Genomic DNA, 53,425 nt, shown 5'->3' with positions numbered 1-53,425 from the left:
AAATATAATGTCGATAAACCACAAAAAAATCAAGGAGCTCTACCCGCAGAACTTTAAAAATATAATGGGTTAATCAAATATGTAGTTTATAGGGCGGATACGAATGGATGAAGTTTTCTCTTCCGGCCTAAACTATTATCATTTGTGTCTGGATCTTCTCAGGCAGTTAGGTATTATGGAATAAAAATTCGTTTCTACAATGTTAAAGTCATTGAGTTGGCCCTATCTGCCAATAATAAATTGGTATAAGGGAATTAAATAAATTCATTTCGGGTGAAATGTGGTTATCTGCTTTGGTTGTCCAATTTTCAATCTGAAGATTAGCATATGGAAATGCTTAAAATCTACGATCAAATACCTAGCGCTTTTTTAGTTAAATTTGTTAATTACATGTCTAATACTATATTTACCTCTTTAACTAATATAACCATCTCAAAATGAAAACACCCGTTAAACCACAGGTGATAATGGCGCTCACAACTTTATTTCAGAAAAAAAAATGGGATCTTTCAAGTGGCTCAGAAACAGATATGACTCTTTTCAGAAAGTTCTGCGAGCGCCTGAGTCTTTTTTCTGAAGATGAACAAGATATGCTTATAGAACTAACAAGTGACTTCATACGTATTGGTTTACAGGATTACTTAGCACACTTTTTTGAATCATTTATTCTATTAGGTGACAGTTTTTTTGATAATAAAGATAAAATATATGTATTACCACTAGTGAGTCCTTATAGTGGGACAAAGTCTTCGGAAGGAAAAATCTTAAGAGGAAAATCTAAAAGCGCTGATTTCCTTCATTATTTACTGGATTCAAGTGATTGGACATGGTTTAGTAAAAAATTAGTAATGAATTATACCTTTAAAAAATTACTAAAAGACTTTGATTCTAGTAATTCTTCTATTGTTTTAATCGACGATTTCGTAGGTAGTGGTAGAACAGCAGCTGATGTCTGCAAGATATTTTTAATGGAAAACTTTTCTTTTGGAAAACTTGAGCCCGATTCCCTTAAAATTGTGTCCCTTGCTGCCCAGAAACATGGCATACATCACGTCAGAAAAGAAGTCAATGTCGAAGTTATTTCCAACATTATTATTCCCAAAGGAATATCTGATAGGTATATATTGCCTGATTTAAGTAGTAAAATAGCACAAATGAATTCGGTAGAGGAAAAGCTGGAAATTTCTGAGGAACTTCATTTTGGGTATGAGAAGTCCGAAGCAATGATTACATTCTTAAACAAAACTCCTAATAATACTTTCCCAATATATTGGCACGAAACTAAAACTAAGGTTGCTCCATTTCCAAGGTATAAAAAATTTAATCTATGATTGAGCCAAATACAAAGTTGTTACTGTTGAAGATTATTAAATTTAATGGTGACGTTACTCCTCTTCTAAATCTAGATTATGATTATGTTCAGATTTCTGGATTGATCCAAAAAGAGATAGAAGATAAAAACGCAGAGTACAACAAAGGAAATCTCTTTCTAACAGAAAAAGGAAATCTCCTTATTCAAAAATTAGAAAAGGATAGAGATCCAGGAAGCAGTTCTTGGATAGAACCAGAACTTGCAAGCAAAATTACACCTATAGAAAAAGATTTCGTATATTTACCAAATAGAAAGGAACTTTCTTTTTAAAGACATCCTGGTTTGCCAGGCGGTAGGATGTGTCATTCTGCTGATAGTGAATGAGCTTTCAAGCTATTGCGTGAAACATGAACCAAAAGTCTCACCTGCCTTGGATACCCCAGAGGGGACCCCACCAAGCCAGTCTCAACTATTTGCTCCATGTTCCACGCTTTGTTCAAGATGGGTCTGGGATAATCTCAGGCCCATAAATGATTTATAAGGCATGACTTTTGAAATTTATCAGAGAGAATTTCGCCGAAAAGCTTTTAAAACTGGCTTTTCTGATGAAGAAATCCAGAAATGCTTAGATTATGCTCAACCCATAATAGATAAAGGTTTTCCGGTTATCTACAATACTTCCAATTTAGCTGCACTAGTAGGTTATAGAAAATCATATTTGAAACGAGCAGTTTTTTTTACAACTTATTTTTATAGAACTTTTTTGATAAAAAAGGCTAATGGTAAGCTAAGAACGATTAAAGAGCCACTCCCTAGTCTTAAAGAAATTCAAATTTGGATTCTTAACAACATATTATATTCACTTCAACCAAGTCGGTATGCAAAGGCGTATATACCGAAAAGAAATATTCTTGAAAACGTGCGCTATCACCGTAATAAAGGTATAGTACTTACATTAGATATTCAAAATTTTTTCCCCTCCATTAAGCGATCAGATATTGAAAACATATTCTTGAGAATTGGCTACTCCTCAAATGTATCAAATCTTTTAAGTAAGCTTTGCTGTTGCGACAATGTTCTTCCTCAAGGAGCCCACACTAGTCCTTATCTATCTAATATTTATCTTAATAGTTTTGACGATGTAGTAGCCAAATATTGCAAATCATTCAATATAAGGTTTACAAGATATGCTGATGATATGATTTTTTCTGGAAATTTTGAAGTTGAGATGTTGATTGATTTCGTTAGACTTGAATTGAAAAACATAGGTTTGATTCTAAATGAAGAAAAAATAAAAATTATGCACCCTAACAATCGGCAAATTGTTACCGGGATCGTTGTAAATAAGGTTATTCAAATTCCAAAACAACAAAGATTAGCAATCAAGCAAGAAATATTCTTTATAAAAAAATACGGTGTTTCAGATCATTTAGTGCATACTCATAACAATAAAGCAAACTATCTTAGACATTTACTAGGTAAAATTAATTATGCCATTGCAATAAACCCATCTGATGAAAAAATGAAAGCGTATAAACAGTATTTAAAACAATTACTTTCGTCAGAATAAAAATCCTATTATTTTTGACAAGTGATTATTCAATCTTTAGTCTATCAATAAAAAAAATCAAATCGGTTACTAGCTAAATTTTTGCTGCACATTGCTTCTTTATAATCACAAGTATTTTAAAATCGAAATTATTTACTCCAAAAACGAGCTGTCAATTACTTAGTTTACATTTTTTATAACTTTTAACTTTAACTTTTATTGTCACTAATGATACCAAATTGTTAGAGCTATCACACAAATAGAAGAATTTTGGGAAATATAAAGAAGGGATTGTTAAAACATTATTGTAGAGAGGTCAATTGACTGCTTTTCAAATAAGCTGATTTATTTTATCTAATATTCTAACTAGCAAAAAGGTACCACCAAAAGTACCACGAATTATATAAATGGGCCCTTGATTTATTTAAAAGCAGTATTTTTAAGTCTCGTCGGGAATCGAACCTAATGGCTTTAAGGGTATTTAGAGCCACTTTTCTATGTATTTTAATCCAAAACTCACCTTGTTCTCAACTCGGATTTTGAGCTTTAAAAATTAGCAATATCTAATGGATTAAAATTCGTCATAATATATTAAAAAACCAAGCCAATAGTGACGAATTGTCAAGGCAATGGCTCAATGCCAAACGGCTATCATATGAGAAAAAATACAATAAGATCCCTTATTAGAAATGATGTGTTGCTACAAGTGTAAACCACCTTCAATTGACTTTGAAATGAAAGAGATTTGCAAGATTATACCAACCTTTAAGACGAGGTCCGAGGATAAGGCTCATAGGCAAGATTCTTTTGGATGATAATAAAGTCGCCAGGAATTTTTGTCAGACGAAAAGAATCTTGCAGGTATAGAAAATAGGCACCCATTCGGCTTAAAGTTCTGCTTTTAGAGATAAATAAAATTGCAACAACTATTGGATTCTATGTAAACAAGACACTTAGATATGAAGTTTTTCAAATCACATTTGGCAAATATGGAAAGAATTTGAATAAACAATTACAAACTTAACAGATTGGCTATTCAGCATGCCTAAAAAACTATAGATTTACGAATTCCGCTAATCTAAAGCACTTAGCAAGCGTATGTAACAAACTCGTATAATCTACTCTATTAACATTGCGCTGGATTGGCTAATCAAGTAACGTCCAAGTTTTTCGTGCTTGTACCTGTTGGACAACCTGTTGCTCCGCAACCACAATATTTTCTTTCCTTTGTCCGATGTATTCCAATCCGCTCAGCTTATTCCACAGGGCAACAAGAACATTCATGAATTCGCTAGCCATCAGCATGCTGTTATTGATCTGTTTATGATCGTAAACGAGTTCGATAGTTTTGGCTAACAGTTCTTCAAAGTTGCCTGGGGTAACGTCTTTCCATTCATAGAAATATTTCAGCAGCTCCTCCCTTTCACGGGGATCAATCAGTTTAATCGCAGTAAAAAATATGTGCGCCAAACTGGAGAAGTAGCCTACCAGAACAGCTGGCGATTCGCGGTGAGCCAAATTTCGATATGAATAAAACAATCCTGCGATATAGTCTGCAATTTTTTCTGAGATGGAGCGTATGTTTTTCCCCAGAGGCGTAATGTTGTCACGGCCACCCGTTTTATCGATAATTTTAAATGCTGATAACTGAAGCTCATTTAGCAAATTACTAAAAGATTCGTAGTATCTTATCAATGCGGGGTGACTGGTTATCGTAGCGCTTGGCGGTATATAACTGTTATTTATGGTTAGCCTTCCATTCTCGTAATAAACCTGCCCTATCGTTAAAAAAAAGCTGTCGACGGTTTGTGAACCAAGCTCACTTTCAGGCAGAATTGAAATGGAATACGCTTTGGCCAGTTCGGGGTACCTTACTGGGCTTTCTTCAGGATTTGGTGTACCTGCAGGTATTCGATTATAGGGATTTACAACCAGCAAGATCAGATAGTTCCTTGGCTCCGACTGCCCAAAATAATGATTATGTACCAGAGCATCCAAATTATCGGACTGCTCAATATCAATATGACATCCTTCGGGTGTAACCGCGTTACAGAATTTTACCCTAACTTCAATGTGATTAGTTGCTTTTTCTATAATCTCGATATCGTGCGAACTTTTATAACCAGCAAATGGAGGTAAAAATCCGTAATTGTTGTTGTTTATATTCAGTGACACGGCATCCCTCACAAAATCCTGTAGGTAAAGGTCGCTTAAGGTAAAATGGTCACTGGAAAGCTTCATGCCATTAACCCAATTGATGGACTTGTATTTAAGTGGCTTGATCATGTTTAGCTGGTTTTAGGTATGGATTAGATAAAGATAGCACTTTCTCCTATTTCGTTGGGCTTATTGGCATTTTCTGAGACGCGTTTGGCATAAATGGTCATTTTTTCTGTTATGCCATTTTCTATAATGTCAAGATCTGGATCGATGAAGATATTGCGTTTGAAAAATGAGGTTTTAATGAAAAAGATCCATTTGTAATTGTCCTGATCGCTGCCTTTAAATTCGACTGGACTTCTGGCAAACTTTAGGTTATAATCATCAATAAACTTATGAAACCAGATTCCAAAATTCATATTTTCTACAGCTTTGACTTTTACCTTGAGCGGTTCGGGATCGGTACTTTTCTTATATAGCTCAAGCTCTAGGACCAATAATCTGTTAAAATCTACATGATCCATATTGATGTCAAGAGGAGTCTCAGGATATTTCCAGATCTTAAAGATTTCTGACGGGATACCCAGTAGGGCAACATAGGCCCACCAAAAAACTAGCGGTACAAAGAAACAGGCAATACTGCCGGCTCCAAACCATCCGAAACGCACTGAACTTAGCCAGTTGAAAGCAAGCTGAAATAAATATACCGCCAAAATTGCCGATACCAAAGTAGAAAAGAAGATAAAAACCTTACGATCAAGCAAATCTTTTGCATAATATTTTGTGAGCAGGTAAACGAATAAAACACCCATTAAAATATAGAAAATGCAGCAGATAATGTAACCCCAAGGCATAAAATTGAAGTTGAGAAAACCCAAAAAACCCGGAACTGCGAGTATTATTCCGATCAGCAGAACACTTATGATCAGTTTTTTGTTGCTTAAAAACTGGTTCTTTTTGTTCAGGACAGAAAGTACAGCAGTAGATATCAGAAAGATCAGTGGGAATAAGAGGTAGCGGATAAAAAATGATTGAACGTCCATTAATTTCATTGATGAGATATACTGCAAATATAGTATCTTTAATATTTGATTTTAATCCTTATTTTGCCGGAAAACAAAAATTTAATCTATAACAAAAATGCAAGCTTAAAGTTTAAATGAAAAAAGAAACTTTGATTAATAACGAACTCTTTACCGATTATAGAGCAGTTGCAAAAGCAGCAGATTTGATCGAGCGCAATATTATTGATGCGGATAAGATTGAGGTTGTTCCGCTCGGACCGGACCGGCGGGCATTTGCAAAAGATATCGCAGCTTCCAATATTTACTATTCAGAAAACAGAAGGCATAATCGCATCAGGATTAGTACTAATAGGGAGGGTCTGTACGATATGCTCCCAGAAGGGCTCTTTCATAGGCCACCAACTGGTAGTGCTGGCATGGATGAGGAATCGATGATCAAGGATATAAGGGAAAGAAGGGAAGAGGAAAAACAGGCCAGATTGTTCTTTACGCCTTTTGATGCCGAAATCAATCACGTTAGGATTATGACCGAGCTTTATGAGAATAAGCTCGACAAAAAAACAACCTATTCCGATTTAAGCCGGATATTCGAACTTGGATGGGAAGAATTTACCTTGTTAAACAAAGAACAGAGTATTATATGGATGCATCTTCTTCCCGAGATCCAGCAGAAGAGAAACGATATTGGATTTGCCTCAAAGGTACTTACTGCGCTTTTTAACTTACCGATCGCCGTGGTAGATGCCACCCCCCGACTTACTGGGATTGAAATTGCCGAGGATATGCAGATGCGCCTGGGCATGAGTGCTTTGGGCATTGATACCATTATTGGAAACCATTTTATGCCCGAGCATGAAACCTACACGATTGATATCGGACCAACTTCCCCTGAAGAATTGATCAGGTTTATTCCCGGTCAAAAAAACAGGGATATCCTCGATATGGCTGTCAGTTACCTGATGCCTGTTGATGCGGAGGTTAATATAGAACTTTTAACAGCGACCGATTTTCAGGAGACACTATTGAGCTCAACCGGAGGGAGTGCCTATCTGGGCTATACGGTTTACATCTAAGGATTTTCTAGGGGTATTCCATTAGGCCATCAAGTAAACGGAATCCTTCAACTTCATCCTGTAGTGCACGTTCATGGTACTGCGCAGCTTTAGTTTGGACAGGGTAAGGCTTAACAGTTCATTCCAGTCTGCTATGGTTAGCTTTAGATTTTCTTCCGGTTCAATTACGATGTCGGTTGTTCTGATAAACCCGGCATTTGGCTTGTTGTCCATCATAATGCCTTTGACTAAAATAATGCTTTTGAGCTTTTGGCCGAGCTCGTAGCGGCAGAAATTGATTACATCAGCTTTGCTTATAACACGGTCTGCAGTGGTTAATCCATATTTATAAGCCTGTACCCTATTGGCGGCATTCAGTTTTGAACGCCCCCCTTTGGACTGGCTCAACAGAAAGATACTTTCTGGGTTGAGCTTATTATTGCCATAAACTGCTAGGCGTGTGCCCGCATTGATGTGGTTGGCTTCTTCTGCCTGGGTAACCCAGATATCCAAAAATAAGATATCTGCATCATCGATTGGCCTGAGGACAATATAGCTTGGCAACTCTTTGATGTCTTTTAGTGCAGACCGGCTTTTTTGTTCGATAAGTGCAATGTTCTGTTCAAGATTTTTTAGCATTGTACTTAAAAAATCAGACCCATAGGCAGAGAAAGCTGCTTTTTCATCTCTCAGCAGCTCAAAAAGATAGTCAACCAGTTCTTTTGCATTTCTGGTGTCAAAGCGTTCTGTTCCCCCATAGCGGATGGAGAACGACCCGTCGCCTTTTTCGTTCTCGTTTGTATAGGGAATCTCGTTATAGCTTTTGCCTTTGTTATCGCGGAGATTTTCTACAGCAAGCATCTCATCAAATGCCTCGGTCTTGATCGGCACCACGTTGTTCATTGTTTTAAGACGGTGTTTGATCTGGCTCAGTCTTTTATTGACCACTGGAAACGCGTTGATGTGAATGTGGAGCTCATTAAGCATTTCCTGGCTGATGGCTGCGGGAAAAACTACTTTTAGCCATTTTATTTCTCCTCCAACCCGATTCAGATCGGCCTGTTGGAATAGATCGGAAAAGTTGGACGGCATTTCCTTGGTTTCGGTGATGTTAAAATCGTTCAGATCACCAAGGGTAATGAATCTGTTGCTGTAAAACTGGAGCACGTCTGCCCTGATCAAGTTTAAAAGTTGCTTATGATGAAATGGCGCCTGAATTTTGCTGGTTAAGGGTTCATCCATAAACCTCTCCGTATAAGACGCAAGTTCGTTATCCTTATAATACCATTTACCAAGGGCTAAAAGATCGTAGACGTTTTCGGGCACGGAGTAATTTTTCCAATCGAAAAAAAGGCTCAACTTGTTAAAGTCCATCCAGTTCCTGATCCCACTGAAGCCGATATAAAGTGTATTCTTATCGACTGAAAACCCTGGGAGCGTACTGAGCACAGGCTTTTTGCTGAACTGTTCTACTTCAAAAAGGTTTGTTCCTGTGGCGATGTATCTTACCGATGCGTTGAGTACCTTTACTGCATGCAGAGGGCTAAAAAAAATGTCGGTCTTCTTTTCTTTATCGTTTTCCAGCTTCCGATCTTTCTTAAAGGCAAACTGGTGCTGGGGCGAAATATAGTCTAGGTCTTCCACTGGTCTGGCGTGCATGATCGCATGGGAAGGCAATGAGGAGGTAAGATGATCTGGCGCAAGGATTCGGCTGATCTTGTCGAAGATTCTATTTTCAAGGTTTTTTACATCATTGGCCACATTGAAGAGTTCGTTACTTAGGGCTTCAATAATGAGTTTCACCAATGGATCGAAATCATTACTTTCCTTAATGTTCCAGAAATCCTCTGCGTTTTTTAACATTCTATTGCGGATCTCGTCTTTCGATGAATAAAATACTGGTTTCATGTGTATTGTATTTTGGGCATTGTACTTATGTTGATAGCGGACTTAGAAATAATGCGGTACTGAAAAAATATTTTTCGCCTGTGGTCTTTATCAGTGCCCTTACACTGATATCTACCTTTTTCTTGATCTCCGTAATCTGACGCAGGGGATAAATGTTTTCGACTTCCGTTATGTGTATATCTACAGATGTGTTGTAGATCCGGAACTCATAATCAGTAATGGACTTCAGTAGTGATTTGCGGAATTGTTCCTCCCAGATGCTCTCACTTACGATCAATTCAAAATCCAGATCCCAGATTTCGCAACCGAAACTGTTCTGGAACCGATGTTCTCCATATCGGGTGAAAATTATAAGCTCGATGTGATTGGAGATCGATCTTCCTAGATCAGCTGCCTGAAGGCCGGTGCCCGAAAAAACGGCGTTCAATCTGAAGGGTTTGTTGAAAAATTTTTCAGACATACAGGTTTGGCTTAAAGTTTGTTAAAAGTAATTTAAATAAATCGTTTAATTAACCAAACAACGAATATTAAAAATTGTTATTGTTTAATGTTGATTTGATACGGTTGTGTAGTTTTAGTGAGGTTGATTATCGAATTAATTATTAAACTAGTGCTATGTGAAACCCTCCACAATCTATGAAACCCATTAACGCCATTGAAATCAGAAGTGCCTACATTAGGTTTATCCTCAATTTTGTTTTTTTAACGCTTTTCTCTCTATTCTGTATCTTTCTCTTTTTTGCAGCTTCTGACTTTGAATATACCCTACTGGATAAAAAAGTAAAAGAAAGCGAAAAACTTTCTTATCTGCGAAAGGACATTAACACTAATTTTGATCTCATTCTGGTTCGCTTCAAAGAGCTCGCCCAATACCGTGACTATAATGCCAATGAAATGAGCAAACAGGGTATTTTGCTCAACGATATCCAAACTTCCAATAACCGGATCAAGGATCTCATCTCCAAAAAACCAGAAGGTAGTGCAAGCTTCGATCTGTATGAAAAAATAAACAATAATGTGGGTGCGATGGCCGATTTACAGGACTCACTTATAAAATCCAGAGGCGACATTCAAAGATATAAAGAACAGATTAATGATTGCCAACGTGCAAACCAGTCTGCTGCCAATAAGATTAGGAATGGCAGATATGGCCGATAATTAAGCATTATGATAAAATTAAGTATAAAAGAAAGACGTGAACAATTCATGTTTTTTGTAGCGCTATTTATTTTCACTATTGGGCTTTTGAGCTTTGGGATTTTTTACAGTGGTAAATCGCGGTATGAGATTTCGAAAGCAGACCTTGAGGTGAAAATTAACGAGAATGAAGCTTTCGAGAGTATGGTTAAGGAAACGATGCCTACTGTTGATACTACTTTTAAGCAAATTACCCGTTATAACCCAAACGTACAGGCGGTTTTTTTGAAAAACGACATTCAACTTTCGCTGGGCTCGATCCGAGCCGCTTTTGACCGTAAAGCATCCGATTCCAGATATAAAATTTTTGTGCAAACGGCGCAGTTATACGACCGGCTATTTTACGATAGGCAAGAACAAAACAGAAACATTTCAGATATAGAGCTGCATAAAAGACAACTGGACGACTGCATTACCAACAGGCGCCAGTTACAGCAAACAATTTCTGCAAGATAAAAACCAAAAAAACATCAAAAACGCTACCTATGTCCGAAACCAACACCAAGCAGATCAGCTCAAATTCGCAGGGATATGTTATACTTTACATCCTACTGGCTGTACTGCTCTTGACAGGTCTTATTTTTTTGTTCAAAAGTTCATTGTTCGAAAAACGGGCAATCGATGCAAGGATTCTCAAAGACGAAATTTATTTAAATGAAAATCTGGTATTTACAGACAATACCCCCAAAGCCTCAAAATGGCTATGGGAATTTGGCAATGGCGCAAAAGCCACTACAAAAACAGGCGCTTACCACTATACCAAGCCGGATACCTATATTGTGCGCTTAACTGTTGATGGTGAACTCCGTCAGGAATTCCCGATAACGGTAAGAGACACGGTTAAGACAGCCGCTGTAGACAGTGTGCTAACCATTAGTGGCCCAACTGCTGGACTGGTCAACGAAGAGATCAGACTTGAAGGCGATGGGGAAGGCAAAGATTTCGAATGGTCATTTGGCGAGACCGGCCGGGTGGACGTTAAAGGAAAGACAGCTTTATATACGTATCGGGCACCGGGAAAATATGTTGTGCGCCTTCGATCAGATAAAAGCAGGAAACCCGCTTATCTGACGGTTTTGATTACCGATCCAAATGCCGAGATCGTGGAAGATCTGGTTGCGCCTGGAGACGGGGAAAGAAAAACGATCGATGATATCAGAGCCAGGTTACAGGCAATAGCCAACGGTGCCGATTTTAATTCAAATTATTATTACCTCATCCGCAAGTATATGTGCAACAATGAGAAGGTAACTGTTAATGTAGAAATGAACGGGAAGAAGAAACAGACCGATATCTATTCGTACTGCATGGGGCTAACATTTGGAGGCGAAATTGCTGTAGATGAAGCACAGTTAACGATTAAGCCAAACTCTAGCTGTGCCAGTTTATTGAACATTAAACAACATTCGGGTGCTGCTCAACCTGTTGGGGCAACTTCAGCAGAAACACCGGCAAAAACAAGATAGATTAACATTTCAACCTAATTTTAAAGCTCATCTACACTTACTATGAAAAAATATTATGCGTTAACCATCCTATTTTTGGGAATATCGTTTGCCTTTGCTCAGTCGCCAGCTTCATTTGGCAAAAAAGTTAAATATATGCCAAAGTCTTACGAAAGGCCGGCGGAAACGATTAACATAAATGAGAATACCAGCAGCAGCAGCTTGCCCTGGATTGTATTCTCAGACCGTGAGGATAATTACACCACGACTGCGCCGGGCGGAAGCCTGATGATGAAAAAAATTAGTTTTATGGAGCCTTTCTACGTATCGAAGGAAGAAAACGGCTATTTAAAGCTCATTAAATACAAGGCTGGAATGATCAGGGGAAGAAAGATCAATGACAAAAAAAGCGCAATCAGCTATGGCTGGATTTCAAAATCGAAGTTGCTGTTGTGGCAACGTGCTTTCTCCAATCAAAAAACAGGTTATGCAGAAAAGGCCATTGGAATTGTTAACGGAAAAAATCCACTCACTGAGCCAAAGTTTTATTTTGACACGACCGATTCCATTCTCGTTTACAACACCCCCGAACTTAAGGACAGAAGAACCAAGGTACGACTTCATGAAATTGCTTATATCTACAAAAAATCAGAGGATGAAAAAAAATACCTGATTGGTTCCGACGACCAGTTATTTGCAGATTCTGCACGAAAAAGTGTGTATGGTTGGGTTTCGGCAGAAGCCATACACAGTTGGGGAGACCGGTTATACATCACCTCGATCAGACCTGGCAATTATGATCTTGATGATTCTACCGCTACAGCCATAAAGAATGGAATGCAAAAAGGAACTCCATTTGTTGTTGACCCATTATTACCAGCAGAAAATGTGATTTTGAGAAGCCTCCCTGTGATTTCAGAAAACGAAGGCAATTTATCTGTAGGTGTTGCTACTGATGTATATAATAAAACAGATAATAAAATACTGACAATTAATGGGTCTGCACTTTCTTATCAGGATTATGTAGCGCTTCGAAAAAATAAAACGAAGATCAATGTGGTTTTTGTGGTTGACGGCGGAAGTTCGATGACCAAATATTTCTCAGGTATGACTAATACGATCGCTTCATTTGAAAACATTATGGGCGATTTTGGAAAGGGTACCAAGGTAAGTTACGGAGGAGTAGTTTACAGAGGTGATGACGGATGTCCGATAAAAGGAATTTTGACGAGTCCGATCCAGAATGATTACCGTCAGCTGATGACTTTTTTATCAAACGAGGCCAAAAATACCGTTAAGTGCAATGGCGTAATTGCTGAAGAGCCTGTATTTAGTGCAGTTAAGGCAGGATTGAATCTTTTTAAGGCAAAGAAGAATGAAACCAATCTTCTTATTCTGGTAGGCAGTACCGGAAATGCCGGAGGTACCAATAATTACCTAATTAATGAATTGAGCGAGCAGCTAGCGCTTGCGGATGCTAGAATTTTAGCCTTGCAAGTATATAGCGATTATAATTCTGCTTTCAATGATTTTGTAATCCAGTCCCGCAAATTAGTGTCTGAATCTGCTATTCGCTCTGCGGAATACAGAAAAAATACCATGGTAAAGGGCGAGGGGCTAAAAAGCTTTCAACCATATAATACAAGCCTTCAAGATTCGATTTCCTATTATCTAGATTATCCCAACAACAGTTTGATTCAAGGCGGGGTAGTTTTCCCAACCAAGGGAACAGTGAATTCAAATCAAAGTATGACCATCGCATTACGCCGTTTTGTTAAAGAGACTAATTTAGATATTTACAACCAGATCAGCTCATTGGACAGTGCTTTCCGTTTAACTGGTATTTCACGCAAAAATCTTTCTGAGAATGTAGAAGGTTTACTGCCTCAGCCTATAGGGTCAGAAGTAGCTGACCGTATGCCTCACAATTCATTTAAATATTTCAGTACAGGAACTCTCCCAGCAGACTTGATCAGCAAAAATCGCTCGGTAGTTCAATATGCAATTGTGCTGAACAACATGGAATATAGGCAGATTACAGATGTGTTTTCCATTATGCTAGGGCAGAATCTGCAAGCCGATCAATCTTCTTTCCGGAGTAAGCTGGTTAAAAATTATGTAAGGTTGCCAAAACAGCTTCTGGGCATGAAGGTATCATCAAGCGAGATTAAATCGATGACCTTGGCCAATTATTTAAAGTTTGTTACTGGGCTTCCTCTGAATAATGATTTTCTTAACCAATATACGGTTGGTGATCTGAATCGTACATCAAAAATGCCTTTGGACCAATTCGAAAACTATATCAAATTGCTTAGCCAGTCTGTTCAGCAGATCAAAAGGGCCACTCAGATCGAGCAGCAGTTTGTTTCCAATGACAAGTTATACTACTACATCACCGAAGAGAACTTTAATCCGGCAGTTACGCCGAAAATCAATTAGGCACATGGCAGTTACAAATTTAAGCGAATCGGTAAAGACCGCACTGCATATTGCGCAGTCATTGGCAAAAGAGTACAGGAACGAAATGTTTTCGGCCGCGCACCTACTCAAAGGGCTCATGCATAAAGATGTGGGCTTAAGGTCTTTCATTACCTCCATCGGTAAGGATGAGGAATACATCAGCGAATGGGCTGAGGTTAGGATAGATGAACAGCAAAAAGCTTCGGGTTATAGCGACACGGTTAATGGTGCACCTGAAATTGCCGTCATATTTGAAGAGGCAGACAACGTACGCATCAAGCTCGGCCTGGATCTGATTACCCCGATATGCGTGCTGACCGCACTGGCAAAACCCGGCATTGGTTTTCAGGTAGATCAGTTAAAATCTTTTCCAATAAAGGAGAAGGAAATTTTAGAGCTGTACGTAAAGGATGAAGAAATTGCCAGAGCAGTTGCTCCGGAACAACATTCAGCTGATGGCGGACACAAAGCGACGGGCAATGCACTCTATAAGTATTGTGTGGACAGGTTACAAATGGTCAGGGACGGCAAAACCGATCCGATAATCGGACGGGACAGGGAAACCAGGATGATGATGGAAATTCTCTGCCGCAGAACCAAGCCAAATGTTATCCTTACTGGTGACGCCGGTGTAGGCAAAACCGCTCTGGTAGATGGCTTCGCAATTGATGTTGTAAATCAGGCTGTACCATTAAGCCTAAAATCTGTTCAGCTTTTTGAACTAGACTTAGGCTCCCTTATTGCGGGTGCATCTTATAAAGGGGAAATAGAGGACCGACTGAAAAATATAATAAAAGAAATCAAACAGTTCGACAAGGCAGTGCTTTTTATCGATGAGATCCATACCCTTTTGGATAGCAAAGGTCCATTGGGCGCTGGCATTGGCAACTTGTTAAAACCCGAACTCGCAAGAGGTGAAATAACGGTGATCGGTGCAACAACAATTGATGAATACCGTAAGATTATTGAGCCAGAACAGGCATTTAGTAGACGCTTTGAAGTGCTTCATGTTCATGAGCCAAACGAAGAGAGCACCATCAAAATGTTGCAAAAACTAGCCGTGAAGTATGAAGCCCACCATGGGCTGAGCATTGAGCCGGAAGCTCTGGACGAATGCGTACGTTTGGCAAAGCGTTACATGAAAGATAGAAGGCTTCCTGATTCTGCCTTTGACCTATTAGACCGTACAATGGCGGCTATGAAAATGATGAATGATACTTCCGATCTAGTAATAGAGAGCTTAGAGGCTGACCTTGAAGTGCTGAAAATAGATGAATTGGAGAAAGATCAGTTTGGGGATTACAAATGGCTTTACTCGCTTTTACAGAATAAACTGAGCCCAGTATTGCTGGGCAGGTTAACCGATGAAACTCAAACAGATGCATTCGAAACGGCAGAAGAATATCAGCATTATATTCAGAAGAGTCTCGCTGAACTTAAGACGTTTGCATTAGAGAAAAGTGATCGCATTACGAAACAGGATATTGCATCTATTGTGGCCTATAAAACAGGCATTCCGATGGGTAAATTGCAGGCTGGCGAGAAGGAGAAATTGCTAAACATGGAGCAATATCTAAAAAAACGTGTTGTTGGTCAAGATCAAGCTTTAAAAGCCGTTTCGGATGCCATTTTGGAATCCCGTAGCGGGCTTAATAAAAAAGGGCAACCCATTGGATCGTTTTTTTTACTGGGCCCAACCGGAACTGGTAAAACCGAACTGGCGAAATCAATTGCGGAATTTTTGTTCAACGATGAAAAAGCCATGATCCGGTTTGATATGTCGGAATTTAAAGAAGAGCACAGTGCTGCTCTTTTATATGGTGCGCCCCCAGGTTATGTGGGCTATGAAGAAGGAGGATTGCTGGTTAACAAAATAAGGCAACAACCTTATTCTGTTTTATTGTTTGATGAAATCGAAAAAGCACACCCTTCAGTCTTTGATACTTTTCTGCAGATTCTGGATGAGGGGCATATGCACGACCGGTTGGGGAAAGAAGGTGATTTTAGCAACTCGCTCATTCTTTTCACCTCCAATATTGGAAGTGAATGGATTGCAGAACAGATCGGAAAGGGTATTATCCCCGTCTCGAACCAGCTCATGGAAGTGATGGCCGGACATTTCCGTCCCGAGTTTCTGGCCAGAATCTCCGAAATTGTTCCATTTGCCCCGATCAATGAAAGCAATGTTGTAAGGATCTTCGAAATCCAGCTCAACAGCCTGATCCAGTCTCTGAGCAAATTGGGTATCGAATTCGAAATCGCGGAAGATGCTAAGAAAATGATTGCATTGGATGGGTTTACACCAAAGTACGGTGCAAGACAGTTATCGGCTATAATCCGGAATTTACTGCGACGACCCATCTCCAAATATATCATTTCCGGAGCGCTCAAAAAGGGCTCGAAGATAAAGGTCAGCAAAGAATCGGGTGGAGATCAACTGAAATGGGAGATCATTCAGCCAGAAATGGCAACATTGGAACAAAAATTGAGTTAAAACGTTAACTAATATATTTATAAGACTAAAATAACCCAAAACCTAAAACAGCATATTATGTTTAACTATGAAATTGGCGGCAACGAGCGAAAAATCGATACCTCGGAGGCCTTTGCAGAAATTGCCCACAACAAAACGCTATTTGTACAGAAATTGACCGAAAATGAACCCATTAAGCCAGAAAAGGTAGAGGGTTTAAAGACAGTAAGAGAGGTCTTCGAACATTATAAACCAAATGTTAAAGTCGCTTTCGAAAAGGAGGACGGATCTACCGTTGGAGAAACCATCAGCTTTAATGATCTAAGTGATTTCGGAGTAAAAAATATCATCAACCAGAGTGCCTACCTGACCAATGTAAACATTGAGCGTGAGATGTCCCTCAATGTGATCAAGCAACTGAAATCCAATAAGACCTTAAAGGCTACACTGGACGATGAAGAAACCAAGTCTGCATTCATCAGCGCTTTGAAGAATTTTGTAGATGAATTGGAGCAAAATAAATAATTAAACGCCTAGAAAGATGTCAAATCCCCAAGAACTAAAATCAGACCAAAATACTTCCCAAGCTGGCTTCAAACCAGCTGAGGGCAAAAGCATAGACAAAACATCCCTTAAAGATAATCTGGAAAAACTGGCAAGAGTAGGCGGTTTCGACTTGCTCGAAGCTACCGTAGATGGTCTTCAAAACCTCAATCCTGAAAGAAAAGCCAGAAAGCAGATCTTTTTGACTGGAGATGAAAAAAAGAAGGAGCGAGAAGAGCTGAAAAAGAAAATTCAGCTTTGGATTGATGTGCTCGAATCTTCTACATCAGTTGCCGATATGGTCGAAAAAAGCACACAAAAACTCACTTCTGCCGAAGAAAACCTGAACAAAAATATTGGTACTGCTTTAGAGAGTACTAGAGATTTGGAACAGGCTTACAGGTCCGTTCACTTATTTTATAAAAACACAGAATCCGATAAGCTCAAAAACGTGGTGCTCTTAAATGCCTCTATGGATCAGATCAAAGATTTGGACAATCCACGGTTTATCGAATATGTTGATGATGAGCTAAAACAGAATTATGACCGCTTGGATCTTCGCAATAACTATTCTCTAATGGTTGTTCCCGGTTATATGGGATCAAACAAAGTGCTGGAAAGATGGGGTAAGATTGCGCACAACAATAAAGCGATGCTGGTTACCGATTTTGCAGATCTCGATCAACCTGATGATGTACTTGACTTGTTCACCGCTGCAAACTTTACCGGAGCTGATGCCTTTAGATCAAATGTAATTATGACTTGTAACTGGTTGGTGGGACGTGGAAAAGTGGCCGAAGTTGGTGAAGAGGATGATTTGACGGTTCCGGGATCAGCAGCACTTGCCGGTAAAATGTACTACACGCTCATGTCGCAGGTTACTGCTGGTAAGAAACATGGTGCAATTAACGAAGTAGACGGTGTTAAATTTGACCTAAAGAAAAGTGAGATCTCTCATTTGGAAAGGGTTGGTTTGGTACCAATGGTAAATGAATACGGCAAGGTGATGGCTTTCTCTGCGAAAACTCTATTCAATGGTGACAACGTTGGACTACAGACCTATTCGGTGGTTCGCGTATTTGATTATATTACCAAAGTGCTTTTCGATTTCCTAAACAGAAGAGCATTCGAAAACTGGACTTCCAAAACTGAACAGGATTTAAGAGGGCAGATTGTTAAGTTTCTGGATGGTATTCAAGGTGCGGATCGTCTGATCGAACGGTTTAAAATTATGCGATTCGAGCGTGACGAGCAACAAAAAGACAGAATTCACCTCGATATCCACATCACTCCTTATTTTCCGGCAAAAAGTTTTGTGGTTAAACTGGATGGGCATAAAGGGGAGGACGAGAGTACAACTTGGGCCTCAGAATACAATCAGCAATAAAGCGCATATTCTACTTATAAAACAAAAACCTGACCGGACCGGTCAGGTTTTTTTCGTTTTGCATACCTTGAGTTAACAAAATCTTTATAGTTTTGTAATACATCTACCGCCTCAAAAGCTAATACCAAACAATAATGAAGCAAGTACTTATCCTAAATGGGGATATAGAAAAGACGGTATCCACAGGTTTTTTGATTAATGCTTATAAGGCTGGTGCAGCAAGTGCTGGCGCAGTAGTGAAAGAAATTGCCATTATCGATCTCATCTTCAATTCAAATAGGCTTTTCAAAAACAGACAGATGGCCGATCTTGAACCTGATCTTCAAAAAGCCTTGAATGCCATTAGGCAAAGCAATCATATTGTGTTATTTTGCCCTGTATATGTAGACCATATTCCAACAAAAATCAAAGGTTTTTTTGACCGTTTGTTCATGCCAGACCAGATTTTTAGTACGCAACAACAGAGCATTGATAATAATTTCAGTGGCAAATCCGGGCGTATTATTTCCATCCTTGATGAGGCTACTTTTAGGGACTGGAAAGCCAATAAAAAAACGACTTATCTCTCTATTAAAAAAAATACATTCGAAAAATGCCGAATCAGTCCTGTACTGACCAATACCATTGGCGAACTGCATTCTTTAGAAAACCATTATAGTCAGAAATGGGTAACGAAGATGGAAAAATTTGGACTGCAGTTGATCTAGATCAAATGTCTGTTTTATGGAGCTAGCACTGTAGTAAAAAGCGACACTCTGCCCATATTTTCCACACATTCCAAAAAGCTCTTTTTTAGTTGAATGGATAAAAATATTTTTTTTCACAAAATAAAATGTGCTTATACATCAGAATATGCGCTGTGATTTTATTTTGGCAGGTTTTACTAATTATTAAGCAGAGCAAACCTCGATTGTTTAGCTTTATCTAACTGTGGCTCTTGATATTTGGCTTGATATTTGGTTCGATATATGTGAGCAGCGGAGGCTGCAATAATTCAATTTTTAACCTTTAAATTTTAAAACTATGGCTTTCAAAGCTAGATTAAATTTTTCGGGCAAGGAGTACGATGTACTTCACTGCGCGTATGCGTTAAACCGCGATGTAGATGCTAAAGGAAGACCTTCTTCCGGAGTCTACGGTGGCACCATTGATGTTGAGATAGAATCGACAGAAGATACCTCAATAATTGAGGCAATGGTTAATAATCAATACAAACCAATTACTGGAACGCTTCTGATCAAAAAATCTGAGGAAGATGCCAAAATGAAAGAGGTCAGTTTTGAGGATGGCTACATTGTCAAGTATTCTGAAGGAATCAACATTGTGGGCGATCATCCGATGACGCTTAAGTTTCAGATTTCTGCAAGAGAGCTAAAACTTGGAAATGCAGTACATGTTAACGATTGGCCGAAGGCATAATCGGGTTAACAGAGATGTAGAAGTCAGTTTAGCGACATATATGCCTCACACTGTAAAAACTTCAAAATTATAATTCTTTCAATCTTTAAAAAAAATTATCATGGCATTTAAAACCAGATTAACAATGGGCTCAAAAGAATTTGATGTCCTACAATGCAGTTTTTCATTAAATAGAGATGTAGACGCAAAAGGCCGTCCATCATCAGGTGTATACGGTGGTACAATCAACATAGAAATTGAATCTACAGAAGATACCTCTGTAATCGAATCAATGGTGAACAATCAATATAAGCCACAGTCTGGAACGATTGTCTTCAAAAAAGGCGAAGAGGATTCTAAGATGAAGGAATTAAGCTTCGAAGATGGTTATATTATTCAATATAATGAGGGTATAGCGGTAAACGATAATACCCCAATGACATTGAGTTTTGTTGTATCTGCTCGCTCGCTAAAACTTGGCAATGCGCATCATGAAAACGATTGGCCAAAAGCATAGTCATCAGCATAATTAAACTGAAGCGACCGGTTTATATCGGTTGCTTTTAGTTCATTTTTTATCTACCTAAAATCTCTAAAATTAATGCTTCATGCCTGTGGCCATCTCCACAGTGCAATCTCAATTAAAGCTCAATTATGCCCAACCAATACAAATATATTGTAGTAAGAAAAGATTACCGCCACGGTAAGTTGTTTGGTTCGGCAGCCACACAAAAAATTAGTCAGTACATGCCACATATAAAAATAGATTCGTTTTATTGAGAAGGGCATGCATTAAAAACTCGCTAACCAGATTTAGCTTAGGGTAATTTTGTGATCAAGATTAATCAATATGGAAAAGAAACTTACTGCAGAAATCAATATAGAGGATAAAGCAATTACCCATTTTGCTTCCTTCACCCTCAAGCAAGCTTTTAACGAACATCACTATTTTGAACTGCGTTTTAACCACGACCAAATGGGAGCGCCTGGACTGATCAGTTTAGATGATAGCCGGGATTTTGTGGGCAAAACCCTAACGGCGTCTTTTGGACATTCGCCTGAAGGGATGCAGAACTTTGTAGGACTGGTTTCGAAAGTAGAGTTATCTCAAAGTCATGGTTATCATGGTGTTTTAATTGTGAGTGGTTATAGTCCAACCATTCTATTTGATCGCGGACCAGACCTTGGTTCTTATTTAGATAAAGATCTGAATGAGATTGTAAAATTGGCCACGAAAGATACACCGGCCAACGATTTAAAGGTGGTAGCCAATGCCTCCAGAACTACACCCATCGATTATATAATCCAATATAGAGAAAGCGATTTCGAGTTTCTAAACCGGCTTTCGGCCGAATATCATGAGTGGTTTTTCTACGATGGTAAGCAACTTAATTTTGGTAAGCCCGAACAGCAGGCAGATATCTCTCTTTTTTATGGGCGGGATGTGCATGAAATGCAGTACGCTATGGAAATTGCCCCAATTAAAAATAAAAGATTTTCTTATAACCCTAAGCAGAACGAAATGTTGCTTAGCGAAAGTACGGGAAAAGTGGAGGGTACGCCTGATCTGAGCCATGCGATAAAAGCTTCAAATCTGACCTACAGCAAGACCTTTAACCAGCCTTCGCTGATTAGGGTAGATAATAGTAACGACATCAAAGAATTGGTAGATAATGAGGAAAAGGCAAATACCAGTGAGTTATTGAAAGTAACCGCAAAAGGTGATAACGCTGCGCTCCGCATTGGTGGTATTGCCGAGATTACGATGAGCCTGCGAAAAGAACTGTCCTTTATCTCTGAGAGTTTGGGTAAATTTCTGATCACGAGCATCCATCACTATATAGATGAAAATGGTAAGTACCACAATACTTTTGAAGGTAAAATATCGACTACACAGCGCTTATTGGTTAAAAAATTCGAAAAACCACAGCCTGATATGCAATTGGCTGACGTGATTGATAATAACGATCCACAGGGACAGGGCCGTATAAAAGTGAAGTTTAAGTGGGAGTGTTTAACTAATGATGTGACTGAATGGTTGCGTGTGGTGAGCCCAAGTGCTGGTAACGGTGAAAGGGGAACTAACCGCGGATATTTTGCTGTACCCGAAATTGATGATCAAGTGATGATTGCCTTTGAAGAAGGAAACATTGCCCGTCCAGTGGTTATGGGAAGCGTTTACCACAGTTCGAGTGTAGATAGCAGTCCATTAATCAAAAATCACCTTAAGAGTATCATCACCAGAAGCGGGCATTTACTGGAGTTTGATGATAGCGAAGGCACACAAGGGATCAAACTGACCGATATGCACCAGAATATTATCTACATCGATACCAAAGGCAATAATATTACCATTACTGCTTTGGAGAACATGACTTTAAACTGCAAAAACATGCAAATTAATGTTGGAGAAAATATGGATGTTCAGGTGGGACAAAATCAATCGACCAATGCAGGTAAGGATATTGCCACTACGGCCGGTAATAATTATTCCTTAAGTGCTATTGGCGATGTTTCTGAAACATCCAACAACCGAACCGAACTTGCGACAAAAGATTTTAAAAGAACAGCCGATACCTCAAACGAAATTGCTTCAGAGATCAGCATGTTTAGTGCAAAGGAAAATATGACCATGCAAAGCGGCAAAATTGTAGAACTTAACAGTGCAGAAAAATCCAATCTATTCTAGCTATGGCAATCATAAAACAGGCAAAGAACATCACGATAGAGGTAATACAAAAATACGAATTGCGTGTTGGCGTTAAATTGGAAAAGATTGCTCAGGTAATGAATGTCGAAGCGACTTCGCAAAATCTATCATTGGCCAGTGGAAAGAAAATTGTATCAAGTGGTAATAAATCATGAGGTTTAAAAGAAACAGGTATGTATTGCTGTCGTTCATTTTATTGGCGATAATAAGTTGCAAAGGACAAAAAATGGAAGAAAAATTTGAGTGGACAGGTACAGTTTCTGCACCAGAAGAATACCCTGTAGAGGTTTATAAAGGCGCTATAATAGCCAACGATTTTACTTATGGTTTTGATGCCATTTGGGGAACACAAAACACTGGATGGGGAAACGATGGGGGCATTATGAGCGTATCTACCAAACAGATGGAGGCCCCCGATTCCCTTAATTTTACTTGGCTCTCGCTAATTGAAAAGAAATTTTATACAGGGACATGGAAATTGGATAAAAATAAAATCAGCAAGTTATTTAAAGAAGGTTTCATTAATACGATGAACAACAAAAAAGAAACCTATACCTTGATCAAAGTTGGCCTAGCGCCAAAAGGAAGGGTTGTGGTTTGGCTGAGCGGGGCTGGTTTCCAAACAGAGGTTGGGGCATTTCAGGCACGTGATACTACTATTACCGCAGAACAAGCCTACGATAATGCTAAGTATATGTTCAAGCCAAATTACATTCAGCTTACGCTTGCTGATGATATGGTACTGAAACCCGAAATCAAAAACCGCATTAGCCAATATGGTGCTCCAGATATGGATATTTACGAAACTTACCGTAAGCGATACAATTGGCGGCCAAAGCTTACACTGCCTGATGAAGGAATGGCAAGTACATTATTTTATAATTATTTAAATGGAGAGCAGGAAAACAGATCAGGAGATGAACTCTTGTCAAATGAGTATGCTTTAAGAGCGGTACCCAATTACGTTACTTTAATCTGGAAGGACAAATCGGGAAAAAAAAATGGATTGGATATCAGGCCATTTAGCGAAAAAGAAATCCTTTCTGCTTTCGAAAAACTGGGCAACCTCAATCCAATCGATCTGGTGATCAAATTAAATGACAGCAAAACTGCCGCTCAGGTATCGTTACAAAATAAAGATGAAGAAATAAAACTGATCAACAGTAAAATTAAGATCAGCGAAAATCTGGATTAATATGACTAGCGTACAATTGGGTGCATATACCCCTAAAAATAATTTAACTGAATACCTCGATATTAATTTAGGAATATTCTTCGATGGTACAAAAAACAGTAAAACAAATACCAACGAAAGACTTGCCAATACAGCTGCATTTCAAAAGAACGGAAAGGACGATGACGAAAGCAGTTATTACAACGACTGGTCTAACGTAGCTAGGCTTTGGGATAATTATGATAAAAGCACCAGTTTGTATGTTGAGGGCATTGGTACAGAAGATAAAAAATCAGATAGCACGATTGGATATGCTTTTGGTTCGGGAGATACAGGGGTAAGGGGTAAAGTAAGAATTGCCTGCGAAAAAATTGTATCGGAAAAATTGAGCCGCATAATAATGGCCAATAGTAGCAAAAAATTAAGGAGTATAACTTTCGATGTTTTTGGCTTTAGCAGAGGTGCTGCTGCTGCTAGAAATTTCGTGTATGAAATCGGAAAATCGGTATATAAGCCCAGCATTATTGTAGAACCCAGATCTGGATCAGTATCTAAATTCGATTCTGATGGAAAATCAACAGGTGCTGAAGTATTGCCAGCCTGTGGGCATTTGGGGCTGATGTGTGAAAAAGCGGGGATTAAAATAACTCCCAATCAAATTAAAGTCAGGTTTTTGGGTATTTTTGATACAGTGTCCTCTTACTCCAAATACGTTAGCGCAATGCCGAATTTCAACGATGTGGAAGAACTTCACCTCAACGAAATAGGAAAGGCACAAACCGTAATCCATTTCGTGGCAGAAAATGAACACCGCCAAAACTTCTCGCTCACCAGAGTAAATATGGGTAAAGAGAAGTCCTTTCCTGGTGTGCATAGTGATGTAGGCGGAAGTTACGATACTGGGCCTGAGGTAAAAGAAGAACTGGAAACCACATGGACCAATAGGAATAACCTCGAACCATTTAAAAGAAAGTTAATAGAACAGGCTTGGTTTAAAGAAGAAGAACTTGAAATTACCGGTGGCTTTGCTTATTTCGCTTTAAAAGGTTCTCGCAAACTGATTAAAAAAGAGTATAGCTATATTCCATTGCATTTTATGGCCCAATATGCTAAAATGGCCAATAACCCAATGAATACCACTAAGGTTGAAGAAACAAAATATAGCATTTCTGATGATGCACTTTTGGTGCGGGTAAAAGGTTATTTAAAAGATTATGTAATGGGCAACGGACACCCTTATACTTTTATGCCGCTCGGTGATTTGGACCGGAAATATGCAGGTGCAAAAATGCCACAGCAGAAATATGCCTATTATCAAAAGGAAAAACAACAACAACAAGATCTGCGCATACTGAGGAACAAATATTTACATTGGTCGGCCCGTAAAGAAGGTATCGGAATGGATCCAAATGCTGATGGCAAAAGGGTTACTTATTAATGCATTTGTTTTATGGGAAAAGGAAATAATCTGTCAAACTCTTTATCACCAGGTAAAATTGAACTTAACCTTGATCATGCCATAGATTTTGTGCCAAAGCCGAGATCAAGCAGAAGTTATGGCGTTACCATCAATTATTATGGCGAAGGCAATGAAGCGGCTACAAAAAGGTTAGATTATCAGATCCACCTGCAGGTGAACCAATTTAGAGATGAAAATAAAGTTTGGCAGTTATGTTTTGATAAAACGGACCTTTTTATTGATAGGCATGAGCCTGATTTTGTTGGTGAACAACTGGCCAATATGGCCATGGGTGCGATATATCCCTTAAAGGTTGATGTGAATTCTAGGAGCGAAATATTTAGAGGAATTGTTAATCATGGAGAAATCCTAAACCGCTGGAAACAGATAGCCGAAAAGATCTCTGATAAGTATGAAGGTAAGTATGCCGAGCTATATTTAGAAAAGATGGAGAAAAAGATATCAGATAGGTTTGAGCTTGAATTTGCCTTAAGAGCAGATATGTTCTGGAACGTCTTTTTTCATTCCCAGTACCTAAAATATGATATTAACTTATCACAGCCAGGTAGATTGTTTTTTCCCGTTATCGCTTATCAAAACATGGCTTTCGAAGGTATTCAAACCATTGAGCCCCACTATACCGATTATGGAACATTCAAGGTGAATTTTGCCTCAGAAAGTGAGCTTACAGAAGTGCAAAAAATACAGATGGGGCAGAAAGGGGCTTTAAAAATGAAACTAAATGCGGCATTTGATTTAGATCAGGATGGAGGTTTGCTTAAACATGCCCGCGTAGATTGGAATTTATATAACAATGAAAATGGCAAAGAAATAAGCATTAAACGCATAGCATTTTCTGCTTATGAAATTGAAAGCAGCATCCCAGCAACAGATCAACAGGTGTTAATTAAAGAAGGAAATAACGGTTTCCCTCTTGAAAAGAAAAAGGGATTTTGGGCAAGGGTATTGGGTTAAATAAAGGAGAAGAGAAATGTCACAGAAAGAAATCATTGTACAAGGTGCCACCTGCCAATGCCAGTTTGGTACCACAACTGATAAATTGAAGGTACTTACCCAGCAAAAGCATTATGTGAACGATAAAGATGGCGCACAAAAATTAATTGCCTCTCATGTAGATATCGGGATGACTTTTGAAAAAAATACTTTTGGACAATGTAAGCTACAACCCACGCCAGGTGGTTTTAAGCCCTGTATGCCCGCCTTAACTGATTGGAAGGGCATGTATAAAGACATGGTTTTAATTAACAACGGGCAGGTTTTGGTAGAAGATAGTAAAGGTGTTTGTACTATTAGCGGTTCACCCTGTATCCTTTTTACTAAAACAGGGCAAAAAGGACAGCCTTCGCAGCAGAATATTGATAATGCTGATGAAGAGCAACAATCGCAGATTAATCCATTAGTGAATATGAAAGAGCTGAATATTACATCGCCCTATGATAATCTAAACGCAAGATAATATGAGTGAAAAGGTTAAATTGCCAAGTGGTATAGTATCCTGTCAATATTCAGTAGATGGAATAAATAAGGGAACGGTTAAAAATGGAGAGAATATTTTATTGAAAACGGGACAGACACACCGCTTTTATCTGGATCCTGAAAAAGGTAATTTGGGCGATGGTACCAAAGATAAAACAGCCACTTCAAATCAAGGTAAGTGGGCATATATTCTATCATATCTGTGGTCAAAAGCTAAAGATATGAAGGGTAAAGAAGTTTTCCCATCATGGGGTAGGATAGGAAATGCGGAAAATACTAGCTTTGTTGAATATTGTGGTATCGGTCAACAATATAAATTAGGGTCATATATTGAATTCACTCCTGGCGACAATGATTTTTGGTTAGGAAACTCTTACCGCATGGAGGTTTTTAATAATATTCCAAACAAGGGTTTCAATTTTAATTTCTTCCCTGTAAACAAGCCTGATATTCGTTTTGCTTATTTCGATGAACAAAAATTTGAAACCGATGTAACTGCTCTCGGAATTAATGATGGATTATATCATTACGGTCAAACCATTGATATTCATATATTTACTCACTTATTGCCAGCAAAACTAGAAGATAAATATAATGTTGCAACAGAAAGAAATTTCGAAGATCTTGTTTTGGAGATTATCTTAACTGACATGGGTGGTAGTCCTTTGCTGCCAGATCCTGTAATAAAAGGCAGTTTATCAAAATATTATGTGCAGGAAAATGGAACTTCAGCCAACGCCGAATTTAACGTCCCCTTTTTTATCGATCCAAACTGGAAAGGAAAAATACACTTTAAGGGAGATTTAGAGAAGGATTATTCAGTAATTATAAAGATTAAGAACACTAAAACAAATGCCGAATATAAGCATCAGTTAAATACTGAAAAAGTACTCAATATAAATCCGACAACTAAGGACGTTGAGGAGACAAAGGTTTCTCGATATATTTTAGTTAAGTATGAAACTGCAGCTACTATTTTAAAAAACTTTGAGATCAGTAAGAACAACCAAATTCAGTTTATCGGCGATGTTCAGTATCAAAGAAAAGAATTTGATCCCTGTGGATATTCAAAAATAAGTGTTACCGAAGACGATGGAAAGCGAAAGCCATTTGATTTATTTGATGAAGATGCAGCAGTAATTGATCGCACTACCCTTTATTATGATGTAATTAGGGGAGACAAAAGGAAAGGCCTGAAAATAGATTTGGTAAATCTAAAAAACAAAGGGGTTATGTGTACAGGTGTGCTTTTGGAAAAAGGACAACATCACAGCGACATACACAATGTTTTTCAAATGAAGAACGTGGTATTGCCTTTTAAAAACGAACAGAACAAATATATAGTAGAAGAAGACAATACTCATAAAAAGCAATTAAAAGCTGCAGGAATACCAATAACAGAGGAGAATAAAAAAGATTATGATTATAAGGCCGATCCCTCTCAGAGATCCAAAAATGTTGCTGTTGTCCAGAATTTAAAAGAAAATATAGATTATCAATATGCTGGAGATAGTTTGAAGTTTCTTCCACACTACATTTACAATAAAACAGTAGGTGAAGATATTATGGGTTATGACATTAGTAATTTTGCTTTGGATAAGTTATGGCCGCTGCGGTACCTTTTTTTAGGGGAAAGTAATGCGCAAACATATTTTATACCTGTTGGAAGTTGCCGTTATCCAAACCAGTTAGCAAGGATACGTGTATTTCCAGATGTAAAATGGAAGGTTTCGTTTCTTTTTAGCGATAAAAAAACTCCGCAGAGTTTTGCCTCTACAGGTATGCCGTCAGATGGGCAAAGAACTACTGGTGATAATACGCCTTATCATCCTGTGGAGAAGAGGAAGAGTATCTATGAAGAAAATGTACAAAAGGCAAAGGATGCAACTGCCAAAAGAAAGGCAGGAGGAAAAACCTATGATTTTGATTTAACAGTATCCTGTAATATAAATGGGGAATCACATGAATTTGCTAAAAGTATTGCTAAAAAGATCGATCAATTTGCATCTGTTTTTGTTAAAGTAAAACAAACGGTTGATACGTTGTGCCATAATGATGAAAAGCATGCCCTGAACACAATGAAAAAAATCCCTAAACCGAAGGGGATGCCGCTTTACATAAAATTCGATTACCCGAGTATTAAGATAGATGGATCATGGGAATATGCCATACAGCCAGATCCAACGCCAAATACGGTAGAATCTAGCGGTAAAATAACCATGGGATTTGAGCCTTTGATCAAGGGTGAAGGAGGGATAGATTTAATAGCGCTTGCGCTTTTGCTGGCTAAAGGTGTACCGGTTGTAAGCCAAGTGTTATGGGCATTGGAGTTGTTAGAAGATGGAGTTGAGTTGGTGGCTAATTGGGGTGGATATGCAGTAAGTAAAAAATTAGAATTTAATGTATATGCATTCTCACAAATTGATGCTCGGGTAGAAATTCCGTTCAATACGAAAGATTATGTTAGCCTACAAGTTGACGGTAGACTTGGTATTGGTGCTCAACTCAAGATGGAAGCTGGAATTGTAAAAAAAGGGGTGAATTTTGAAGCAGACAATAATGATGTGCAAGGTGGATATGGTTTGGGAGTAGATGCTAAAGGCGAGAGTTTCTTGGAGCTTTTAGGCTCTGCAGGCATCGAAAAGGGGAATAAGGGGTTTTTCATAGAACCAAAGATAAATTTTGGAGGAGTAAAACTAACAATTATAGTTAAAACACTAGGTAAGCCTAAGAAAAAGAATGAAAAAGAGAGATTAAATAAACCCATTTGGATTGTCGAGAAAAAATCAGATATTATAGAATTGCGAAGATTTCATCCGTTTACAGATTAAAGTATGAGAATAAAAATATTGATTGGCTTATTAAGTTTGTGCATTCTAAATGGTTGCGCACAAAAAAAATCGAAAGTAGATATGAATACAATGATTGAAGAAACATTTAAAACCACTCCGAAGCATGATAAACAGCCATTGTACGGAATACAGATTGATAAAATGGGCTGTCGCTTATCTATTGCTATTAATGATGAAACATTAGTAGATTATTTTGAAAAAGGAGGATTCTCTGCTACTGAAACGATTAATGGACATATTATAAAATCTGGAAATCAGACATTAAAAGTAATGGTATATCCCAGGAATGGAGCTCAGTTTATTGATGACTTGGCTCACATTAAATTAGAGCTTTTTTATGTTGCACAAAAGGGTGATCCGATGGATAGCTATAAAATAATGAAAACTATAGAATTGCCGAAGGACCTTAAAGAAAAAAAGTTGTCATACTTTGAAATCAATATTCCATTTGAAGCAAATGTGCCTTGGGATTTTTCTGCCTTTTACAATAACCTGGTTGATTTACGGAAAGTCCCTGAAATAGAAAAGAAAGTGATTGCCGAATATGAAAAAATTCGTGGCTTGATCTCAAGCAATGACAGTAATGAATATCTCAAATTCATATTGAAAAATCAGAAGATGGAATACGAAGCATTTTATATGACAAAGGACGAGGTAAATGAATCTGTAAATTGGTTAATAAAAGATGCAACTCCCTTAGAAAATAAAGAGGTTTTACCCATGAAAAACTATGAATTGGTTTTTGAAAAGGAAGGTAAAAAAGTTTTTCTTAGAGATCGCACTTCCAGAGATGGGGCGATAAGAATAGAGTACGGTACCATAAATACCGAAGGGGATTACAAAGGGCAAAAGAGTAAGGAGACATCATTAAGTCCCAATTTGATATTAGTGAAAGGGAAAACAGAATTTGAGTCTTTATAGAATATTCTAAATTAGAAATAATATTGGAAAAGACAGGTAATGGTTATTTGGAAGACGAATTAGAAATAAAGACTTCAACTAAATTTAGTTTAATTACAAGAAGCGATGCTTTAAAAGTATTTGAATCACACAGTGATCTAGGTTGCATGGCAGTTTTTGTTTTATTAATGTCTGTTCTCTTGTTCTTTGTAGATACGGTTTTATTAATCATGTTCCTTCTGACTCTTTGCCTTAGTGCAGCAGGCTATGTTTGGAGGTACAAGTACACTTTTAAAAAGAAACCTATAATAATCATAAACAATATAGGCATTACTGAAAAAGATCATGTATATCTTTGGATAGAAATGCTTAATCTTTCTTGTTCAGAAGAATTTGATAGTGAGCGTGGATTGTTTACTGCTACACATTTAAGATTTACCTACCATGGTGATGTGAAAAAAATTTATATTGGCGGGTACGATAAATCCATTGAAGAAATTATTCATTACGTAGCTGTGTTTAGGAATAGATAAACTTATATATAACCGATATGAATAACTTTACAATTCTTTTTTCAATGTTGTAAATAACAGTTGAAAAGTGAAGGTGATAACCCAATTTTGATTGGGGAAAAGCCATTGACCTTACAAAGTCGATTCAAAAGCTAAGTATGAATAATTTCTTGCCTATCGAAAATTATCAAATAATATTTTTAGGTGGAGGAAAGTTAGTCGCAATTAGAATTCCAGATGAACTTATCGGATTAAAATTTATCTCCAGCGATGAAACAGAAAATATAATATACGAACAAGCAATTTTCCATAGGAAAAATAAAGGTGAAGCGCTAACTTTAATAGATAAATTTACGCTTCTGATATGTTTTATAAAATCAATTTAGAAAATAACGACCTTGTTATTGAGACTTTCTTTCTAAAGGAAAAAATTGCCATCAGCTCAATTGATGACATCATTATTTTGTATAGCCGTGGATGGAACAAACATAAATTATTTACTTACTTTACAGAACCGGTACAGTATGAGTTAACTAAGAAATCGATATTCTACCAAATATTATATAGGATATTTTTATTATTTAATAACGAAAAATTCAGAATTTATCGCATTTATTAAATTGAACTCATTACCATGATGTTCAATTTATTGAAACTCCATCTCCCAACATTAATTGAAACAGAAAACCTGGATTTGGTGAGTAGTTTTACTTGGATGAGTTATGATGAGGGCGGACAATTTAAGCAAGTGAAACTGGTATATAGTAGAGATGGGTTGGGCTTAAAAAGAGTAATGTTAAAACACAAAATACTTGGAGAAATAATAATCCTAAATTTTACAGCTGATAATTGTTGAAGGTTATAATTTTAAAACAGTTTAATGATTGCAAAAAGAATTTCAATTGTACTATTTTGCTATTTCCTTTTTTTTAGGCTCTATGCTGTATGTGCTTTATTTTATTCCTTCATCATTCAGGCATCTAACGAAAACCTGATCAGAAAAACAAACGATGGTTTCCAGCTCACCATTTTCCAGTTAGAGTTTTATTTTTTCCTGATCGTCATTTACGGTTTCCGGCCATCGCGCTTTATTAAAACAATTATTAAAAGTTACCGTGTGGATGAACCTAAAAAACTTTCAAAAACGGCTTTTTTTTGGACCGTATATTTTGGAGTGCTACTTGTTGTTTTTGGAATTCCGTTCATGATATTTAAGAATGCTTTAACAGGTGTTTTTGATATCCTTACGGGAGCCAATCAGTATATTCTCGAAAATACAGGCTTATTGTTCATGTCGGTCTTTTTTCTGGTACTTAATGTGCTAGGTTTTTACTATAATTCTACAGGCGCATTTGGTCATGCTAAAATTCAGTTTTTCAGGTCGTTATTTGCGCTTCTGCTAACCTTACCATTTGCCGTATGCTTATACCTGATTTCGATGCTGTTCGATACAAATGCCAACGTATTGATTATCCTCTGCTTGGCATTTAACCTTTCTTTTCTTTGGTTAAGTATAAGTGGGTACTGGAAGAGTAGAAAATTAGTGGGTGACAGATAATAAGAAAAGCAATTCATTATTAAGTAGTAAGAGGAATTTTTTTTGATGCATCTGCATATCCTATTGCCTTTCTAACTATCACTTTCCACCATCTTCAATTAATATGTTTCCATTGAAAACGCTTGATTCATTTGCTTCATCTAAAAAAGTATTTATTAGTGCCGCTTTAACATTCTGTTCAAGATTTGCAACCTGACTAAAACAAGATGTATGAAAGTCGAACATGCTGACAATCAGTATTTTAAACTCAATCCGTGGTAGAAATTCGATTCTTGCCAAAACTCACCGAATTACTCACCAAAGTGAGCGAAAACGACATGTTTTTGACAGTTTTAGACTAAAAACAAAATCCTGTAATCGTTTGATTTACAGGATTTTGAATCATTTTAAAACACGTGAAAGTGGTCCCGACGGGAATCGAACCCATATCTAAAGTTTAGGAAACTTCTATTCTATCCGTTGAACTACGGGACCTGCTGACAATTATTTTGTCAATGCGCAAATATATAAAATTATCTTTTCCTAACCCTTGCTTTCAGTTCGATTTTCGCACGCTATTATCTCAATCGATTAGAATACTTTCGATTCCTTTTTCTAGTGCTTTTTCTTGTACGACTGGTATCGAAGCACCTTCTGCCCTGAAAACGCTTATATCTTTCATACCCATAAAGCCAAGTACCGATTTTAAATATGGCATAGCAAAGTCATACTCTTGCATCGGTCCATCCGAATAGATACCCCCAGAAGCTATTGCCAGATAGACTTTTTTGCCACGAATTAAACCTTGAGGCCCGTTTTCATCGTACTTAAACGTAACGCCAGCTCTGGCGATATGGTCAATCCAGGCCTTAAGTGTAGATGTGATTCCAAAATTATAAAATGGCACGCCTATAATGATAATATCGGCATCAAGGATTTCTTGTATGGCTTCATCCGAATGACGTATAGCTTCTAAATTCTCTGGACTTCGGTTTTCTTCGGACGTAAAGAAAGCGGCAAGATGAGATTCCTCTAAATGAGGGAATTGTTTTTTTGCCAAATTGCTTTCGGTAACAGTAGCACCCGGATAAGCTTCCTTAATTTTCTCTATAATGGCGTTACCTAATTTTATACTCATAGAAGCCGCTCCGCGAGGACTTGAAATGATATGAAGAATTTTTTTCATTGTTTTCTAAATTATGTCTCAAATTTAGAGATACCCAATGAGCTAATCTCATCACTATCCCAAAGGTTAGTGCTATCCTTTTAGATACTTAATGGAGTATAGATTAAAAAAAAGCCCCAAAAGAGCTAATCTATCGGGGCAATGCACTTATCTAAGTGTTATAATTTACTAACTACCTAATCACGCTACCTTCTCCGAACTTGTCTGCGGGCGCTACAAAAGTTAATTTTCCTTCCGAATTTTCAGCCATTAAAATCATCCCCTGTGATAAAATACCTTTAATTTCTCTTGGCGCCAGGTTTACAATCATGCTTACCTGTTTTCCAATAATATCTTCTGGCTTGTAATATTCGGCAATACCCGAAACGACCGTACGTTCATCTATTCCGGTATTTACCGTAAGCTTTAAGAGTTTTTTTGTTTTTTCTACCTTTTCTGCAGCAACAATAGTAGCCACACGAATATCCATTGCCGAGAAATCATCAAAATTAATATTCTCCTTAGCCGGGATAGCCGCCGCAGGTGCGGCATTTGACGCTTTACTCTGGTTTAATTTCTCTATTTGAAAATCGATTTCGGCATCTTCAATTTTTTCGAATAACAATACTCCTTCGTTAATACTGTGTCCGCGTTTAATTAAATGAGTTGAACCTGCTTCTGCCCACTCTTGCTTACCGTTATTAAGCATTTTCATCAACTTATCAGCTGTGAAAGGCATAAATGGTTCGATAAGAATTTGTAGGTTAGCACAAATTTGAAGCGAGAGATTTAATATAGTACGAACCCGGTCTTCATCAGTTTTAATTAGCTTCCACGGTTCTGTTTCGGCCAAATATTTATTACCTAAACGGGCAACGTTCATTACTTCTGATAAAGCCTCTCTAAATCGATAATTCTCTATAGAAACTGAAATTTTAGAAGGGAATGTTGCGAGTTCATCGATAACTGCCTGGTCTTCTGACTTAACTTCCATTAAGGTCGGCACTACACCATTAAAATATTTGTGGGTAAGTACAATAACACGATTAACGAAATTACCTAAAACGGCTACAAGTTCATTGTTATTTCTTGCCTGAAAATCTTTCCAGGTAAAATCATTGTCTTTGGTTTCTGGGGCTGTAGCGGTTAACACATAGCGCAAAACATCCTGCTTACCCTCAAACTCTCTTAAATATTCATTTAACCAAACTGCCCAATTTTTAGAGGTTGATATTTTTTGGCCTTCTAAATTTAAAAACTCGTTTGCCGGAACATTATCGGCCAGGATATAACCACCATGAGCCATAAGCATTGCCGGAAAAATAATGCAATGAAAAACGATGTTATCTTTACCAATAAAGTGCACTAATTTTGTGCTTTCATCTTTCCAGTATTCCTCCCAGCCACATTTATCGCTCTCATAATTATTGATGTAATATTCTTCTGCTTTCGGATTCCAAACATCTAGTTTTGCATAATTACACAGCTCTTTAGTAGCCGAGATGTAACCAATTGGCGCATCAAACCATACGTATAGCACTTTTCCTTCGGCACCACGAACAGGTACATGAATACCCCAGTCTAAATCGCGAGTCATGGCACGAGGATGCAAACCTGCATTTAACCAGCTTTGGCACTGACCATAAACGTTTGGTCGCCATTCTTTATGGCTTTCTATATATTCTCTTAATTTTCCTTCATATTTATCTAAAGGCAAAAACCAGTTCTTAGTTTCTTTTAAAATTGGTTTATCGCCCGATAAGGTAGATTTCGGATTGATTAAATCGGTAGCGTTAAGCGTTGAACCGCAATTTTCGCACTGATCTCCATATGCATTTTCGTTACCACAATTTGGGCAGGTTCCGGTAATATATCGATCGGCTAAAAACTGTTTAGCTTTCTCATCATAATATTGCTCGGTAATTTCTTCGGTAAATACACCTTTATCATATAGTGTTTCAAAAAAATCGGCTGCGGTTTGGTGGTGCGTTAGCGACGAGGTACGGTGGTAAATATCGAAAGAGACGCCAAATTCTTTGAAAGAATCGCCAATAATTTTGTGATACTTATCTACAACTTCCTGCGGAGTAATTCCTTCTCTTTTAGCCTTCAAAGTAATTGGAACCCCGTTTTCATCAGAACCGCAAACAAACTTAACATCACGCTTATTGGAACGCAAGTACCTTGCATAAATATCGGCAGGAATATAAACACCTGCCAAGTGCCCAATATGCACTGGCCCGTTTGTATAAGGTAGCGCTGCAGTGACTGTATATCTTTTTATTTTACTATTATCCAAAACAATTCATTTAATTTGACAAAGATATTGTTTTAACCATGATTATACAGCCCTCATATTTAAAAAAAGGAGATAAAGTTGCCATTGTTTGTCCGGCGAAGAAATTACCCAAGCCTATAGATTATGCCATTTCGGTTTTAAAAAGCTGGGGATTGGAGGTCATTATTGGCAAAAGCGTTTACGCAGAGTACAATCAGTTTGCTGGTTCGGACATTTTACGGGCTTCAGATATCCAAACTTACCTAGATGATCCACTGGTAAAAGCCATTATATCTGGTCGCGGTGGATATGGTACGGTTCGAATTATTGATGAACTGGATTTCACTGGTTTTAAAAAAGCCCCTAAATGGTTTGTTGGTTTTAGTGATATTACCGTCCTTCTATCGCATATTTTTGCTAACCTGAATATTCAGTCGATGCACGCACAAATGCCATATACTTTTGAGGAAGCCACACCTGAATCTTTACTTTCTTTAAGAAAAGCGTTGTTTGGAGAAAATCAATCTTACCAATATCTAAGTGAATTTAGTAATCGGACTGGCAATTGCCAGGGCATTCTAATCGGAGGTAACTTAACCTTGCTTTGTATGGTTCAGGGTTCGGTTTCGGAAATGGATTTCGATGATAAAATCCTGTTTCTTGAAGATGTGGGTGAGCATGAATTTTCGATAGACCGGATGATGAGAATGCTTAAAAGAGCATGCAAACTTTCAAAATTAAAGGGATTGATTATTGGTGCTTTTAATGAAATTGGAGTAGAGAAAATTCCTTTCGGACAAACAGCCAACGAGGTTATATGGGATATTGTTAAAGATTATGATTATCCGGTTTGTTTTAATTTTCCTTCAGGACATATCGATAATAACCTGACAATGGTTGTAGGTGCAAATGTTAAATTAGAGATAGAAACAAAAAACGTAAAATTTAAATATATATAAGATGGCCATTTTAGATAATTTGGGGAAATACCGCAATACAGGTTTACTATTATTACGCATTGGAATTGGTGTAATGTTCATTATTCATGGGTTTCCAAAACTAGCTGGAGGCATTAAAGGCTGGGAAGGTTTAGGCGGAAGCATGAAGGTAATCGGCATTGATTTTTTCCCGGTTTTCTGGGGATTTATGGCCGCCATAACCGAAACATTTGGAGGTTTTTTACTAATTGTTGGATTGTTCTATCGCCCAGCTTGTATATTATTAGTTTTTACCATGATCATCGCGGCAATGGTTCACTTTGCTAAGGGTGATGGTTTAAGTGGGGCAAGCCATGCCATTGAACTGGGAATTGTATTTTTTGCACTAATTTTTATTGGCCCTGGTAAATATAGTGTAGATAAGAAATAAGCAAAGGCTTATAAACAATAAAAGCCAGCAAAATGCTGGCTTTTATTGTTTAATTGAAAGCAGATGTTAATTTGATAAAATCTTCTTCTTTCGACAATTTTGAATTGTATTTATTAATCTGGTCCTTAAATTCTGGTAAAGCATTTAAAAATGAATTCTTGTTGAGTTTAACTTCCTTTTCTACGCCGTTGTAAAGCACATAATATTTTTTATTCTCGTCAACTGTTTTCTCCAAATTGGCCGAATTATAGCCTTTAGTTTCCAGTATCACTTTTTTATTTTTCTTTAACAATTTAACTTTACCATTGCTGAGTAATTCATAGTAGCCACTTTCACTATTGCCATCATCTTTTAGTAGAAAGGTTCTGTTCCCAATTTTGGTCATTAAAGTAAAGGCAGCCACTTTTGGCGAAAATTCGTAAACCTTATTGTCTTGCTTAAAAAGAAGTTTATCCTCGACCATGTCATACCTTACCTCGGTTGGTTTAATAACATTATTGTCTGCCAGTTTAACTTCAGCATTTGTCCACTCATCTACAAAATAAGGTGAACCAGTGAGGTTTTCATACCTGGCATCGGTTAGAGGCCTGCCGTTCTGATCCGGTATAAATACATACTGTGCATCAACTTCATGAATAAAAAGACATAAAGCGGAAATGAGAAATAGTTTACGTGTTTTCATAGGTCATCATTTTATAAATAAAAATATAAAAAAAAGGCCTCTATTCGAGGCCTTTTTCTAAAAATATTAAGACTATATATTAATAATTTGGATTTTGCTGTGCAGCCAATACTGGGTTAGTATTAGTTTCTGATTGTGGCAATGGCCAAATGAATCTAAAATCTGTATATGGAATTGCAGTTACCGATCTAACACCTGCATATGGCACCGATGGATTCCAGGAAGCAAATGTTGTTCCTGTCCAAGCTATTTTAGCCGGAATGCCACCAGTCGAAAAACTCGGATCATTAGCCAAACGATGTATATCACCCCACCTATGTCCTTCTGCTAAAAACTCAATACGTCTTTCATTTAAAATAGCTTGAATTAAAGCATTCCCATTAGCAAAACTAGCTGCTGTGAATTGATTAGCTGGTGTGGTAACCGCTCTGTTTCTAACAGCGTTTAACAATGCCAAACCTCTCGTACTTCCTGCTGTTGTTCTGGCTTCTGCTTCTGCAACATTCAACAATACTTCAGCATATCTTATGATTGGGTTTGCGTCTGTAAATGTTGAAAACTCAGGATACTTGGTTGTAAAATAACCACGACCGTCATTAGTAGTCATTGCTGTTCTACGTAAATCTGTAGGCAACCAGAATGGCGCATTATAAATAAGTGGAGAAATTGCAATTAATGCTCTACCTGCAGCTTTTGTGTACATGGTAGAAATTGAACCATTTGTACCAGAATTACGTGTTGTAGAGTTCTCAATTGAAAAAATAGACTCACTATTAGTGAAATTTGAAGCTGTAACAAATGGAGCCGCTGGTGAAGCTGTTAATGCATATGCACCAACTGGACTTGTATATGGCGCTATCGAAGGAACTAATTTATTACCTTCGGTGATAACACTTGCCCAGTTGCCCATGTGCAAATAAATACGGGTTTTGATTGCAATCGCGGCACCTTTAGTGGCTCTGGAAACTTTTAACCCTGCTGCATAGGTGTCAGGCAAGTTGGTTTCCGCAAAGTTTAGGTCTTCTAAAAGTTTATCATAGCATTCTTTAACCGTGTTTCTACCTTGGCTTTTATTAATATCAACACCAGCTGGCGAGTTAGCTGCTACAGTTCTATAAGGCACGCCCAAATGAGTAGCTCCTGCACTGTGGCTGTATGGTCTTGCAAAATGAACTAATAACTCATGATGCGCCAAGGCTCTTAAAAATCTTGCTTCACCTTCATACTGAAGTGCAAGTGCAGCAGTAATAGTCCCATCTGCAGCTGCTTTCTTTACACCTTCTATTACCACATTTGCTCTGTTAATCAAGGCATAACTGGTTTCCCACATAGCTTGGTTATTTGCAGTGGTAATACCATGGGTTGCCTCGTAAGAAATTAAGTAAAATGAGGGTACTGCGATTACATCTTCTCCGCGAACGTCCTGCTGTTCTGTATTAGCGGCTCCAAATGGATAACCTCTATCTACAGTACCAATATAAGCACCCATTTGAGCAGCACTGTAAACACCAGTAACCGCTAGGGCAACCCTGGCAGGAGAACTAAATGCAGACTCCTCAGAAAAACTGTTGTTTGGTTGCAGGTCTGTTATCTTTTTACATGATGACAAGGCTAAGGTCACGCCCAATACCGCTACTGCTGCACTTTGATTTATATTTCTGAATATATTTTTCATTTTTTTCTATCTTAATAATTAACACTAAAAACCTAAGTTAAGACCAAATGTAAAGGTTCTCAATTGAGGATTTCCGTTATAATCTACACCTGCACCTGATGTGTTAACCTCTGGATCAAGACCTGAATAGCCTGTGATTACGAATACGTTTTGTGCTGAAGCATATACACGAAGCTTACTGATTCCTAACTTTCTGGTAACTTCACCCGAAAAATTATATCCTAGAGCCAAATTGTCTAAACGAAGGAAATCACCTTTTTCAACAAATCTGGTTGATGCAGCATTTTCTAAATTGACAAATGCACTTCTTGAAGCAAATAATCTAGGCATGTTTCCATCACCAGGGTTTGCTGCACTTTGCCATCTACCTAGAACCTCAGTTCCATTATTTACAAAGTTCATATTTAATAAATCCTGACGAGAGCGGTTCATGATATAATTACCACCTTGAAAACGTAAGAAAACATTTAAATCAAAGTTACTATAAGTGATGGTGTTGTTAAATCCACCAAACCATGTAGGAAGTGAGCTTCCTAAAATTCTACGGTCTGCTCCTACTAAATTAGTTGCTGCGCCAAGTGTTCCAGGGTTATTTGGATCATAACCAAAATAGGATGATGTATTGATGTTACCTTGGATTATTGTTCCGTTTGCCTTTTTCCACAATGGGTTACCATTTGCAACGTTAACACCTGCATAATCATAACCATAAATTGCTCTAAGTGATTCTCCAACTCTGATGACATTATAGTCCCCAGATGGGATATCTTGCCCATCAACTAGTCCTTTAACTAAGTTTTTTTGCGTTGAGAAGTTTAAACTGGCATTCCACCTAACTTTACTTTCTGAGAATATATCAGAAGATACTGCAAACTCAAAACCATCATTTCTGATACTTCCGATATTTCTGCTGATGCTGTTTCCTGGTATTCCGATTGAAGGCGGCGTTGGTGCAGAAAGGATGATATCATTGTTATCTTTTCTCCAGTATGCAGCAACTACATTGATTCTGTTTTTAAATAATCCAAAATCCAATCCTAAATCGTAAGTTTTTTGTGATTCCCATTTCAAATCCGGGTTACCCGTATTGTTAAATGCTATACCACTCTGATTTCCATAAGCAGCCGCACCATAAGTACCTAGATATGGGAATGAACCGATATCCGTGTTACCAACTTCAGCAATTGAACCTCTTAACTTAACATCGCTTAATACATTGCTGATTCCAGAATTTTTGAAGAAACTCTCCTCTGATAATCTCCAGGCAAATGATGCACCTGGGAAATAACCTACACGGTTTGCAATTGGCAATGCAGAAAGCGCATCTCTACGAATCGAACCACCAATGTAATATCTGCTTTTATAATTATAGCTAACCCTTGCAAGGTAAGATTCGATACCGTTGAATGTTAAACCTCCGCCCACTGTTGGGGTAACGAATGTACCAGTAGTAATATTCTGATTAAAAAAGATATCTGAAAGGTTTGATATGCTAGCCTGATAGAATGAAGTTCTTCTTTTTTGAAGCTCCTGTACCAAAGTAACATCTAAATTGTGTGCACTATTGAAAGATTTGGTATAAGTTAAGATGTTTTGCCAGTTCCAAGTGAAAGTTGGCGAGTATGCCTGCGAGATTGATCCGTTTGCACTTAAACCATCACCTGCTCTTGGATCTGTAAAAATAAAATCATCAACATAAGACCCATCAACACCTAATTGAGTTTTAAATTTCAAGCCAGGTAAAATATTTGCTTCAAGATACGTCGAACCTAATAATCTATAAGCTTGAGCTTTTCTAACATTATTCTCCAAAACGAACATAATATTAGGGATGTTATCCGAAATCGGGCTTAAATTCCCCCCAGCTCCAAGTGCTCTTCTGTCCGGAGTGATGTTGTATCCGGTTGCATCTGCAGAATTATAAACAGGCACGTTTGGCAACATACGCATAGCAGCAAATGTATTACCAGAAAGGTTATTAGAGCCTGATAACGGACCTAAGTTATTTTGATAAGTTAAACCCGAAGTCACACCAAAAGTTAAAAACTTATTAATCTTTTGGTCAACGTTGGCTCTTAAAGTATATCTGGTTAATGAATTGGATACAATAGCACCTTTTTGATCAGAATATCCCAATGAGAAATAATATTTAGTCTTATCAGTACCTCCTGAAGCTGCAACTGCATGATTTTGCTGAAGAGATTGACGGAATACGTAATCTTGCCAGTCCGTGTTGATAAAACCACCCATTCCATCTGATGTTGGTCTTGCCTGAGGGGTTTGACCAGCATTTACAAATCTCTCATTTGCAATTTCAATAAACTGATCAGCATTTAAAAGATCAAATTTGGAGGAAACATTAGCTATAGCAACATATCCATCATAAGTGAAGCTAGTACCATTTTTACCTCTTTTGGTTGTTATTAAAATCACTCCATTGGCAGCTCTAGAACCATAAACTGCTGTAGCAGCACCATCTTTTAAGATATCAATCGATTCGATATCATTAGGGTTAACATCGGCTAAAGCATTCGCACTTGTAAAACCACCAACGTTACCACTTAAAGATGGAACACCATCAATAACTACTAGAGGAGATGTACCAGAACTAATTGAGTTTACACCTCGGATCCTGATTTGTGGTGCCTGACCAAGTAAACCTGAAGGGGTGATAACCTGAACACCGGTTGCTCTACCAGCTAATGCTCTATCAAAAGATGGAATTGAAACATTCGTAACCTGATCTCCGGTAACTTTCGAAACAGAAGATGTGTTATCTTTTTTGCTTACTGTACCATAACCTACAACAATGACGTCTGTCAAGCTTTGTTCATCTGATGATAAAGATATGTTAAGTGAATTAGAGTTTCCAACTAGTCTGCTTTGAGGCGTATAACCAATTGAACTGAATTCTAATGATGATCCAGATGAGGTAATTCGAATTGAATACTTTCCGTCTGCACCAGTAATTGTACCCCCTGTAGAGCCTTTGATTTTTACAGTAACACCCGGAAGCGGCTGTCCGTCCTCCTTTGATGTAACAATTCCTGTAATTGTTCGCTCTTGAGCCATCGCAGTAATTGCAACGAACATCAACACGAACAAACTTTGTAAAAGTTTTTTCATGAAATTTAAGTTTAGTTAATTAATAGTTTGCCCGGTTAAGGGGATTGAAAAATATAGAAATTATTTGGATAATCAAATTAATTGTGTAAAAAAATTGATGTTTGTATATTTTAATCAACAAAAACTGTCTATCTACGAATAAATGTTGTTTTTATTGAAATCTAATTCTATTAAAAAAAGGCCATACCATTAATTAAAATGATATGGCCTTTACTAATAGTTTTTTATTATAGCCTTAATAACCTGTATTTTGAGCAATTATATTTCCAGAGGTTAAAACTTCTCTTTGAGGAATTGGGTACAAGGCTCTGTAAGTCTGAGCAATCCCTAATGTTGAAGTTAAATTAAATCTTCTCAAATCAAACCATCTATGGCCTTCATGAGCCAACTCTACTCTTCTTTCTGCCAAGATAGCGGTTAAAACATCCGTTTGAGAAACTGAAACCAAGGGAAGTAATCCTGCTCTGGTTCTAATCACGTTTAAATCAGACAATCCTTCTGCAATTTTAGCAGGCGTGTTCTGACGAACTCTCGCCTCGGCACGGATTAGATACATTTCAGCCAATCTGAACAAAATAACATTATCATCACCTGTAGAAATTCGGCTAAACTTTCTCGTTTTACCTGCAGGAATTGCTGGTGTTGCATTAGGAGCTCCTATAGTGAAGTTTATATCTTTTCTGACATCATTGGCCTCATGTGCTGAGTTAAGCGTATTAGAAGAGCTTATCTCATTACGACCACCAGTTGCTGTTGTATAATAATAAAATGCAATACTATTTTGGTCTGCTGAATTATAATCAAGTTCAAAAATAGATTCAGTTGAATTTTTAGCCAGCCAAATGTTCGCATAATTTGATGTGCTTACCAAAGAATATCTAGCGCTTCCAATAACTGTTGTAGCTAAAGCCTCTGCCTCTACCCATTGACTTCTGTATAACTGAAGTCTTGATTTAATTGCGTTTGCTACATCTTTTCCTGCACGGTTAACAATTTTATTTGTATATGTTGGTGCGGCAATTGCAAAATCCAAATCAGCTAATATTTGCGTATAAACTTGTGCTTCTGTACTTCTTGCAATAGGAGTAGCGTCAGATTCTGTAAGTGTTGGAGAAGTTTTGATAGACACGCCAACACCAGCTGCTTGCCCGTATCCATTCGGAGCACCGCCAAAATACCTCAACAAATCGAAATACATTAAGGCTCTTAAAGTTCTTAATTCAGCAAGAGTTGCATCTTTATCAAGTGCTGCATCTGTAATTGAAGGAATTGCGGCAATAATTGTATTTGCATTGTTAATGCCAGTGTAGATAGTGTTGTACATATCACTTATGTTAACATTATCGGTTAAAATTTGATTGTTTGCTATCTGAGCATACGTCGGAAATGTACCTACATGCAGTAAATTACCGCCACCTAGTTCAGCAAAGGCATTATACTGTAATCCATAATAATTCCCACTTTGCAAGCTATTGTAAACTCCAAATAAACCAGCTCTAACACTAGCTACGTTAGTAAAAGCTATTGAGGCATCTAAAGAAGCTTGAGGTTTCTGCGCCTCAAGTTCTTTTTTGCAGGAAGAAAGTACTGTACCTGCTGCAAATAAGACTGCCAAATATTTATATTTTATATATTTTCTCATTTCAAGATCCATTAAAAAGTTAAGTTTAGTCCGAAAGTATAAGTTCTCGCTTGAGGATAAGTAAGGAAATCTGTACCTGGCGCTGTGTTGGTTACAGAGAAAGTACTTACTTCAGGATCTAAGCCTGAATAGTTAGTAAATGTATATAGATTCTGAGCAGCTATATATAACTTAATTCCAGATACCTTAAGTGTATTTAAAACTTTAGGCCCAAAATTATAGGTCAAGCTAACATTTTTGATTCTTAAAAAGTCTCCGTCTTCGATAAATCTATCAGATACCCTTCTATTGTTATTTGGATCGGCATATACTGCTCTAGGCATATCCGTATTGGTATTTGTTGGTGTCCATCTGTTTAATGTTGTTGCCAACTGACCAAATACACCATTCATGCCTTCTCCAAAAGATCTTGTATTAGAGTAAATTTGATTGCCACCCTGGTATTGCAAGAAAATAGATAAATCAAAGTTTTTATATTTAAAGTTATTTGTAAAACCTCCCTGATAAGTTGGAAGACCTTTTCCGATAATTTCTTGATCTAGTGAGTTAATAACGCCATCGCTATTCAAATCAGCAAATCTAATATCGCCAGGGGCAGTGGAGGTTAACGGATTAGCTGTTACTGCTTGGGTTGGGGCCGCTGCAATTTCAGCTGCGTTTTGGAAAATACCCACAACTCTGTAACCCCTGAATGCGCCTAATGACTGCCCAGCTTCTACCCAAGATGCAAATCCTGCTGCAAATGGATTGCCCGATAGCTCTGTAATTTTGTTTTTATTTAAAGAGATGTTAAAGTTTGACGTCCAAGAAAAATCTTTTTTATCGATAATTATACCTGTTAATGAAATCTCTAAGCCCTTGTTTTCTGTTTTACCAAGGTTAGACTGGATGGTTGTAAATCCAGAAGAGGCCACTAATGGTTTACCTAATAATAAATCAGTAGTTTTTTTCTGATAAACATCCATGCTTAAAGTTAAGCGATTTTTGAACAAGCCTAAATCTAAACCAAGGTCTAACGCAGCTGTATTTTCCCAAGTCAAATTAACATTTCCCAATTGAGTTGGTGCTAAACCCGCATTTTGCAAATAGTTTGAGCCTCCGCCCACAAGTGGTAATGAAGTAAAGTTTCCAATTTCCTGGTTACCAACGATACCATAACTTGCTCTAATTTTTAAATCACTAATTGCGCTAACACTTTTCAAGAAAGATTCTTCTGAAATTCTCCAGGCTCCTGAAACTGCTGGGAAGAAACCATATCGTTTCTCCGAACCAAATCTCGATGAACCATCTAAACGACCTGAAGCTTGGAAAATATACTTTCCTTTATAAGAATAATTTGCTCTTGCGAAATAAGACTCTAGTGCATTAGAACTACCCGCAGAACTCGCAGTCGTTCTTACAGAACCTGCCGATAATCTCCTGATATCATTACCTGGAAATCCTGTTGCCGCAGCTAAAATACTTTCGCTATTAGACTCCTGATAAGAAAATCCAGCTAATAAGTTAATACTGTGTTCGCCACCAAATACTTTAGCATAGTTTAAGGTATTATCAAAGATATAGTTAACATCCTGATTCTGACCTTCTGTAGCTGAACCACCAGAACCAGCACCAGCGTTAGTAAGGGTAGATAAAAATGTCCTATCTTTCGCCGTGAAATAATCAACAGATGCTGTAGATTTAAAAGTTAATTCTGGTGTAAATTTATATTCTGCACTTCCTGATGCTAACAATCGGTTACTGTAAAATTTAAAGGTATTTTCTAATGCACCAGCCAAAGGGTTATCAACTGATGAAATCGGATCTCTACCATAAGTTCCGTTTGCATTATAAGCAGGTACGTGTGAGCCTAATAGGAATGCGCCACTTACTGTGCCATAGATATTATTATCATTATTTAATCGGTTGTTAACAGAACTACTGAAACTTGTAGATAACGATAGCTTCAGCTTATCAGTAGCTTGATTATCCAAGTTCAGCCTTCCGCTAAATCTCTTGTAACCACTTGCAATAACAACACCTTTTTGATCAAAAAACGAAGTCGAAACGGCGAATTTTGTTTTCTCACTTCCACCACGAGCAGTAAGTTCATAATTAGTAATTGCTGCATTTTCGAAAATTAGATCCTGCCAATTCGTAGTAGGATAATCGCTAGGGTTAGCGCTTCTAACACCTCCTCCAATTGCAGTACTACTATAATTTGCTGTCCCACCTAATCTGGCATTAACCGCATCGTTCATTAACTGGATATATTCAGGGCCTGTTAAAGTAGGGAGCGTTTTGGCAACCTCTTGAAAACCCGAATAAACATTAACTCCAATTTTTGTTACCTGGTTAAGTCCTCTTTTGGTGTTTATTAAAACAACGCCATTGGCCGCACGCGAGCCATAAATAGCTGTAGCAGCCGCATCCTTAAGGATTTCCATTGATTCAATATCACTTGGATTAATATCACCTAAAGAGTTGGTTAATTGTCCACCAGCAGCAACCTGAGTATAAGAACCTGTAGATATTGGAATTCCATCAATTACATAAAGTGGCTGATTACTGCCCGAAATTGAACTTGTACCTCTAATATTTATTGAAATACCTCCGCCTGGTGTACCAGAAGCTTGGGTAACCTGAACACCTGCAACACGACCTTGTAAACCTTGCTGCGCATTAAGGATTGGCGTGTTTTCGATTTCTTTAGCGCTTACTGAACCTTGAGCACCTGTTAAGCTGCCCTTTTTCTGCGTACCAAAACCAACTACAACTAGCTCATCAAGATCTCTAGAATTACTAACTAAAGCTACATTAATAACATTTGAACTGCCTAAAGCTATTGTTTGAGTGGTGTAACCCAAAAAAGAAAATTCGATTCCGGTAGCTTTAGAACTTACCGTAACAGTATATTTACCGTTACCAGAAGTTACGATACCGCCTGGGGCACCTTTAACTCTTACGCTTACGCCAGGGAGTGGGAGCCCGTCTGACTGTGATGTAACCGTACCTGTAATTGTTCGATCTTGAGCCATTGCAGTTATTGCAACGAACATCAACACAAACAAACTTTGTAAAAGTTTTTTCATGAAAATTTAAGTTAGGGGATGAAATTAGTTTGTTATAAAGTATTAAATATAGATGCGAAAACTTTTTTTTAACAAAAATTAACTAAAAACCAACACTTTATGATTTAAATATGACAAAAAACATAAAATCTTCACAATTTCTTCACAAACTTTTAAAACCTATCTTAATTGATTACAAATAAAAAAGGCCTGATAATTTTAAATTACCAGGCCTTTTTGAGTTAGAATAATAATTACTTTTTATCCCAAAATATTTTACTATCAAAAGGATCTATAGTTCCTTGTTTAGTCACTTCATCACCATTAGCACCTAATTCTGAGTCAGGGTATAACAATCTAGCTGGCTGTTTAGCAACTTTTGCAGCTAATGATAGTGGATTATCAACAGGGAATTTAGTTATTCTAAAATTCACAATGATTACGTCAGTAATGAAAAATGGTTGTGCTTATAATAAAGCACAACCATTTTTTGCATTATTAAATAACTATGGTTTATTCCACCAAACTGGTGTATTCAACTCATCAGGCCCCTGGCTAGCAATAACTGCTTGATAATTGGCATTATTTAAACTTGCCTCATCTGTAGTGTATCCTTGTCTCACCGGAATCTTACCACCAATATTTTGAGGATAAGGTGAAGGGCTTAACACAGGAAATCCTGTCCTTCTCCAATCAGACCAAGCTTCAACTGCATAACCCATATAGTTAGCTATCCATTTCTGAGTTATAATTTTTTTAATTCCGTTTGCGGAATCATAAGCTACATCTGCTTGAGTAAAATAATTTGCAGGTGCAGTTACTCCGTTTAGGGTGAAAGATGCATTGATTGCATTATTATAAGAAACCGCTGCTTGCGTATCATCAGGCGCTCCAGTAATCCATCCTAATTTATAACCTTCAGCAATAGTTAGTAAAACTTCAGGATATGTGAAAATTCTAACTGGAGAATTCTGAGATCTAAAGGCTCTGCCTATTAAAGAAACATTACCTGGACTAGTAACCGTTCCTGGGTTATAAGATGCACCAGCTAATGCCTGAGTTAATCCATATGGCATTCCAGCATAAGTACCGGCAGATGTTTTGTCTGCATATACAGCTATCCTAGGATCGTTGATTGCATTCATTGCATCTACTAAAGTCTTGCTGATAGAATAATCATATCTCTTGTTAACTTCATAGTTATAATAAATACTATTTTCGTTAGCTGCTTCAGCAAGGTGGGTGTATACTACGTTATCCGCATTTGAAGTAATAACGCCATCTGCTATGGCAGCATTAAATTCTGTTCTTCCGGTTGCTGGATCTTTTTTGGACAATCTTAATGCCATATTTAATCTTATAGTAGCTGCAAACTTTTTCCATTTTACTACAGAACCCGAAAATAAAATATCCCCTTTTAAGGTAGCACCTGAATCAAATTGAGCTGCCGCCTCTTTTAATTCTTTAAACAAAGAAGTGTAAACGGCCTGTTGTTTATCAAATACAGGGGTCAAAAATTCTTTCCCCTTAAGTGCCTGTGAATATGGTATATCACCCCATCTATCGGTCATGTTCTGAAAATAAAATGCTTTCAAAATTCTAGCAGCAGCGATTTGATTTGCATTTGATCCACCACCGATCACATTTGGTGCACCTTTTGATACAGCATCAGTATTTAAATTGATAATTGTAGTCAAATCTTGAAGTGGACTATTATAAATACCATTATAAGAATACACCTTTGTATTATAACGGGATTCAGAGGTATATAAGTTCTCACTTAATTGCTGAGTATAAAGCTTAGCAGCATATTCATTAATTACACCTGGCGCCGTTGCAGTAGAGGTAACAGCAGTAGTTCTACCAAGATATCTTTCTGCACTTGTTAAAAGTAGATATGTTTGTGGTGTAGACGGTGAGTTTGGACTAAGATTTATATCACCAAAATCTTCAGGCTTGCACCCGCTTACAATAGTTATGGCCGTAGCGATAATTAATGCGTTTTTAAGAATCTTTTTCATTGTGGTAATAAGATTAGAATGTAAGTTTTAAGTTCAATCCAATAGTTCTTGTTCCAGGTAATTGGCCACCTTCTATCCAGCTACCAGCAGATTCTGATGGGTCAATGCCAGGAATTGCAGTATAAATTAACCATGGATTACGAGCAAATACAGAGAAAGAAACAGATTGGGCTTTAATTTTCGAAGCAAGTTTAGTTGGAAGCGTGTAGCCTAGGGAAACTTCTCTCAATTTAACGAAAGTTGCATCATAAACTTGTTCACCCCAAGTATAAGGAATAAAACCTTCATAATAGTCTTGCGCACCTATATAGGTCGAATTTGGTTGACCATCAGACTGTCTTACGCCAGGAATTAAAATACCTCCACCAGTTGATGGATCATCCCTTTTTGGATTTCCTTTTTCATTTAGACCTGCTGTCTCTTCTGCTAAACCTGATCCGAAAGTATTACCTCTACTTACAGAGAATAACTTTCCTCCAATTTGAAAATCCATCGAAAGCCCTGCTGTGAATCTTTTGTAAGAAACAGATGTGGTGAATCCTCCTGTTAAATCAGGAATAAATGATCCTAGGTCGTGATTATCTTCTAACAATGGATAACCATCATCTCCGATTAAATTATCGCCATTTTCATTTTTTTGAATAACTTGTGTAACAAGATTACCCCAAGCCTGACCAACGCGACGTTCTACGTTAATTCTTGGGGTACCAGTATAACCAAATGAATCGAATGGAAAGTTATCCAAGCCAGGATAAAGTGCAACAATTTTATTCTTGCTTGTTGAGAAATTCGCATTGATATCCCAAGTTAAATCTTTAGTTCTAATTGGTGTTCCTCCTAATGTAAACTCCCATCCTTTACTTGTAATTTCTCCAGCATTAACAAGCGCTGAAGAAAACCCTGTAGAAGATGGTAAGCTTAATGAGATTATTTGATCCTTAGATGAACGATCATAATAATTTACGCTAAAACGTAGCTTATCTTTAATAAAGCGTACCTCTAATCCTGCCTCATAAGCATCAGAAAGTGCAGGCTTAAGGTTCTCGTTAGGAATTTGATTTGGAACAGTTAACGCTGGATTAGTACCATAAAATCCATTAGAGCTATAAACCTGACTTACTTGATAAGGGTCTAAATCAGAACCAGTTCTACCGAATGAACCAGTTAGCTTACCAAACGAAAGAATATTATTTTTTGGCAAAATATCAGTAAAAACAAATGATAGTGATGCACCACCATATAAATAAGAATTATTAGCAGATGGAAGTGATGAAGACCAGTCATTACGGATGTTCAAATCCAAAAACAAATAATTTTTAAATCCAGTCGAAGCGAATGCATATAAACTTCTAACTTTCTTGTTTGAAATAAAACTAGTAGCATTCGGTCTATCTTTAGACGCAGCAATACTATAGTAACTTGGAACTGTAAATCCTCCGGCAGTTGCCGAGTTTAAGTTTTCAGAACGATTAATACGAAGCTCTCCATAAGCAGCAGCATTCAGAGAGAAATCTCCAAATGTTTTCTTAAACATAGCATCTACGACATAGTTATTTTCTCTATCTCTCGTTTGACCAACAGTATACGACTCCAGATTTAGTGTTCCTGAACCGACTCTACTTTCAGTTCTTCCATTTGAATAATTTCCCTTTGTTGTGAAGTCCAAAGTCAAGGATGGTATTACATTGTAAGATGCTTGCAAATAACCAAAAGTTCTTGAGCTATTATTGAATGAAGTATTTTCATACGCCTCCGTGTAAGGATTATCCCAATATTTAGGAGCGGTATTTCTTGGACTAGTAATATTCCAAGTAGTAAATGTTCCGTCAGGATTTTTATAATTTTTTAACTTCTCAATCTCAGTATCTCTATGAAACCATTGATTAAATGAACCTGAAGTTTGTGTACCGTATCCTTCAGTTGGTCTATTAAAATAATTAATTGAATTAAAATTTACATTAGCCAAGAAAGTCAATTTTTTAATTGGATTAAACTTTGCATTGAAACTAAGCCTGTTCTGATCTGCCTTTGTGTTAGGCGAAACGCCTGTTTGATTCAAATTTGTGTAAGAAACTCTGGTACTTAGTTTTTCGCTAACTTGAGAGAAAGCAATATTAGTGTTATTCTGAATCCCAGTTTCATAAAAATCTCTGATATTGTCTGGCTGTGCAACATACGGTTGTTGTTGTGCATACTGAGAATCAAATTTATTCCATGCATACCAAGGTGCGTAAGGTTGTCCATCAAACTTAGGCCCCCAACTTTCATCAACAGAATAGTTGTAATATCTAGCGCCATTCATTGCAGATAACGCTGGCGCATCTGTTGCTGGATTAAATGTAAATGTAGACCATGTTTGACTAGCACCACCACCATACTCATTTTGATATTTAGGAAGTGTTGCTACATTCTCAAAACTCGTTGTATGGTTAAGTTCTATTCCAAGACCTTTACCATTCGCTGATTTAGATTTTATTACTACAACTCCAGCATCTCCACGTTGACCATATAAAGAGGTAGCAGCAGGGCCTTTAAGCACAGTTAAGTCTTCTACGTCATCCATATTAATACTGGTTGATGGAACTACAACTCCATCTACAACATAAAGTGGATCTCTTCCGCCTGAAACACTATTAACGCCACGAATTCTAACAGATGCTGTTCCGAATCTTGCACCCGATCCACCTAACACCTGAACACCTGCAATTTTACCAGCCAAGGCTGTATTTAAATCTACCTGTTTAGTTTGGCTTAAATCTGAACCTTTTAGGCTTTGCTGAGCAGTACCAATTGAACGCTCCGTTCTTGTTACCCCTAAGGCGGAAGTAATTGTCACCTCACTTAAAGATTGTGCATCTGGAACTAAAACAACGCTGATTGAATTAGATGCGCCAACGGTTCTTGATTGCTTTGCGAAGCCAATTGAAGTGAATTCGATAGTAGCTCCAGCATTTGTTCTAAGGGTGAATTTACCAGCAGCATCGGTAGAAGTACCTGTTGTTGCTCCCTTAATTTTTACACTTACTCCAGGAATCGGCAATTTATCGTCCGACGAAGTAACTGTACCTGTGATTGTTCGATCTTGTGCCATTGCTGTTGCAGCAACGAACATAAGTATGAACAAACTTTGTAGAAGTTTTTTCATAATGTGAAAATAGGTTAGTTAATGATTTAGGCGCTAATGTATAGTTACTTAGCTAAATCACCAAATTTATTTTAACAAAATTTAACATTTTGTAGAAATAATTCCCTTAATCACCCCAAAACGGGGATAATTAACACTCAAAAAAAGAATGAAATTCCCCAAAGCAAATTATTGGCCAAGAACATAAACAAACGAAGCATTAACTAACTTTTTAAGGCGATAGAAACCTCATATATAGATAAAATGAAAGTATTACTTGAGAAAAAATTAAAATTTTCAGAAAAATATCGATTTTCTGGCATGAAAATGTCTGGCAATTTTAATGTTATTAATATTAGTTAAAAAAATTCAGCTTTATTAGTCGCTATCCATTAGGATTTATCTGAAAACTAAAGCGCCATGCCATTTTTCCACTTTAGATTGTTGTGGAGGAGAAAATCTAATTGAGATCAACATAAAATTTAAAAAAAGAGGCTCCTATCAAAATTGATTTTGAAGTACTGTTAGCAGAATAATATTTTGAGCGGTCGTCATTCCCGTGAAAACCTATCGTGTGGACACATCTTTTTGTTTAATTTGCGGTCTATATGCAGCGCGAATTTACAGATTTAAGAGATCATCGATTACTTTTTAGAGGGAATAAGATTTTAAATGATCTTTTTAGTCGTAGCGTTCATTCGATACGACAACTTACAGATGATGAGGCATCAGCGAAAGGTTTTT

At 37.5% G+C, this 53,425-nt stretch carries 42 protein-coding genes and 1 tRNA gene; 27 read left to right on the top strand and 16 right to left on the bottom strand.

Translation table 11 applies throughout. From position 1 onward, the window contains the following. Nucleotides 1-437 precede the first annotated feature (437 nt). From ACFOUY_RS14525 to ACFOUY_RS14515, 3 genes are all read left to right on the top strand, one after another. The gene (locus ACFOUY_RS14525; RefSeq protein WP_378961581.1) at nucleotides 438-1,331 is read left to right on the top strand and encodes a phosphoribosyltransferase; all 894 of its coding nucleotides are present in this window, start codon (nucleotides 438-440) and stop codon (nucleotides 1,329-1,331) included. Continuing rightward, complete coding sequence (locus ACFOUY_RS14520) at nucleotides 1,328-1,642, top strand: hypothetical protein (protein WP_378961580.1); 315 nt, start codon at nucleotides 1,328-1,330, stop codon at nucleotides 1,640-1,642. Before ACFOUY_RS14525 ends, ACFOUY_RS14520 begins: the two co-directional genes overlap by 4 nt. Nucleotides 1,643-1,856: 214 nt before the next feature. Then, complete coding sequence (locus tag ACFOUY_RS14515) at nucleotides 1,857-2,882, top strand: reverse transcriptase family protein (protein WP_378961578.1); 1,026 nt, start codon at nucleotides 1,857-1,859, stop codon at nucleotides 2,880-2,882. 1,125 nt (nucleotides 2,883-4,007) lie between these two features. On the opposite strand, the gene ACFOUY_RS14510 is transcribed toward ACFOUY_RS14515, so the two are convergent. Continuing rightward, nucleotides 4,008-5,147, bottom strand: coding sequence for a hypothetical protein (locus ACFOUY_RS14510; RefSeq protein WP_378961576.1), 1,140 nt, complete (start codon nucleotides 5,145-5,147; stop codon nucleotides 4,008-4,010). A gap of 23 nt (nucleotides 5,148-5,170) precedes the next feature. Further along, complete coding sequence (locus ACFOUY_RS14505) at nucleotides 5,171-6,064, bottom strand: TssN family type VI secretion system protein (RefSeq protein ID WP_378961574.1); 894 nt, start codon at nucleotides 6,062-6,064, stop codon at nucleotides 5,171-5,173. A 116-nt stretch (nucleotides 6,065-6,180) separates the two neighbouring features. On the opposite strand from ACFOUY_RS14505, the gene ACFOUY_RS14500 reads away from it, so the two are divergent. Further along, nucleotides 6,181-7,119: a type VI secretion system baseplate subunit TssG gene (locus ACFOUY_RS14500; RefSeq protein ID WP_378961571.1), complete on the top strand. Its 939-nt coding sequence runs from the start codon at nucleotides 6,181-6,183 to the stop codon at nucleotides 7,117-7,119. A gap of 21 nt (nucleotides 7,120-7,140) precedes the next feature. Here the strand turns inward: ACFOUY_RS14500 and ACFOUY_RS14495 are convergent, their stop codons facing one another. After that, nucleotides 7,141-9,006 carry a hypothetical protein gene (locus ACFOUY_RS14495; RefSeq protein WP_378961569.1) on the bottom strand — a complete coding sequence of 622 codons (1,866 nt, stop codon included), beginning with the start codon at nucleotides 9,004-9,006 and terminating at the stop codon, nucleotides 7,141-7,143. 25 nt (nucleotides 9,007-9,031) lie between these two features. Beyond that, on the bottom strand, nucleotides 9,032-9,466 hold the full coding sequence (locus tag ACFOUY_RS14490; protein WP_378961567.1) for a GPW/gp25 family protein: 435 nt from the start codon (nucleotides 9,464-9,466) through the stop codon (nucleotides 9,032-9,034). A 176-nt stretch (nucleotides 9,467-9,642) separates the two neighbouring features. On the opposite strand from ACFOUY_RS14490, the gene tssO reads away from it, so the two are divergent. The 21 genes from tssO (at nucleotide 9,643) to ACFOUY_RS14385 (ending at nucleotide 32,571) form a co-directional block, all read left to right on the top strand. Beyond that, a complete protein-coding gene (tssO, locus tag ACFOUY_RS14485) occupies nucleotides 9,643-10,164 on the top strand; it encodes a type VI secretion system TssO (RefSeq protein ID WP_378961565.1) in 522 nt (173 codons plus the stop codon). A 9-nt stretch (nucleotides 10,165-10,173) separates the two neighbouring features. Further along, nucleotides 10,174-10,659, top strand: a complete 486-nt coding sequence (locus tag ACFOUY_RS14480; RefSeq protein WP_378961563.1) for a type VI secretion system transmembrane protein TssO — start codon at nucleotides 10,174-10,176, stop codon at nucleotides 10,657-10,659. A gap of 29 nt (nucleotides 10,660-10,688) precedes the next feature. Next, the gene (locus tag ACFOUY_RS14475) at nucleotides 10,689-11,669 is read left to right on the top strand and encodes a PKD domain-containing protein (protein WP_378961561.1); all 981 of its coding nucleotides are present in this window, start codon (nucleotides 10,689-10,691) and stop codon (nucleotides 11,667-11,669) included. 42 nt (nucleotides 11,670-11,711) lie between these two features. Further along, complete coding sequence (tssR, locus tag ACFOUY_RS14470; protein ID WP_378961560.1) at nucleotides 11,712-14,087, top strand: type VI secretion system protein TssR domain-containing protein; 2,376 nt, start codon at nucleotides 11,712-11,714, stop codon at nucleotides 14,085-14,087. Nucleotides 14,088-14,091: 4 nt separating this feature from the next. Further along, the gene (locus tag ACFOUY_RS14465; protein ID WP_378961559.1) at nucleotides 14,092-16,602 is read left to right on the top strand and encodes an ATP-dependent Clp protease ATP-binding subunit; all 2,511 of its coding nucleotides are present in this window, start codon (nucleotides 14,092-14,094) and stop codon (nucleotides 16,600-16,602) included. A 57-nt stretch (nucleotides 16,603-16,659) separates the two neighbouring features. After that, the gene (locus ACFOUY_RS14460) at nucleotides 16,660-17,106 is read left to right on the top strand and encodes a hypothetical protein (RefSeq protein WP_378961558.1); all 447 of its coding nucleotides are present in this window, start codon (nucleotides 16,660-16,662) and stop codon (nucleotides 17,104-17,106) included. 16 nt (nucleotides 17,107-17,122) lie between these two features. Next, a complete protein-coding gene (locus ACFOUY_RS14455; RefSeq protein ID WP_378961557.1) occupies nucleotides 17,123-18,511 on the top strand; it encodes a DUF5458 family protein in 1,389 nt (462 codons plus the stop codon). A 134-nt stretch (nucleotides 18,512-18,645) separates the two neighbouring features. Beyond that, nucleotides 18,646-19,218, top strand: coding sequence for an NAD(P)H-dependent oxidoreductase (locus ACFOUY_RS14450; protein WP_378961556.1), 573 nt, complete (start codon nucleotides 18,646-18,648; stop codon nucleotides 19,216-19,218). Between the two features lie 316 nt (nucleotides 19,219-19,534). Further along, entirely contained in the window at nucleotides 19,535-19,930 is a 396-nt protein-coding gene (gene tssD, locus ACFOUY_RS14445) for a type VI secretion system tube protein TssD (protein WP_187073134.1), read from the top strand. A 100-nt stretch (nucleotides 19,931-20,030) separates the two neighbouring features. Beyond that, nucleotides 20,031-20,426: a type VI secretion system tube protein TssD gene (tssD, locus tag ACFOUY_RS14440; protein ID WP_187073133.1), complete on the top strand. Its 396-nt coding sequence runs from the start codon at nucleotides 20,031-20,033 to the stop codon at nucleotides 20,424-20,426. 333 nt (nucleotides 20,427-20,759) lie between these two features. Next, the gene (locus tag ACFOUY_RS14435) at nucleotides 20,760-22,598 is read left to right on the top strand and encodes a type VI secretion system Vgr family protein (protein WP_378961553.1); all 1,839 of its coding nucleotides are present in this window, start codon (nucleotides 20,760-20,762) and stop codon (nucleotides 22,596-22,598) included. 2 nt (nucleotides 22,599-22,600) lie between these two features. Then, nucleotides 22,601-22,774, top strand: coding sequence for a hypothetical protein (locus tag ACFOUY_RS14430; RefSeq protein WP_378961552.1), 174 nt, complete (start codon nucleotides 22,601-22,603; stop codon nucleotides 22,772-22,774). A gap of 71 nt (nucleotides 22,775-22,845) precedes the next feature. Beyond that, nucleotides 22,846-23,814, top strand: coding sequence for a DUF2931 family protein (locus ACFOUY_RS14425; protein ID WP_378961550.1), 969 nt, complete (start codon nucleotides 22,846-22,848; stop codon nucleotides 23,812-23,814). A 1-nt stretch (nucleotide 23,815) separates the two neighbouring features. After that, nucleotides 23,816-25,231, top strand: coding sequence for a T6SS phospholipase effector Tle1-like catalytic domain-containing protein (locus ACFOUY_RS14420; RefSeq protein WP_378961548.1), 1,416 nt, complete (start codon nucleotides 23,816-23,818; stop codon nucleotides 25,229-25,231). 12 nt (nucleotides 25,232-25,243) lie between these two features. Continuing rightward, a complete protein-coding gene (locus tag ACFOUY_RS14415) occupies nucleotides 25,244-26,227 on the top strand; it encodes a hypothetical protein (protein ID WP_378961547.1) in 984 nt (327 codons plus the stop codon). Between the two features lie 16 nt (nucleotides 26,228-26,243). Next, nucleotides 26,244-26,729 carry a DUF4280 domain-containing protein gene (locus ACFOUY_RS14410; protein ID WP_378961545.1) on the top strand — a complete coding sequence of 162 codons (486 nt, stop codon included), beginning with the start codon at nucleotides 26,244-26,246 and terminating at the stop codon, nucleotides 26,727-26,729. Between the two features lies 1 nt (nucleotide 26,730). Further along, entirely contained in the window at nucleotides 26,731-29,580 is a 2,850-nt protein-coding gene (locus ACFOUY_RS14405; protein ID WP_378961544.1) for a hypothetical protein, read from the top strand. 3 nt (nucleotides 29,581-29,583) lie between these two features. Beyond that, nucleotides 29,584-30,522 (top strand): hypothetical protein, encoded by a 939-nt coding sequence (locus ACFOUY_RS14400; RefSeq protein WP_378961541.1) that lies wholly within the window; start codon nucleotides 29,584-29,586, stop codon nucleotides 30,520-30,522. Between the two features lie 23 nt (nucleotides 30,523-30,545). Beyond that, nucleotides 30,546-31,034: a hypothetical protein gene (locus ACFOUY_RS14395; protein ID WP_378961540.1), complete on the top strand. Its 489-nt coding sequence runs from the start codon at nucleotides 30,546-30,548 to the stop codon at nucleotides 31,032-31,034. Nucleotides 31,035-31,171: 137 nt separating this feature from the next. After that, complete coding sequence (locus ACFOUY_RS14390) at nucleotides 31,172-31,399, top strand: hypothetical protein (protein ID WP_378961539.1); 228 nt, start codon at nucleotides 31,172-31,174, stop codon at nucleotides 31,397-31,399. A 494-nt stretch (nucleotides 31,400-31,893) separates the two neighbouring features. Then, on the top strand, nucleotides 31,894-32,571 hold the full coding sequence (locus ACFOUY_RS14385) for a hypothetical protein (protein WP_378961538.1): 678 nt from the start codon (nucleotides 31,894-31,896) through the stop codon (nucleotides 32,569-32,571). A gap of 78 nt (nucleotides 32,572-32,649) precedes the next feature. Here the strand turns inward: ACFOUY_RS14385 and ACFOUY_RS14380 are convergent, their stop codons facing one another. The 4 genes from ACFOUY_RS14380 to metG all read right to left on the bottom strand — a co-directional run bounded on the left by ACFOUY_RS14380 (nucleotide 32,650) and on the right by metG (nucleotide 36,014). Then, entirely contained in the window at nucleotides 32,650-32,796 is a 147-nt protein-coding gene (locus ACFOUY_RS14380; RefSeq protein WP_378961537.1) for a hypothetical protein, read from the bottom strand. A gap of 177 nt (nucleotides 32,797-32,973) precedes the next feature. After that, nucleotides 32,974-33,045, bottom strand: a tRNA-Arg gene (locus ACFOUY_RS14375). Nucleotides 33,046-33,133: 88 nt separating this feature from the next. Continuing rightward, entirely contained in the window at nucleotides 33,134-33,736 is a 603-nt protein-coding gene (locus tag ACFOUY_RS14370) for an FMN-dependent NADH-azoreductase (RefSeq protein ID WP_378961536.1), read from the bottom strand. 172 nt (nucleotides 33,737-33,908) lie between these two features. Next, on the bottom strand, nucleotides 33,909-36,014 hold the full coding sequence (gene metG, locus ACFOUY_RS14365) for a methionine--tRNA ligase (RefSeq protein WP_378961535.1): 2,106 nt from the start codon (nucleotides 36,012-36,014) through the stop codon (nucleotides 33,909-33,911). Between the two features lie 38 nt (nucleotides 36,015-36,052). Here metG and ACFOUY_RS14360 point away from each other — a divergent pair, with 38 nt between their 5' ends. Continuing rightward, a complete protein-coding gene (locus ACFOUY_RS14360; RefSeq protein WP_378961534.1) occupies nucleotides 36,053-36,952 on the top strand; it encodes a S66 peptidase family protein in 900 nt (299 codons plus the stop codon). A 1-nt stretch (nucleotide 36,953) separates the two neighbouring features. Beyond that, entirely contained in the window at nucleotides 36,954-37,361 is a 408-nt protein-coding gene (locus ACFOUY_RS14355; RefSeq protein WP_378961533.1) for a DoxX family protein, read from the top strand. Between the two features lie 49 nt (nucleotides 37,362-37,410). Here the strand turns inward: ACFOUY_RS14355 and ACFOUY_RS14350 are convergent, their stop codons facing one another. From ACFOUY_RS14350 to ACFOUY_RS14315, 8 genes are all read right to left on the bottom strand, one after another. Then, nucleotides 37,411-38,043 carry a hypothetical protein gene (locus ACFOUY_RS14350; protein WP_378961531.1) on the bottom strand — a complete coding sequence of 211 codons (633 nt, stop codon included), beginning with the start codon at nucleotides 38,041-38,043 and terminating at the stop codon, nucleotides 37,411-37,413. A 79-nt stretch (nucleotides 38,044-38,122) separates the two neighbouring features. Beyond that, a complete protein-coding gene (locus tag ACFOUY_RS14345) occupies nucleotides 38,123-39,718 on the bottom strand; it encodes a RagB/SusD family nutrient uptake outer membrane protein (RefSeq protein WP_378961530.1) in 1,596 nt (531 codons plus the stop codon). Between the two features lie 24 nt (nucleotides 39,719-39,742). Next, nucleotides 39,743-42,844 carry a SusC/RagA family TonB-linked outer membrane protein gene (locus ACFOUY_RS14340; RefSeq protein ID WP_378961529.1) on the bottom strand — a complete coding sequence of 1,034 codons (3,102 nt, stop codon included), beginning with the start codon at nucleotides 42,842-42,844 and terminating at the stop codon, nucleotides 39,743-39,745. Nucleotides 42,845-43,079: 235 nt separating this feature from the next. Beyond that, nucleotides 43,080-44,486, bottom strand: coding sequence for a RagB/SusD family nutrient uptake outer membrane protein (locus ACFOUY_RS14335; RefSeq protein ID WP_378961528.1), 1,407 nt, complete (start codon nucleotides 44,484-44,486; stop codon nucleotides 43,080-43,082). 11 nt (nucleotides 44,487-44,497) lie between these two features. After that, nucleotides 44,498-47,557, bottom strand: coding sequence for a SusC/RagA family TonB-linked outer membrane protein (locus tag ACFOUY_RS14330; protein WP_378961527.1), 3,060 nt, complete (start codon nucleotides 47,555-47,557; stop codon nucleotides 44,498-44,500). 233 nt (nucleotides 47,558-47,790) lie between these two features. Continuing rightward, nucleotides 47,791-47,970 (bottom strand): hypothetical protein, encoded by a 180-nt coding sequence (locus ACFOUY_RS14325; protein ID WP_378961526.1) that lies wholly within the window; start codon nucleotides 47,968-47,970, stop codon nucleotides 47,791-47,793. Nucleotides 47,971-48,042: 72 nt separating this feature from the next. Then, nucleotides 48,043-49,557, bottom strand: coding sequence for a SusD/RagB family nutrient-binding outer membrane lipoprotein (locus ACFOUY_RS14320; protein WP_378961525.1), 1,515 nt, complete (start codon nucleotides 49,555-49,557; stop codon nucleotides 48,043-48,045). A 13-nt stretch (nucleotides 49,558-49,570) separates the two neighbouring features. Further along, entirely contained in the window at nucleotides 49,571-52,702 is a 3,132-nt protein-coding gene (locus ACFOUY_RS14315; protein WP_378961524.1) for a SusC/RagA family TonB-linked outer membrane protein, read from the bottom strand. Between the last annotated feature and the right edge of the window lie 723 nt (nucleotides 52,703-53,425).

The organism is Pedobacter jamesrossensis (genome assembly GCF_042650905.1).
GTDB classification, from domain to species: Bacteria; Bacteroidota; Bacteroidia; order Sphingobacteriales; family Sphingobacteriaceae; genus Pedobacter; species Pedobacter jamesrossensis.
Note: the sequence above shows the minus strand (reverse complement) of the source record. Positions and strands in the feature narration are given on the sequence as shown.

Coding starts and splice junctions, on each gene's coding strand:
- ACFOUY_RS14415 (WP_378961547.1), top strand. CDS start 25,244: ATGGGAAAAGGAAATAATCTGTCAAACTCTTTATCACCAGGTAAAATT.
- ACFOUY_RS14525 (WP_378961581.1), top strand. CDS start 438: ATGAAAACACCCGTTAAACCACAGGTGATAATGGCGCTCACAACTTTA.
- ACFOUY_RS14510 (WP_378961576.1), bottom strand. CDS start 5,147: ATGATCAAGCCACTTAAATACAAGTCCATCAATTGGGTTAATGGCATG.
- ACFOUY_RS14465 (WP_378961559.1), top strand. CDS start 14,092: ATGGCAGTTACAAATTTAAGCGAATCGGTAAAGACCGCACTGCATATT.
- ACFOUY_RS14360 (WP_378961534.1), top strand. CDS start 36,053: ATGATTATACAGCCCTCATATTTAAAAAAAGGAGATAAAGTTGCCATT.
- ACFOUY_RS14320 (WP_378961525.1), bottom strand. CDS start 49,557: ATGAAAAAGATTCTTAAAAACGCATTAATTATCGCTACGGCCATAACT.
- ACFOUY_RS14460 (WP_378961558.1), top strand. CDS start 16,660: ATGTTTAACTATGAAATTGGCGGCAACGAGCGAAAAATCGATACCTCG.
- ACFOUY_RS14350 (WP_378961531.1), bottom strand. CDS start 38,043: ATGAAAACACGTAAACTATTTCTCATTTCCGCTTTATGTCTTTTTATT.
- ACFOUY_RS14450 (WP_378961556.1), top strand. CDS start 18,646: ATGAAGCAAGTACTTATCCTAAATGGGGATATAGAAAAGACGGTATCC.
- tssR (WP_378961560.1), top strand. CDS start 11,712: ATGAAAAAATATTATGCGTTAACCATCCTATTTTTGGGAATATCGTTT.
- ACFOUY_RS14490 (WP_378961567.1), bottom strand. CDS start 9,466: ATGTCTGAAAAATTTTTCAACAAACCCTTCAGATTGAACGCCGTTTTT.
- ACFOUY_RS14515 (WP_378961578.1), top strand. CDS start 1,857: ATGACTTTTGAAATTTATCAGAGAGAATTTCGCCGAAAAGCTTTTAAA.
- ACFOUY_RS14380 (WP_378961537.1), bottom strand. CDS start 32,796: ATGTTCGACTTTCATACATCTTGTTTTAGTCAGGTTGCAAATCTTGAA.
- ACFOUY_RS14400 (WP_378961541.1), top strand. CDS start 29,584: ATGAGAATAAAAATATTGATTGGCTTATTAAGTTTGTGCATTCTAAAT.
- ACFOUY_RS14500 (WP_378961571.1), top strand. CDS start 6,181: ATGAAAAAAGAAACTTTGATTAATAACGAACTCTTTACCGATTATAGA.
- tssO (WP_378961565.1), top strand. CDS start 9,643: ATGAAACCCATTAACGCCATTGAAATCAGAAGTGCCTACATTAGGTTT.
- ACFOUY_RS14425 (WP_378961550.1), top strand. CDS start 22,846: ATGGAAGAAAAATTTGAGTGGACAGGTACAGTTTCTGCACCAGAAGAA.
- ACFOUY_RS14480 (WP_378961563.1), top strand. CDS start 10,174: ATGATAAAATTAAGTATAAAAGAAAGACGTGAACAATTCATGTTTTTT.
- ACFOUY_RS14335 (WP_378961528.1), bottom strand. CDS start 44,486: ATGAGAAAATATATAAAATATAAATATTTGGCAGTCTTATTTGCAGCA.
- ACFOUY_RS14430 (WP_378961552.1), top strand. CDS start 22,601: ATGGCAATCATAAAACAGGCAAAGAACATCACGATAGAGGTAATACAA.
- ACFOUY_RS14505 (WP_378961574.1), bottom strand. CDS start 6,064: ATGGACGTTCAATCATTTTTTATCCGCTACCTCTTATTCCCACTGATC.
- ACFOUY_RS14410 (WP_378961545.1), top strand. CDS start 26,244: ATGTCACAGAAAGAAATCATTGTACAAGGTGCCACCTGCCAATGCCAG.
- ACFOUY_RS14475 (WP_378961561.1), top strand. CDS start 10,689: ATGTCCGAAACCAACACCAAGCAGATCAGCTCAAATTCGCAGGGATAT.
- ACFOUY_RS14385 (WP_378961538.1), top strand. CDS start 31,894: ATGATTGCAAAAAGAATTTCAATTGTACTATTTTGCTATTTCCTTTTT.
- tssD (WP_187073134.1), top strand. CDS start 19,535: ATGGCTTTCAAAGCTAGATTAAATTTTTCGGGCAAGGAGTACGATGTA.
- ACFOUY_RS14355 (WP_378961533.1), top strand. CDS start 36,954: ATGGCCATTTTAGATAATTTGGGGAAATACCGCAATACAGGTTTACTA.
- ACFOUY_RS14370 (WP_378961536.1), bottom strand. CDS start 33,736: ATGAAAAAAATTCTTCATATCATTTCAAGTCCTCGCGGAGCGGCTTCT.
- ACFOUY_RS14330 (WP_378961527.1), bottom strand. CDS start 47,557: ATGAAAAAACTTTTACAAAGTTTGTTTGTGTTGATGTTCGTTGCAATA.
- ACFOUY_RS14405 (WP_378961544.1), top strand. CDS start 26,731: ATGAGTGAAAAGGTTAAATTGCCAAGTGGTATAGTATCCTGTCAATAT.
- ACFOUY_RS14455 (WP_378961557.1), top strand. CDS start 17,123: ATGTCAAATCCCCAAGAACTAAAATCAGACCAAAATACTTCCCAAGCT.
- ACFOUY_RS14520 (WP_378961580.1), top strand. CDS start 1,328: ATGATTGAGCCAAATACAAAGTTGTTACTGTTGAAGATTATTAAATTT.
- ACFOUY_RS14315 (WP_378961524.1), bottom strand. CDS start 52,702: ATGAAAAAACTTCTACAAAGTTTGTTCATACTTATGTTCGTTGCTGCA.
- tssD (WP_187073133.1), top strand. CDS start 20,031: ATGGCATTTAAAACCAGATTAACAATGGGCTCAAAAGAATTTGATGTC.
- ACFOUY_RS14390 (WP_378961539.1), top strand. CDS start 31,172: ATGAATAATTTCTTGCCTATCGAAAATTATCAAATAATATTTTTAGGT.
- ACFOUY_RS14420 (WP_378961548.1), top strand. CDS start 23,816: ATGACTAGCGTACAATTGGGTGCATATACCCCTAAAAATAATTTAACT.
- ACFOUY_RS14495 (WP_378961569.1), bottom strand. CDS start 9,006: ATGAAACCAGTATTTTATTCATCGAAAGACGAGATCCGCAATAGAATG.
- ACFOUY_RS14345 (WP_378961530.1), bottom strand. CDS start 39,718: ATGAAAAATATATTCAGAAATATAAATCAAAGTGCAGCAGTAGCGGTA.
- ACFOUY_RS14435 (WP_378961553.1), top strand. CDS start 20,760: ATGGAAAAGAAACTTACTGCAGAAATCAATATAGAGGATAAAGCAATT.
- ACFOUY_RS14340 (WP_378961529.1), bottom strand. CDS start 42,844: ATGAAAAAACTTTTACAAAGTTTGTTCGTGTTGATGTTCGTTGCAATT.